40 protein-coding genes are annotated in these 44,643 nt (G+C 65.1%); 10 read left to right on the forward strand and 30 right to left on the reverse strand.

What is annotated here, in order from left to right; genetic code table 11:
• Positions 1-26: 26 nt before the first annotated feature.
• Entirely contained in the window at positions 27-482 is a 456-nt protein-coding gene (locus JHC57_RS07145; protein ID WP_294029358.1) for a universal stress protein, read from the forward strand.
• Here JHC57_RS07145 and JHC57_RS07150 read toward each other — a convergent pair.
• Positions 479-868, reverse strand: a complete 390-nt coding sequence (locus JHC57_RS07150) for a hypothetical protein (RefSeq protein ID WP_294029319.1) — start codon at positions 866-868, stop codon at positions 479-481. The genes JHC57_RS07145 and JHC57_RS07150 overlap by 4 nt on opposite strands.
• A gap of 118 nt (positions 869-986) precedes the next feature.
• On the opposite strand from JHC57_RS07150, the gene JHC57_RS07155 reads away from it, so the two are divergent.
• Positions 987-1,772 carry a helix-turn-helix transcriptional regulator gene (locus JHC57_RS07155; protein WP_294029320.1) on the forward strand — a complete coding sequence of 262 codons (786 nt, stop codon included), beginning with the start codon at positions 987-989 and terminating at the stop codon, positions 1,770-1,772.
• Position 1,773: 1 nt separating this feature from the next.
• Here the strand turns inward: JHC57_RS07155 and JHC57_RS07160 are convergent, their stop codons facing one another.
• The 5 genes from JHC57_RS07160 to phaR form a co-directional block, all read right to left on the reverse strand.
• A complete protein-coding gene (locus JHC57_RS07160; RefSeq protein ID WP_294029321.1) occupies positions 1,774-4,086 on the reverse strand; it encodes a ribonuclease R family protein in 2,313 nt (770 codons plus the stop codon).
• Between the two features lie 116 nt (positions 4,087-4,202).
• Entirely contained in the window at positions 4,203-4,679 is a 477-nt protein-coding gene (locus JHC57_RS07165; protein ID WP_294029322.1) for a DUF6644 family protein, read from the reverse strand.
• Positions 4,680-4,698: 19 nt separating this feature from the next.
• Positions 4,699-5,049 (reverse strand): DUF6152 family protein, encoded by a 351-nt coding sequence (locus tag JHC57_RS07170; protein WP_294029323.1) that lies wholly within the window; start codon positions 5,047-5,049, stop codon positions 4,699-4,701.
• Positions 5,050-5,119: 70 nt separating this feature from the next.
• Positions 5,120-6,676, reverse strand: coding sequence for a proline--tRNA ligase (proS, locus tag JHC57_RS07175; protein ID WP_294029324.1), 1,557 nt, complete (start codon positions 6,674-6,676; stop codon positions 5,120-5,122).
• Between the two features lie 13 nt (positions 6,677-6,689).
• Positions 6,690-7,223 (reverse strand): polyhydroxyalkanoate synthesis repressor PhaR, encoded by a 534-nt coding sequence (gene phaR / locus JHC57_RS07180; protein ID WP_294029325.1) that lies wholly within the window; start codon positions 7,221-7,223, stop codon positions 6,690-6,692.
• A 494-nt stretch (positions 7,224-7,717) separates the two neighbouring features.
• On the opposite strand from phaR, the gene JHC57_RS07185 reads away from it, so the two are divergent.
• The gene (locus JHC57_RS07185; RefSeq protein WP_294029326.1) at positions 7,718-10,696 is read left to right on the forward strand and encodes a TonB-dependent receptor; all 2,979 of its coding nucleotides are present in this window, start codon (positions 7,718-7,720) and stop codon (positions 10,694-10,696) included.
• Positions 10,697-10,802: 106 nt separating this feature from the next.
• On the opposite strand, the gene alr is transcribed toward JHC57_RS07185, so the two are convergent.
• Both alr and JHC57_RS07195 read right to left on the reverse strand, forming a co-directional pair.
• The gene (gene alr, locus JHC57_RS07190; RefSeq protein WP_294029327.1) at positions 10,803-11,849 is read right to left on the reverse strand and encodes an alanine racemase; all 1,047 of its coding nucleotides are present in this window, start codon (positions 11,847-11,849) and stop codon (positions 10,803-10,805) included.
• A 43-nt stretch (positions 11,850-11,892) separates the two neighbouring features.
• Complete coding sequence (locus JHC57_RS07195) at positions 11,893-13,521, reverse strand: MFS transporter (protein WP_294029328.1); 1,629 nt, start codon at positions 13,519-13,521, stop codon at positions 11,893-11,895.
• Positions 13,522-13,631: 110 nt separating this feature from the next.
• On the opposite strand from JHC57_RS07195, the gene JHC57_RS07200 reads away from it, so the two are divergent.
• The gene (locus tag JHC57_RS07200) at positions 13,632-14,396 is read left to right on the forward strand and encodes a cyclase family protein (protein ID WP_294029329.1); all 765 of its coding nucleotides are present in this window, start codon (positions 13,632-13,634) and stop codon (positions 14,394-14,396) included.
• Here JHC57_RS07200 and JHC57_RS07205 read toward each other — a convergent pair.
• From JHC57_RS07205 to JHC57_RS07255, 11 genes are all read right to left on the reverse strand, one after another.
• The gene (locus tag JHC57_RS07205; RefSeq protein WP_294029330.1) at positions 14,393-14,800 is read right to left on the reverse strand and encodes an MAPEG family protein; all 408 of its coding nucleotides are present in this window, start codon (positions 14,798-14,800) and stop codon (positions 14,393-14,395) included. The two genes, JHC57_RS07200 and JHC57_RS07205, sit on opposite strands and share 4 nt — an antisense overlap.
• 57 nt (positions 14,801-14,857) lie before the next feature.
• Entirely contained in the window at positions 14,858-15,229 is a 372-nt protein-coding gene (locus tag JHC57_RS07210) for a tRNA-binding protein (RefSeq protein WP_294029331.1), read from the reverse strand.
• Between the two features lie 4 nt (positions 15,230-15,233).
• On the reverse strand, positions 15,234-17,240 hold the full coding sequence (locus JHC57_RS07215) for an acetyl/propionyl/methylcrotonyl-CoA carboxylase subunit alpha (protein ID WP_294029332.1): 2,007 nt from the start codon (positions 17,238-17,240) through the stop codon (positions 15,234-15,236).
• A 5-nt stretch (positions 17,241-17,245) separates the two neighbouring features.
• Positions 17,246-17,638, reverse strand: a complete 393-nt coding sequence (locus JHC57_RS07220) for a lysozyme inhibitor LprI family protein (protein ID WP_294029333.1) — start codon at positions 17,636-17,638, stop codon at positions 17,246-17,248.
• Positions 17,635-18,672, reverse strand: coding sequence for a biotin synthase BioB (gene bioB / locus JHC57_RS07225; RefSeq protein WP_294029334.1), 1,038 nt, complete (start codon positions 18,670-18,672; stop codon positions 17,635-17,637). The genes JHC57_RS07220 and bioB overlap by 4 nt, the downstream gene beginning before the upstream one ends.
• A 15-nt stretch (positions 18,673-18,687) precedes the next feature.
• Positions 18,688-19,137, reverse strand: a complete 450-nt coding sequence (locus JHC57_RS07230; protein ID WP_294029335.1) for a hypothetical protein — start codon at positions 19,135-19,137, stop codon at positions 18,688-18,690.
• On the reverse strand, positions 19,134-20,414 hold the full coding sequence (locus JHC57_RS07235; RefSeq protein ID WP_294029336.1) for an O-acetylhomoserine aminocarboxypropyltransferase: 1,281 nt from the start codon (positions 20,412-20,414) through the stop codon (positions 19,134-19,136). The genes JHC57_RS07230 and JHC57_RS07235 overlap by 4 nt, the downstream gene beginning before the upstream one ends.
• On the reverse strand, positions 20,411-22,558 hold the full coding sequence (scpA, locus tag JHC57_RS07240) for a methylmalonyl-CoA mutase (RefSeq protein ID WP_294029337.1): 2,148 nt from the start codon (positions 22,556-22,558) through the stop codon (positions 20,411-20,413). The genes JHC57_RS07235 and scpA overlap by 4 nt, the downstream gene beginning before the upstream one ends.
• A gap of 88 nt (positions 22,559-22,646) precedes the next feature.
• Positions 22,647-23,084: a methylmalonyl-CoA epimerase gene (mce, locus tag JHC57_RS07245; RefSeq protein ID WP_294029338.1), complete on the reverse strand. Its 438-nt coding sequence runs from the start codon at positions 23,082-23,084 to the stop codon at positions 22,647-22,649.
• Complete coding sequence (locus JHC57_RS07250) at positions 23,081-23,293, reverse strand: hypothetical protein (protein WP_294029339.1); 213 nt, start codon at positions 23,291-23,293, stop codon at positions 23,081-23,083. The genes mce and JHC57_RS07250 overlap by 4 nt, the downstream gene beginning before the upstream one ends.
• A 41-nt stretch (positions 23,294-23,334) precedes the next feature.
• On the reverse strand, positions 23,335-24,867 hold the full coding sequence (locus tag JHC57_RS07255; protein WP_294029340.1) for an acyl-CoA carboxylase subunit beta: 1,533 nt from the start codon (positions 24,865-24,867) through the stop codon (positions 23,335-23,337).
• 108 nt (positions 24,868-24,975) lie between these two features.
• Between JHC57_RS07255 and JHC57_RS07260 the strand changes: the two genes are divergently transcribed.
• A complete protein-coding gene (locus JHC57_RS07260) occupies positions 24,976-26,385 on the forward strand; it encodes a short-chain fatty acyl-CoA regulator family protein (RefSeq protein WP_294029341.1) in 1,410 nt (469 codons plus the stop codon).
• Here JHC57_RS07260 and JHC57_RS07265 read toward each other — a convergent pair.
• On the reverse strand, positions 26,382-27,275 hold the full coding sequence (locus tag JHC57_RS07265; RefSeq protein WP_294029342.1) for a LysR family transcriptional regulator: 894 nt from the start codon (positions 27,273-27,275) through the stop codon (positions 26,382-26,384). The two genes, JHC57_RS07260 and JHC57_RS07265, sit on opposite strands and share 4 nt — an antisense overlap.
• 117 nt (positions 27,276-27,392) lie before the next feature.
• Between JHC57_RS07265 and JHC57_RS07270 the strand changes: the two genes are divergently transcribed.
• Positions 27,393-28,178 (forward strand): SDR family oxidoreductase, encoded by a 786-nt coding sequence (locus JHC57_RS07270; RefSeq protein ID WP_294029343.1) that lies wholly within the window; start codon positions 27,393-27,395, stop codon positions 28,176-28,178.
• A 71-nt stretch (positions 28,179-28,249) separates the two neighbouring features.
• Here the strand turns inward: JHC57_RS07270 and JHC57_RS07275 are convergent, their stop codons facing one another.
• From JHC57_RS07275 to pgi, 3 genes are all read right to left on the reverse strand, one after another.
• A complete protein-coding gene (locus tag JHC57_RS07275) occupies positions 28,250-29,266 on the reverse strand; it encodes an NAD-dependent epimerase/dehydratase family protein (protein ID WP_294029344.1) in 1,017 nt (338 codons plus the stop codon).
• Between the two features lie 59 nt (positions 29,267-29,325).
• Positions 29,326-30,672, reverse strand: a complete 1,347-nt coding sequence (gene gor, locus JHC57_RS07280; protein ID WP_294029345.1) for a glutathione-disulfide reductase — start codon at positions 30,670-30,672, stop codon at positions 29,326-29,328.
• A 106-nt stretch (positions 30,673-30,778) separates the two neighbouring features.
• Positions 30,779-32,284, reverse strand: coding sequence for a glucose-6-phosphate isomerase (gene pgi, locus JHC57_RS07285; protein WP_294029346.1), 1,506 nt, complete (start codon positions 32,282-32,284; stop codon positions 30,779-30,781).
• Positions 32,285-32,408: 124 nt separating this feature from the next.
• On the opposite strand from pgi, the gene lepB reads away from it, so the two are divergent.
• Genes lepB through era form a run of 3 tightly spaced genes read left to right on the forward strand, consistent with a single transcriptional unit; the run spans position 32,409 to position 34,869 of the window.
• Positions 32,409-33,302 carry a signal peptidase I gene (gene lepB / locus JHC57_RS07290; RefSeq protein WP_294029347.1) on the forward strand — a complete coding sequence of 298 codons (894 nt, stop codon included), beginning with the start codon at positions 32,409-32,411 and terminating at the stop codon, positions 33,300-33,302.
• Positions 33,299-33,979 carry a ribonuclease III gene (rnc, locus tag JHC57_RS07295; RefSeq protein WP_294029348.1) on the forward strand — a complete coding sequence of 227 codons (681 nt, stop codon included), beginning with the start codon at positions 33,299-33,301 and terminating at the stop codon, positions 33,977-33,979. The genes lepB and rnc overlap by 4 nt, the downstream gene beginning before the upstream one ends.
• A complete protein-coding gene (gene era / locus JHC57_RS07300) occupies positions 33,976-34,869 on the forward strand; it encodes a GTPase Era (RefSeq protein WP_294029349.1) in 894 nt (297 codons plus the stop codon). The genes rnc and era overlap by 4 nt, the downstream gene beginning before the upstream one ends.
• A gap of 37 nt (positions 34,870-34,906) precedes the next feature.
• Here the strand turns inward: era and JHC57_RS07305 are convergent, their stop codons facing one another.
• The 6 genes from JHC57_RS07305 to plsY all read right to left on the reverse strand — a co-directional run bounded on the left by JHC57_RS07305 (position 34,907) and on the right by plsY (position 42,847).
• On the reverse strand, positions 34,907-35,533 hold the full coding sequence (locus tag JHC57_RS07305) for a hypothetical protein (RefSeq protein ID WP_294029350.1): 627 nt from the start codon (positions 35,531-35,533) through the stop codon (positions 34,907-34,909).
• A gap of 140 nt (positions 35,534-35,673) precedes the next feature.
• Positions 35,674-36,795 carry a lipase family protein gene (locus JHC57_RS07310; protein WP_294029351.1) on the reverse strand — a complete coding sequence of 374 codons (1,122 nt, stop codon included), beginning with the start codon at positions 36,793-36,795 and terminating at the stop codon, positions 35,674-35,676.
• A 65-nt stretch (positions 36,796-36,860) separates the two neighbouring features.
• Positions 36,861-39,416: a type I DNA topoisomerase gene (gene topA / locus JHC57_RS07315; protein WP_294029352.1), complete on the reverse strand. Its 2,556-nt coding sequence runs from the start codon at positions 39,414-39,416 to the stop codon at positions 36,861-36,863.
• An 84-nt stretch (positions 39,417-39,500) separates the two neighbouring features.
• Positions 39,501-41,054: a vWA domain-containing protein gene (locus JHC57_RS07320; RefSeq protein ID WP_294029353.1), complete on the reverse strand. Its 1,554-nt coding sequence runs from the start codon at positions 41,052-41,054 to the stop codon at positions 39,501-39,503.
• Positions 41,055-41,168: 114 nt separating this feature from the next.
• The gene (gene dprA / locus JHC57_RS07325; protein WP_294029354.1) at positions 41,169-42,254 is read right to left on the reverse strand and encodes a DNA-processing protein DprA; all 1,086 of its coding nucleotides are present in this window, start codon (positions 42,252-42,254) and stop codon (positions 41,169-41,171) included.
• Positions 42,251-42,847, reverse strand: coding sequence for a glycerol-3-phosphate 1-O-acyltransferase PlsY (gene plsY, locus JHC57_RS07330; RefSeq protein ID WP_294029355.1), 597 nt, complete (start codon positions 42,845-42,847; stop codon positions 42,251-42,253). Before plsY ends, dprA begins: the two co-directional genes overlap by 4 nt.
• Positions 42,848-42,980: 133 nt before the next feature.
• On the opposite strand from plsY, the gene murI reads away from it, so the two are divergent.
• Positions 42,981-43,784 carry a glutamate racemase gene (murI, locus tag JHC57_RS07335; protein ID WP_294029356.1) on the forward strand — a complete coding sequence of 268 codons (804 nt, stop codon included), beginning with the start codon at positions 42,981-42,983 and terminating at the stop codon, positions 43,782-43,784.
• A gap of 15 nt (positions 43,785-43,799) precedes the next feature.
• On the opposite strand, the gene JHC57_RS07340 is transcribed toward murI, so the two are convergent.
• Positions 43,800-44,324: a hypothetical protein gene (locus JHC57_RS07340; RefSeq protein WP_294029357.1), complete on the reverse strand. Its 525-nt coding sequence runs from the start codon at positions 44,322-44,324 to the stop codon at positions 43,800-43,802.
• Between the last annotated feature and the right edge of the window lie 319 nt (positions 44,325-44,643).

The raw sequence follows: 44,643 nt of genomic DNA on the forward strand, positions 1-44,643 counted from the left end.
AAGCAAAAACACGAGGGGTCGGGGTGATGCGGACATATCTGGTGGTGATCGACGATAGTCCGGAGGCATCGCTGGCGCTGCGCTTTGCGGCGCGGCGCGCGGCGCGGACCGGGGGCGGTGTGATGATCCTCGCGATCATCCCGCCACATGATTTCGTTGCTTTCGGTGGCGTCCAGGCGACGATCGAGGCCGAAGCGCGTGAACATGCCGAGGAACTGGTCGCCGCCGCCGCCGCCGCTGTGGTGCAGGAAGCGGGCGTGACGCCGCAGGTGATGGTCAAATCGGGCAAGCCTGCCGAAGTCGTGTGCGAACTGATCCGCGCGAATGACGAGGTCGCGGCGCTGGTCCTCGCGACGGCGGCGAGCGGCGCGCCGGGGCCGCTGGTCACCTTTTTCACCGGACAGGATGCGGGGGCGCTCCCCTGCCCGGTGATGCTGGTGCCGGGCGGGATCGATATCGCCCGGCTCGATGCGCTGAGCTAGACCGCGACCGGGCGCGGCACGCCCGCGTCTTTCCATTCGAGGATCGCGAAGCCGAGCACCCCCAGGGCCTGCGCGGCGACAACAGCGATACCGATTCCGGTCATCCCGGCGGCGAAGGTCGCGACAACTGCGAGGCTTGCGGCGACCCAACCGAGATTGCCGAGCGCGATCAGCTTTACCAATGCCGGACTCGGCACGGCCTGACGCGCTGCGACAATCATCAGAAGCGCTGCGGCGAGGCAGATCCAGCCGCCGATTGCAACGACATGCGCGGGGAGGCCGAGAAGGGCGCCGACCGGCTCGGCGGCGAGCAGGCCGATGGCGAAAACGCCTCCGCAGGTGATGGCATCGGCGACGAGGATATTCTTGAGATTGAGGATCGACATGGTGGTTCTCCTTTCGACCCGTTCAAACTGGACTCGAAATGGAATGGCGTCGATTACGCCGGAGGTAATGGAAAACAGGAAGGCCGGGGTATAGCCGACGTTACGAAGGAGAATGACGATGAAGCCCGCATCTCTCGGCGAACAGCTCCGCGAATGGCGCGTCCGGCGCCGGATGAGCCAGATGGACCTCGCGCTCGACAGCGAAATCTCGACGCGCCACCTCAGCTTTATCGAAACGGGTCGTTCGCGGCCGAGCGCCGCGATGCTGCAGCGCATCGCCGACTGCCTCGATGTGCCCCACCGCGCGCGCAACGCCCTGCTGCTCGCGGGCGGCTATGCGCCCGATTATCAGGAATGTCCGCTCGACAGCCCCGAAATGGCGGGGATGAAGGCGATCGTCGAGCATGTGCTGAAGGGGCATGAGCCCTACCCCGCGCTCGCGGTCGACCGGCACTGGAACATGATCGCCGCCAACGCCGCGGTCGCGTTGTTCATACAGCTTGCGGCGCCTGAATTGTTCGAGCCACCGGTCAATGTGCTGCGCGTCGCGATGCACCCCAAGGGACTCGCGCCACATATCGTCAATCGCGGCGAGTGGCGCGCGCATCTGCTCGAAAGGCTCGACCACCAGATCGACGCGAGTGCCGACGCCGGGCTGATCGCGCTGCGCGAGGAACTGGCGGGCCATGGCGCCGATGTCGGCGATGATCGCGGGAGCGCGGCCAACGGCATCGCGGTGCCGCTGATCCTCGACACGCCGATGGGGCGGATCCGTTTCGTCTCGACCGTGACGATCTTCGGGACGCCGGTCGACATCACGCTGTCCGAACTGGCGATCGAAGCCTTTTTCCCGGCCGACGCCGAAAGCGCCGCACTGCTGCAGCAAATGGCGGTGCGCTGCTGACTTAGCGTTTTCGTCCCTTGTGCCTGATGTTGGCGGGCCGGCCGCGCTTGCCGACCATATGCTTTCCCGCCTTGTCCTTTCCGGCCTTCTTCAGCCCGTCGCGTCGCGGCGGGCGATTGCGGAAACCGCCCTCGGGCGCGTCGGGGAGCTCGAAGCGCAACGCGCCGCTGATCGGGTTCGCGTCCATCAGGCGGAGTTCGAGCCGCTGCCCGACCGAATAGCTCGCCCGGCCATGTTCGCTGTCGAGCGTCCGCGCCGCCTCATCGTAGAAGAAGCGCTCGCTTCCCAGCGTCGATACCGGCATCAGCCCGTCGCCGCCGAGCCCGTCGACAGTCGCGAAGAAGCCGAAGGGCTGCACCCTGGTGATGCGCGCGATGACGATCTCGCCAGTTTTGGTCGCCAGATAGGCCGCGACATAGCGGTCGACGGTTTCGCGCTCGGCCTCCATCGCGCGGCGTTCGAGCGCGCTGATGGCCTCGCCGATACGCGACAGGCCCTTCGCGTCGGCTTCGCCCAGACCTGTGCGCGCGGGCAGATCCCTGACCTTGCCAGGTACTTCGAGACGCCAGGAGTCGACGAGCGCGCGATGGACGATCAGGTCGGCGTAGCGGCGGATCGGCGAGGTGAAATGCGCGTAGCTGCCGAGCGCGAGCCCGAAGTGGCCCGCATTGGCGGGGCCATAATAGGCCTGCGTCTGGCTGCGCAGGATCGCCTGCATGATCTCTGGCAGCCGGTCGTCCCCGGAAAAGCCGTCGATCAGCCGGTTGAACACTGCGGGGGTGATCACCTGCCCCAATGCGAAACTCTGCTCGAAGGTTTCGAGATAGTCCTTGAGCCCGACGAGCTTCTCGCGGCTCGGGGGTTCGTGGATGCGGTACATCACCGGCGATTTCTTCGCCTCGAGCGCCTTCGCCGCCGCGACGTTGGCCGCGATCATGTAATCCTCGATCAGCCTGTGCGCATCGAGGCGGTCGCGCACGCGGATTTCGGCGATGGCGCCCTGCTCGTCGAGGATCACCTGCCGTTCGGGCAGGTCGAGATCGAGCGGGTCGCGCGCCGCGCGCGCCTTGGCGAGCAGCGCCCAGCTCGCCCACAGATTTCTGAGCGCCGGAAGGACGTCGGCGTCCCACCCCTCGCGCGCTTCATTGGCGTCATGGGCCGCCTGCGCATGTTCATACGCGATGTTCGCGCGCAGCCGGACGAGCGCGCGGGTGAAGCGCCACGAGGTCACCTTGCCGTGCCTGTCGATGACGAGATGGCACGCCATCGCGGCGCGATCCTCGCCCGCCTTCAGCGAACAGACGCCGGCCGACAGCGTTTCGGGAAGCATCGGGACGATGCGGTCGGGGAAATAGACGCTGTTGCCGCGCCGCCGCGCCTCGCGGTCGAGCGCGCCGTCGGGGCGGACATAGAAGCTGACGTCGGCAATCGCGACGATCGCGCGGAAGCCGCCCTTGTTCCCCGCGTCCTCGTCGGGAATCGCCCAGACCGCGTCGTCATGGTCGCGCGCATCGACGGGATCGATCGCGACGATCGGCAGCTCGCGCAAATCCTCGCGCCCGTCGGGAGTGAGCGGCAGTTTGGCGGCCTTCTCCGCCTCGGCGATGGTTTCGCCGTCGAAGACGTGCGGGATTTCGTGCCGCGCGATCGCGATCATGCTGAGTGATCGGGGCGCGAAGGGATCGCCGATGCGATCGACGACCTTCGCCTTGATCGCGGCGCCGCGCCCGGTCAGTTCGGCGCGCACCAGATCGCCGATATCGGCATCGCCCTTGTCGGCGACGGCAAAGTCGTATCGCGCGCGCTTGTCGGCTGGGCGCAGCCAGATCATCGGCTTGCCGCCGGGCGACTTTTCCTCGACGAGCACACCGATCACCATCTCGGCGCTCGCCTGCAGGCGCTTCATCGGATGCGCGACATGGCCGCTGCCGCGTTCTTCGGTGCGCGCGAGGATACGGTCGCCGACGCCGAGTGCGCCCTTCCGCCCCTGCTCGATCACGCGAAGGCGCGGCGCGGGGCCGGCGGCTTCCCAGCGTTCGGGTACCGCCCAGACATTGCTGCCCTCGATCGCGGCGACGCGCAGCACGGTGACGCGCGGCAGGCCGCCATGCTTGTGAAAGGCGCGCCCCGGTGCCAGATCGACGAGCCCCTCGTCGGTCATGTCCTTGAGCAGCGCCTTCAATGCGATCTTGTCATTGCCATGCAGCGCGAAATGCTTCGCGATCTCGCGCTTGCCGACCGCATCCTTGCTTTCTTCGATGAAGCGAAGGATCTGCTCGGGCGTCGGCAGTCCGGTGTGTTTCTTGCGGGCCATCCCCTGCGGATAGGGGGTAACGGGCGGCCCGTCACCCCCATGCGCAGGTCACCAGGGCGAAATGTCGGGCACCTGCCCCGATGCAGTGGCGGTAAAGGCCGAACGATAGTGGGCCGTCAGCCATAGGCGATCCAGCGGCCCGACGCGCCTGCAGCGAGCCAGAGAAGCAGCGAAGCCGCGGCCATCGCCCGCGCGGCACCGGGCGCCGCGTCCGGCCAGCCCCCCATATGCGCGCGCCAGATCAGCCGAAAGGCGGCGGCGTTCGCGACCGCCGCGGCGACGATGATCAACTTTCGCCCGAAAATGGCGGATCGCGCCAGCGCCGCGCCGTCGGCGGCGAACAGGATCACGCCGCTGGCCGCCATCAGGACCAGCCCAGCGATGGCGACCGGCGTCAGCGCGCGCGACAGGCCGGTCATCGGCAAGGCCCGCCACAAACCCAGTATCCGCAGATCGACGATGCCGATTCCGCCCACCAGCATGACGAGGCCCAGCAGGTGCAGCGCATTGGCGAGCGGATAGACGAGCGGAGACCCGCGCGACCATGGCCCGATGCCGACCGTATCGAGCCACGCCGCGGCTGCCGTCAGCACGGGCTCCACGCCGACAGACTCAGCGCAACTCGACCGTTTTCCGACCGATCATGATGCGCTCCACCCGCATTTCGGTCGCGCCGTCACGCCGGACATAGCCGGTCAGGCGGACACGCTTGCCGGGCTCGATCTCGGCGCGGGTCAGTCCGCGCGCTTCCATTCTGCCGGTCGGTGCCAGAATGACGTCCCAAAGCTTGCCCTTCCAGCGCATCTTGGCGCTGCCGTGCGGATTGCCCCACGACAATTGCGTAAAGGACGCCGTCAGGGTGACCGGCCTGGTCTCGTCATAGGACGACCAGCCGTGATGGGCGGCGACGGGTAGTGCGGTCAGCGCCAGTGACGTCGCCGCGATCAGCACGGGAAAACGCATCGAGTGTCTCCTTCGGCCCCTCGGACCGAAGGCTAATGGTCAGCGGCTTCGCGTGCAAGGGTGCAGCGGATCAATAGGTTCGCCCGATCAGCACGCGCTCGACCGCCGGTTCGCCGGTGAAGAAGCAGACGCCGTCGGCCGGCGCGGCGTCGAGCGGCGTGTTGCGCATCGTCAGCTTGAGCGCCTTCAATTGCTCGACGATCCTGTCGAGCGCGGCGCCGGTCGGGCGCGACCATTGCACCTCGGCCCAGCCGACGAATTTGTCGTCGCCCGCGAAATGCGCCTGGAGGTCGGTGACGTCGCGCCGGATATTGCTGTGCAGCCGCTTGCGCGCCTCGCCGTAGAGGCTTGCCTGGATATCGTCGAGGGTCGCCACGGCGTCGGCAATGAAATCGCCCTTCGCGATGAAGGCCGAGTTGAGCTTGCCGTCGTCCTTGTAGAGCCGGTCGCGGCGGATCACCGCAACATTGCCCCCCGCGACGTCGCGGGGCCCCACTTCGACGATGATCGGGGCGCCCTTCTTCACCCAGCCCCAGCGCTTGGTCTGCGCCTTGTTCGCGCCGGTGTCGAACAGCACGCGGAGGGGTTCGCGGAAGGCGTCGAGCGCCTTCAACTGGGTTTCGAGGTTGCGGCAATAATCGAGGATCGCGGCGTCCTCTTCATTGTCGCGGAGCATCGGCACGATGACGATCTGGTGCGGCGCGATGCGCGGCGGACAGCGGAGGCCGTCGTCGTCGCCATGCGTCATGATGACACCGCCGATCATGCGCGTCGAGGTGCCCCAGCTCGTCGTGTGGCACAGGCTGTGGCCGCCTTCCCTGTCCTGATAGCGGATGTTCGCGGCCTCGGCGAACCCGGTGCCGAGATAGTGCGAGGTGCCGGCCTGCAGCGCCTTGCCGTCCTGCATCATCGCCTCGATCGAATAGGTCGCGACCGCGCCGGGAAAGCGCTCATTCTCGGGCTTCTCACCTGCGATCACCGGCATGGCGAGGACATCCTCGGCGAAGGCGCGGTACATTTCGAGTGCGCGCAACGTTTCGGTCATCGCATCGTCACGATCGGCGTGCGCGGTATGGCCCTCCTGCCACAGGAACTCGCTGGTGCGCAGGAACATGCGCGTGCGCATTTCCCAGCGCACGACATTGGCCCACTGATTGACCTTGAGCGGCAGGTCGCGCCAGCTCTGCACCCAGCGGCTCATCGCATTGCCGATGACCGTTTCCGATGTCGGGCGGACGATCAGCGGCTCCTCGAGCTTCGCTTCGGGATCGGGGATCAGCTTGCCCTTGCCGTCCTGGATCAGCCGGTGGTGCGTGACAACCGCCATTTCCTTTGCAAAACCATCGACATGGTCGGCTTCCTTTTCAAAGAAGCTCAAGGGAATGAAGAGCGGAAAATAGGCGTTCTGGACGCCGGCGTCCTTGATCGCGGCGTCCATGACCGTCTGGATCCGTTCCCAGATGCCATAGCCCCACGGCTTGATCACCATGCAGCCGCGCACGCCCGATTCCTCGGCGAGATCGGCTTCGGCAATGACGTCCTGATACCAGGCCGCGAAGTCGGCCTGACGGGTTACGCTGAGCGCATGCTTGATCATCTGTCCTGTTTTCTGTGCTTTGGAGCCCATATGCGGCTCCCGGTTATTTCTTGCCGAGTTCGGCCCTGAGTTCGGCGATTTCGGCCTTGAGCGCCGCGATTTCGGCGTCCTTGGACTTGCTGCCGGCGCCTGGCATGAAGGCGCCCGCGGCCTGCTGGAACATTTCCATGTTTCGCCGCGTCAGTTCGGCGAGCGGGTTCGATCCGAGAGCGCCCTCGAACGCGGCGCGGACGTCCTGCTGATTCTTGCGGAAGCTCGCCATCGACGCTTCGAGATATTGCGGCACCATCGATTGCATCTTGTCGCCGTACATGCCGATCAGCTGGCGCAGGAAATTGACCGGAAGCAGCGTTTCGCCGCGCGTTTCGGTGTCCATGATGATCTGCGTGAGCACATTGTGCGTGATATCCTCGCCGCTCTTGGCGTCGACGACGCGGAAATCGCGGCCGTCGCGGACCATCGCGCCCAGGTCGTCGAGCGTGATGTAGCAGCTGCGCTCGGTATCGTAGAGCCGCCGGTTCGCATATTTCTTGATCGTGACGACGTCGCCTTCAGTCGCACCTTTGGACTTCGCCATCTCTTCCCGCGCTCCTTTGTATTCCGGCGCCATATTTCATATCATGCCGGACAATCGATCGCCGTTGCATTAGCATCAAAATATGATGCGTCGCAACATGGCGGATTTCGGATCGGTAACGGCACCGATTCGTGCGCTTGAACCCGCATCTGTCCGGTCGGGCCGTTCATTCCTGTCGACGAGGTGCGCCCCTGGAAGTGCCGGACCACACCCCGTGATAGTAATTTAGTTTCACGGGATATCATATCGGTGGCATATTTTTTTCAATTTGCGCCGCCAACCGGTCGTTCGTTTCCCCGTCCCGCACTTTGATTCCAACCCGGCGGAAATCGCCGTCCGGCGCGCTGTTGCCAAAATGACACACCGGCGACACTAGAGTCTCCCGAGTGTCAGAAAATTTTCATCAAAGGCTTGTGCCGCCGCGAATTTCAGTCTTTCTAGCCCCAATCCGTTCTCCCAACTCTACTTTTGAACGGTAACCGGGGAAAATCATCATGAAGAAAACCAGCCTCTTGGTTCGGGGTTCCGCCCTGAGTCTTGCTTTGTTCACCGCCATGCCGGCGATGGCGCAGAGCGAAACTGCCCAAGCAGAAGAAACAGCCGAAGCCGCCGGCGACGGCGCGATCGTCGTCACCGGCTCGCGCATCCGTCGCGACGAATTCTCGGTCGCCGAGCCGATCACCGTCGTTACCGCCGAGGAAATCACCCAGGCGGGTTTCAACAGCGCCGCAGACGCGCTGCAGAGCAACGCGGTCACCCAGGGTTCGGGTCAGATCAACAACTTCTACGGCGGCTTCGTCACCGACGGTGGCACCGGCGCCAACACGCTCGGCCTGCGCAACCTCGGCCCGAGCCGTACGCTGGTCCTGCTCAACGGCCGTCGTCTGGCACCCGGTGGTACCCGCGGCTCGGTCCTCGCGGCCGACCTTAACGTCCTGCCGACCGCCATCGTCAGCAGCATCGAAGTGCTGAAGGCGGGCGCTTCGTCGGTCTACGGTTCGGACGCCGTCGCCGGCGTCGTCAACATCATCACCGACAACAAGCTGCGCGGCCTGAACATCGAGGGCCAGATCAACGTGCCCGAAGTCGGCGCGGGCATCGACAAGCGCATCGCGGCCTCGTTCGGTTTCGAAAGCGATCGCCTCAACATCATCGGCTCGGTCGAATATCGCAAGCGTAACAAGCTTTCGCGTAACGACGTGCCGTGGCTCGACTGCCCGATCGGCGGCTATCTGACCGGCGAAGGTACGGAATTCGGCTCGGGCGACGGCGTCGGCTTCGACGGCACCTCCTGCTTCACGCTGGACAATGGCGGTGTGACGATCAACACGCTCGGCCTTCCGACGCGTGCGGCGATCGGCCGTACCAGCGGAACGGTTGGCAATTTCAACCGCTTCGTCCCGGCTCCGGGCGTGACCACGGGACCGTTCCCGGGTTATCTGGGCGTCGGCACCTATGATCGCGACACCTTCGACCCGGCCCAGGAAGAAGAGCCGCTGATCACCGAGGCGGAAATCTACACCGGCTACCTTTCGGGTACCTACAGCACCGACTTCCTCGGCAACGCCGAAATCTATGGCGAAGCGCTCGTCACCCGCCGCAAGTCGTCGTCGCCGCTGTATCGCCAGCTTTCGCTCGACTATGTCCAGGGCAGCCCGCTGCTTCCTGCCGATCTTCGCAATGGCGCATTCCTCAACCCGAACGAAACTTCGGGTGGCAAGCTCGTTGCGGCGCGTGGCTTCATCGGCTTCGGCCTCACCGATTCGAGGCAGCAGGTCGACTATGCCCGCGTGTCGGGCGGCATTCGCGGCGATTTCTTCCTGCCGCAGTGGCGCTATGACGCCTATGTGGGCAAATCGTGGAACGACGGTAGCTATGAGATCGAATCCTTCCTGATCGATCGCATGGCGCAGTCGCTCGACGCGGTGGCCAATGGCGACGGCACGTTCAGCTGTGCCAGCGCTGCGACCAACCCGAACTGCGTCGCCGCGCCGGCGCTTTCGGCCGACGTGATCGGCGGCAAGCTTCCGCAGGATTGGAAGGACTGGATCCTCGTCAACACGATCGGCAAGACGCAGTTCCGCGAAACGACCTTCGCGTTCAACGTCGACGGTCCGCTGTTCGCGATGCCCGGTGGCGACGTCCAGCTCGCGCTGGGTGCCGAATATCGCAAGCAGAGCATCAACGACCAGCCCGACGTGAACTCGCTCAACGGCAACCTGCTCGGCCTCACCGCGGCAACGCCGACGGTGGGCAAGGACAGCGTCAAGGAAGTCTACGGCGAAATCTTCGTCCCGATCCTTGCCGACACGCCCGGCTTCTATCGCCTCAACCTGACGGCTTCGGCCCGCTATACGGACTATAAGTCCTATGGATCGGACACGACCTTCAAGATCGCAGGCGAATGGGAACCGATCCGCGGCTTCGGTCTGCGTGCAAGCTATGGCACCTCCTATCGTGCCCCGGCTCTCGCAGAGCAGTTCCTCGGCGCAACCAGCGGCTTCCTTGGCAGCACGCTCGATCCGTGCGACGACCTGCCGCCGGCCAACGAGCAGAACCCGAACGAACAGATCGTTGCGGGGAACTGCGCCTCGATCGGCCTGCCGGCGGATTTCCAGCAGACCAGCGGCATCACGACCTTCCGGGTCGGCGGGGCCGATGCCGGGCTCGAGGCTGAAACCTCGAAGAACTGGTCGGTCGGCGTCGTCATTCGTCCGGTCCTGCCCGAATCGGTCGGACAGCTTTCCTTGTCGCTCGATTATTTCGACATCAAGGTCAGCAACGGCGTTGCCGATCTCGATGCTGGGACGATCCTGAACCGTTGCTATGGCGATGCGAACTTCAACCCGAACGAAGGCTTCTGCCGCTTCGTCGACCGCGACGCGAACAATGCGCTGACCGTGACGAGCAGCTTCGTCAACCTGTCGCAGGACATTCGCAAGGGCTTCGAGTTCAACGGTCGCTATGCGCGTGACCTGTTCGGTGGTCGTTTCACGCTGAACGCCAACGTCACCAAATACACCGAACAGTCGAGCCGCCTCTTCCCCGAAGAGTTCCTGACCGACATGAACGGCACGGTGGTGAACCCCGACTGGGTGGGCAGCTTCGACGCGACGTACCGGTTCAACAACGTGACGCTGCGTTACGGTCTCGACTGGATCGACGGCGACCGCGACCGGACGTACAAGTATTTCGCCTATGACGAACTCACCGGTGTTTCGGATCCGGATCTGGTTCAGGCCTATCGCGATAACTATTATCTCGAGGCCGCGAACTACTTCCTCCACTCGGCATCGGTGCAGTTCAACATTGCCGAGAAGTACGAGCTGACGGTTGGCGTGCAGAACCTGTTCGACACCGCACCGCCGCGCATTTCGGCCGTCGGTTACACGACGATCGGCAACGCGCCGCTCTACTCGGGTTACGACTATCGCGGTCGTACGTTCTTCATGAACGCCTCGGCCAAGTTCTGATCTTTCCGGATCGGACAAGAATTCGGGCCCCGAACGCAAGTTCGGGGCCCTTTTCTTTGCTCTTCGAAAACAAGGGGTCGGGGACGGACTGCCTTCCCCGGCCTATCTATACCCAGCGTCGCTCAAAGCGCGCACCCAGCCCCGTCAGCAGCTCATACTGCGAGAGGCCGCTCGCCGCGGACACCGCCGAAAGCTCATAGTCGAGCGTGAGCCAGTCGCCCTCGTCGATCGACCCGGCGTCGCTGGCGTCGAATGCGACAAGGTCCATCGACACCCGCCCGATCAGCGGCAATACGTGCCCGTGCCACGTCGCGCCGCCCGAACCGGCGTGGCAGCGCAGGTAGCCATCGGCATAACCCATGTTGGCCACGACGATGCGGCTGTCGCGCTGTGCGATCCACGCCGCGCCATAACCGACCGTTTCGCCTGCGCGGACCGTCCGCCTCTGGAGCACGAGCGCCTCGGGATGGACGACCTGCCGGAGATGTCCCCGCGCCTCGGCGCGCGGCGTGCCGCCATAGAGCGCGAGGCCGGGCCGCGTCAGGTCGAAGGCATAGTCGGCGCCAAGGCATATGCCGGCACTGTTCGAAAGGCTGTAGCGGCGCGCCGGAACCGATCGGCGGAGCTCGCGGAACGCCGCCAGCTGGCGCGCATTCTGATCGCTGTCCTCATCGGCCGAGGCAAGGTGGCTGAGCAGTGTTTCGACGTTCAGGCCGTCGAGCGCGCCGCCGCCCGCTTCGTCGATACGCAGGCCGAGCCGGTTCATGCCCGTATCGACCATCACGTCGCAGGGGCGCCCTTCGCCCGCCTCGCGCCAGCGCGCGACCTGGTCGATGCTGTTCAGCACCGGCCGTGCCGGAAGGGTGCGCGCGGCGACCATGTCGCTCACCCCGATGCCGTGCAGCACCGAAAGCGATACGGTTTCGGGCAGCGGCATCAGCGCCGCCGCCTCCGCCCAGGTCGCGACGAAGAAGTCGCGGCATCCGGCGGCGGCGAGATGCCGCACAACCTCGCGCGCGCCAAGGCCATAACCGTTCGCCTTGATTGCCGCGCCGCATGCGGCCGTGCCGCTTTGCGCGGCGAGCCAGCGCCAGTTGGCGACGAGCGCGTCGCGATCGAGACGGAGGCGAAGCGGGGACGGGATGGCCATCATTCCCCCGCCCCTATACGGGTTCGCCAGCCGCGCCAATGGGGTGTCAGCCCGCGGGCCGGGCCTTGTCCCATTGTCCCTCGACCGGCTCCTTCAGCATGAAGGCGGCGATGAGGAAGGCAACGAACACCACGCCCCAGGTGTACCAGAGCCCTGCATAGGCATTGCCCGTCTTGGCGATGATGAAACTCGCGATCAGCGGCAGGAAGCCGCCGAAATAGCCTGTCCCCAGATGATAGGGGATCGACAGCGACGAATAGCGGACGTGCGGCGGGAACATCTCCGAAAGTAGCGCCGCGACGGGGCCATAGGTGAAACCCGACAGCGCGCTGAGCCCGAGCAGCGCGAAGAAGATGATGGCGATGCTACCGGCGTTCGGTATCTGCTTGGCAAAGTCATAACCCATCGCTTCCAGCGCAGGCTGGAGCAGTGCGGGATCTTCGCTGGCGACCTCGCGGTCGCCGATCTTCACCGTGACGCTGTCAAAGGCGCTGCCGCTGTCGACGACAGTATAGGGTACCCCAAGCCTGGTCAGCTCGCCGAGCGTCCTGCCACAGGCGGTTTCCTGTTTCTGGGCGAAAGGATCGAAGCTGCACTGCGATCCCGTGACGACGACCGGCGCCTTCTCGGCGGCGGCGGTCAGCGCCGGATTGCCGACGCTGCCCATCAGCCAGAAAAGCGGAAAGAGCAGCACGAGCGTCGCGGCATAGCCCCGGACGATCGGCTTCTTGCGCCCGATGCGGTCGGAGAGGCGCCCCGCCCAGATAAAGAAGCCCATGCCGGCTGCGGCGGCGACGCCGACGATGATTTCTGCCGCCGTATCATCGACCTTCATCGGCCCCTTGAGGAAGGCGAGGCCCGAGAACATCGCGGTGTACCAGATCACCGTCAGGCCCGCCGCGATGCCGAACAGCGCAATGAAGATGCGCTTCGGATTGCCCGGATAGATGAAGCTTTCCTTGACCGGATTCTTCACAATCTCGCCCTCGGCCTTCATCGCCTGAAACACCGGGCTTTCTGAAAGCTTGAGCCGCATCCACAGCGAGATGGCGAGAAGGATCAGCGAGAGGAGGAAGGGCACGCGCCAGCCCCAGCTTTCCCAGATCGCGTCGGACATCATCGCCTTGCAGCCGAGCACGACGATCAGGCTCAGCACAAAGCCGCCGACGACGCTCGCCTGGATGAAGCTGGTATAGAAACCGCGCTTTCCGGGCGGCGAATGTTCGGCGACATAGACCGCCGCGCCGCCATATTCGCCGCCGAGCGCGAGCCCTTGCAATACGCGGAGCAGGATCACGATGATCGGCGCCGCGATGCCGATCGTCGCGGCCGACGGGATCATGCCGACGCCTGCCGTGGCAATGCCCATCAGCGTGACGGTGACGAGGAAGGTATATTTGCGGCCGAGCCGGTCGCCGAGAAAGCCGAACAGCACCGCACCCAAAGGCCGAAAGCCGAAGCCGACCGCGAACCCTGCCCAGACGAGCAGGATTTCGAGCGTCGCATTGTCGCTGGGGAAAAAGGCCTTGCCGATGATCGCCGCGAGCGTGCCGTAGATGAAGAAATCATACCATTCGAACACCGTACCCGCCGACGATGCGGCGATGACCATGCGGATGTCTTTCGCGGTCGGTTCGTAAACGGCCCCGTTTCCGGCGGCGGCGCTCTCGGTCATACACTCTCCCCCGCCCCGGTTTGCATGGGGCTTTCGCCTCTCTCTACCGGGCAAGCGGCGCCGCGCAAGCCTTCTTGGCGTAGCGTCAATCCGGTGGCAGGATGCCGACCATGCAGTTCATCGACCTTTCCATCCCGATCACCAACGACGTCGTGTCGGACCCGCCGGTGATGCGCCCCAACATCACCTATATGACCCATGAAAACACATGGGAGCAGATCGCGATGTTCTTCCCCGGCCTGACGAAGGACGATCTGCCCGATGGCGAAGGCTGGGCGGTAGAGAGCCTGACGCTGAGCACGCACAACGGCACGCATATGGACGCGCCGTGGCATTTCCACTCGACGACCGATGACGGCGCGAGCGCTGCGCCGAGTATCGACGAAGCGCCGCTCGACCTTTTCTTCCGCCCCGGCGTGAAGCTGGATTTTTCGGACCGCCCCGCCGGACATGTCGCAAGCGGCGCCGAGGTCGAAGCAGAGCTGGCGCGGATCGGGCATCAGCTCCGGCCATTCGATATCGTGCTCGTCCAGTCGGGCGCGATCTACGGCACCGACAATTTCACTGATCAGGGCTGCGGCATGGGCGCCGAGGCGACGCTCTACCTGACCGAACGCGGCGTCAAGGTCGTCGGCACCGACGCGTGGAGCTGGGACGCCCCCTTCAGCCACACCGCGAAGCGCTGGGCCGAAACGCGCGACCCGTCGATCATCTGGGAAGGTCACAAGGCCGGACGGATCAAGCCCTATTACCAGATCGAGAAGCTCACCAATCTTGCCGCCCTGCCCGCAACCGGCTGGACACTGAGCTGCTTCCCCGTGAAGATCGAGCGCGCGAGTGCGGGATGGATCCGCGCGGTGGCGCTGATCGACTAGAGGTTCCGTGTCGCGAGTACCCACAGGGTCCACAGGCTGAGCGCAGCGAGCGTGCCGAAGGTCGCCGCCACACCGACCTGCCGCCCGAGCGGCGCCTTGCCCGGCTCCGAAGGCGTATAGAGCCCGATCACATGTGCGACGCGGCCGATCAGGAAGATCGCGCCGATGATCATCAGCCCCATATGATTGGCGCGAACCGTCTCGAGCAGGCCGATCAGGATAATCGTGATCGGCGCATATTCCGCGAGATTGCCGTGCGCGCGGCTGGCGCTGATCAGCTTGGCATCGCCATGATCGCCGAACGCGGCCTTTACCCGCAGCCTCTGGCGTACGGTATCGATCGCGGTGACGAGCAGCAGCAACGCACAGACGGCCGCAACGAATGCGGTAACCGGTAAAGTCATGGTCCTCTCCCCTGTTTCCCGCTGGAAGACTAGCCGCGATGCGCGGTACGGGGAAGGTCAGAAGAGACGTGAACCGTTCGGGACCTCTCTGTCGGGGGCAAACAGGATCACCGCGCCCTCTTCATCGGCGAAGCCGAGCGTCAGCACTTCGGACATGAACTTGCCGATCTGCCGCGGCGGGAAGTTGACGACTGCCGCAACCTGTCGCCCCGGAAGCTCTTCCAGCGCATAGCGGTCGACGATCTGCGCGCTGCTCTTCTTCACTCCGATCGCGAGGCCGAAGTCGATTTTCAGCCTGAACGCGGGTTTGCGTGCCTCCGGAAAGGGCTCGGCCTCGACGATCGTGCCGATGCGAATGTCGACGCGGAGGAAATCGTCGAAGCCGATCGCCTCCGCCGCCGGGGCATCCTGATCGTGATTGACGTGCATGGCGTCATTCCATCTCCAAAATCACCGCATCGACCGCGAGGCTGTCGCCCTGCGCGGCGTTGACGGTCTTCACCACGCCCGATTTCTCGGCGCGGAGGATATTTTCCATCTTCATCGCCTCGACCGTCGCGAGCGGCTGGCCGGCCTCGACCTTGTCGCCCTCGTCGACGTGCAGCGTGACGAGCAGGCCCGGCATCGGGCAGATGAGGAATTTCGACAGATCGGGCGGGATCTTTTCGATCATGTGCGAGGCGAGCGGCGCAACGTGCCAGGGCAGGACGCGCACGTCGTGGATGTGCCCGCGCGTCGTCATTTTCCAACCGGTGCGCGTCTTCGCGACCTTCACCGCGAGTTCGCTATCGTCGATCTCGGCCACGACGAGCCGGTCGCCCGGCGTATATTCGAGCGCGATGTCGATGCGGTCGCCTTCGACCTTGATATGCTTCGCGCCGATCTTGACCTTGTGCGGCACGCCGTCGATCGACACCTGCCACTTCGCGGGCGGTTCGAGGCGGTCGCCGAGTTGGCCGTCGGTGCGGCGGGCACGGTCGGCCTCGGCGCTCGCCATGAAGCCCGCGATCGCGGCCAGCGCGCGCGCGATCTTCGCGTCGGTCGGCGCGCCGTGGAAGCCCTCGGGATATTCCTCGGCGATGAAGCCCGTCGTCAGTTCACCCGAGCGGAAGCGCGGATGCTGCATGATCGCCGAGACGAAATCGATATTGTGGCCGAGCCCTTCGAGCTCGAAGCGGTCGAGCGCCGCAATCTGCAGGTCGGCCGCGTCGTCGCGCGTCTTGCCCCATGTCACCAGCTTGGCGATCATCGGGTCATAGAAGATCGACACCTCGCCGCCCTCCTCCACCCCGGCATCGACGCGCACGCCATCGACGCCGCGCTCGTCGCCTTCCCACGCCGGCACCGGGGTGCGATAGCGCACGAGTCGTCCCGTCGAAGGCAGGAAGCCCCGATAGGGATCCTCGGCATAGACGCGGTTCTCGATCGCCCAGCCGTCGATCCCGATATCCTCCTGCGTCATCTCGAGCTTTTCGCCCGCGGCGACGCGGATCATCTGTTCGACGAGGTCGATCCCGGTGATCGCCTCGGTCACCGGATGCTCGACCTGCAGGCGCGTGTTCATTTCGAGGAAGTAGAAGCTCTCGCCCGTCGGATCGGCGCCCGACACGATCAGTTCGACCGTGCCCGCGCTGTAGTAACCGACCGCCTTCGACAGCGCGACGCACTGCTCGCCCATCGCCCTGCGCATCTTCTCGGTCACGAAGGGCGACGGTGCTTCCTCGACCACCTTCTGGTGGCGGCGCTGGATGCTGCATTCGCGCTCGTTGAGATAGAGGACATTGCCGTGCTGATCGCCGAGGATCTGGATTTCGATGTGGCGCGGATTGAGAATGAATTTCTCGATGAAGACGCGGTCGTCGCCGAAGCTGTTGAGCCCCTCGCGCTTGGTCGCCTCGAAGCCTTCGCGGACGTCCTTTTCGTCATAGGCGAGGCGCATGCCCTTGCCGCCGCCGCCGGCCGACGCCTTCATCATCACGGGATAGCCGATCTCGTTCGAAATCTCGACCGCATGCTCGGTATCGCGGATCTCGCCGACGAAGCCGGGGACGACGTTGACGCCCGCTTCCTTCGCGAGCTTCTTCGACTCGATCTTGTCGCCCATTGCGGCGATCGCGCCGACCGGCGGGCCGATGAAGGCGATATTTTCCTTGGCGAGCGCCTCGGCGAAGCTGGTGCGTTCCGAGAGGAAGCCATAGCCCGGATGCACCGCCTCCGCGCCCGTCTGTTTACAAGCAGCAATGATCTTGTCGGCGATCAGATAGGATTCGGACGCGGGCGACGGGCCGATATGCACCGCCTCATCGGCCATCTGCACGAACGGCGCGCGCGCGTCGGCGTCCGAATAGACGGCGACGGTCGCGATACCCATCCGGCGCGCGGTCTTGATGACGCGGCAGGCGATTTCGCCGCGATTGGCGATCAGGATCTTCTTGAACATCGGTCTCAATATTCCTCGATCAAATCTTTGAGTTGCTTGGTGCGGGCTTCGGTGAGCTGCGTCTGGCATCCGCTGATCACCATCGGTTCGGCCGAGCCGCCACGCATCGTGTAGCCCTCGCTCGCGCATTGCTGGTCGCGGTACGTCAGCCATGCGCGTTGCGCCGCGAGCAGCGTATCGAAATAGCCCGGGCGGTTGTCCTGCGTACGGTCGAAGTCGGCATCGATCGCCTTCATCCGCGCCGCGGTCACCTTCCACTGGGCGTTCATCGCGGCGTCGGCGCGCTCGAACTCCTTATAGGCGCAGGCGTTGAGTTCGAACTGCGCCATCGCATTGTCGCAATCGATCTCGGGATCCTGCGCCGCCGCCGCCAGTATCAACAGGGTTGCGAACATCATTCGGCCGCTTCCATCTCGACCCTCTGACGCATCGGCTCTTCACTCTCCATCGGACGCAGCCCCAGCTTCGCGAACAGCGCCGCATCGGCATTGTCGCCCCGATTGCCGGTAGTCAGCAGCTTGTCGCCGGTGAAGATGCTGTTCGCGCCCGCCATGAAACAGAGCGCCTGTGTCGCTTCCGACATGCTCTCGCGCCCCGCCGACAGGCGGACCATCGATTTCGGCATGGTGATGCGCGCGACCGCGATCGTGCGGACGAACTCGATATCGTCGATCTTCGCGAGCGGGGTGTCCGCCAGCATGTCGCCGAGCACCGTGCCCTTCACCGGCACCAGCGCATTGACGGGCACGCTCTCGGGATGGCGTTCGAGCGTTGCGAGCGCGTGGATGAAGCCGACGCGGTCGGCGCGCTTCTCGCCGAGGCCGACGATGCCGCCCGAGCAGACGTTGATGCCGGCGTTCCGGACTTCCTCGAGCGTGTCGAGGCGATCCTGAAACGTCCGCGTCGAGATGATGTTCGCGTAATTCTCGGGGCTCGTGTCGATATTATGGTTGTAATAGTCGAGCCCCGCCACCGCGAGCGTCTGCGCCTGTTCCTTGCTGAGCATCCCGAGCGTCATGCAGGTTTCCATGCCCATCTGGCGCACACCCTCGATCATCTCGACGATCGCGGGCATGTCGCGGTCCTTGGGGTTGCGCCAGGCGGCACCCATGCAGAAGCGCTTCGATCCCGAATCCTTCGCCTGTGCTGCCGCCTGCAGCACCGCGCGGACGTCCATCAGTTTGGTGGCCTTGAGGCCGCTGTCGGCGCTTTTCGACTGCGAACAATAACCGCAATCCTCGGCGCAGCCGCCGGTCTTGATCGACAGCAATGTACAGAGCTGCACCTCGCCGCGCGCATGATGGCGGCGGTGCACTCCCTGAGCCTCCCACATCAGCTCGTCGAACGGCAGGTCGAACAGCTCGGCGATTTCCTCGCGCGTCCAGTCGGTGCGCAGCTGATCGTCCTGTTCGGCGGTTTGGGAGAGGTTCATGATGTCGGCCCTTTGTTATTTGCAGAAGCGCATCAGCGCGGCGCTGTAAAATTCGAACGGCGGCGTCTCGCCCGAAAGCGGCTCATAGCCGCCATCGGCCCAGGCACGGCGATCGGCATAGGGCACCGTCACCTCGCGGCGATCGGCGGCCCTGCCATAGTCGCCGGTGCTGTAGAGCGCGAGATCGATGTCGGCCTCCGCATCGTCGCAGTTGAGGCGGATGATCCCCTTGTTCACGAACTTGTCGCTCGTCTCGAAATAGACCTCGCGCCATGGCCCCTTCGCACTCTCAAGGCGCGCGAACCAGTCGGTGAAATAAACATCGTCGATCTGCTGGCGATAGACATGGTCGACGGCAATGCCCGACCTGTATTCGCTTGCCCGCCTGCTCTCTTGCGCCGTTCCCGGCGACGAAAAGCCGGCAGCAGACGCCATCAGCGCAAGAAGCGAAAGGCGCGCGCTCATGCCGCAGCTTCCAGCGCCTGCGCAAGATCGGCAATGATATCGTCGATATGCTCGATACCGACCGACACGCGCACGACGTCCGGCCCGGCACCCGACAGCAACAACTCTTCTTCCGAAAGCTGGCTGTGCGTTGTGGAGGCCGGATGGATGATCAGCGAGCGCGTATCGCCGAGGTTCGCGAGATGGCTGAACAGCCTGACCGACGAGACGAGTTTGACCCCCGCATCATAACCGCCCTTGAGTCCGAAGGTGAAAACCGATCCGGCGCGCCCGCCCAGATATTTGCGCGCGAGCTCGTGATAGGGACTGTCGCGCAGCCCCGCATAAGAAACCCAGCTTATCGCCGGATGCGCCTGCAGCCACTTCGCGAGCTCGACCGCGTTGCCGCAATGACGTTCCATCCGGAGGGCGAGCGTTTCCATGCCGGTCAGGGCGAGGAAGGCGTTCATCGGCGCAAGCGCCGGGCCGAGGTCGCGCAGCCCGAGTGTGCGTGCGGCGAGGATGAAGGCAAGATTGCCGAACGCCTCGGTGAATTTCAGCCCGTGATAGGATGCGTTGGGTTCGCTGAGCGTCGGATATTTTCCGCCCTTTGCCCAGTCGAACGACCCCGCGTCGACGATCACCCCGCCGATCGCATTGCCGTGTCCGTTGAGGAATTTGGTCGTCGAATGGACGACGACGTCCGCGCCATATTCGATCGGGCGGCAAAGGATTGGCGTCGCCATCGTGTTGTCGACGATCAGCGGCACGCCGGCATCGTGCGCGACCTTTGCGATCGCCTCGATATCCTGCACCACCCCGCCCGGGTTCGCGAGGCTTTCGATGAACACCGCACGGGTATTCTCGTTGATCGCGGCGGCGACATTGCCCGCGTCGTCGGCATCGACGAAGTGCGTCGTCCACGCCATCTTGCGAAAACTCTGCCCGAGCTGGTTGAGCGATCCGCCATAGAGCTTGCGCGCCGCGACGATCTCGCAGCCCGGCTCCATCAGCGTGTGAAAGGCGAGGAACTGCGCGGCGTGCCCCGACGCGACGGCGAGCGCCGCCTGCCCGCCTTCGAGCGCCGCGATCTTGCCTTCGAGCGCGCCGTTGGTCGGGTTCATGATCCGGGTATAGATGTTCCCGAATTCCTGCAGGTTGAACAGGCGCGCGGCATGATCGACATCGTCGAACACATAGGACGCGGTCTGATAGATCGGGGTAATCCGCGCTTTCGTGGTCGGGTCGGGCGCGGTCCCGGCGTGAACCGACAGGGTTTCGGGCTTTTGTCCGGTCATGCGGCATCCTCCAGCGGGGGCATGTTGTGGCCGAGCAGGCGCAGCACGTCGGCGGCGCATTCGACCACATTCGAGCCGGGGCCATAGATGCCCTGCACGCCGGCGTCGCGCAGATATTGATAGTCCTGCGGGGGGATGACGCCGCCCGCGATCACCTTGATATCGCCGCGACCCGCTTCCTTCAGCTTCCCGATCAATTCGGGGATCAGCGTCTTGTGTCCCGCGGCGAGGCTCGACGCGCCGACGACGTCGACGCCGCTGTCGAGCGCGAGCACGACGGTTTCCTCGGGGGTCTGGAACAGCGGTCCCGACACGACGTCGAAGCCCATGTCGCCGAACGCCGAGGCGATGACGTTCGCCCCGCGGTCGTGCCCGTCCTGCCCCATCTTGGCGACGAGCAGTTTCGGCTTGCGGCCCATGCGGCGTTCGACCGCCTTCACCCCGTCGAGCACCTGCTGCCAGCGGTCGTCGCCCTCATAGGGCGCGGCATAGACGCCCTTCACCGGGGTCGGCTGCGTGCCGTAGCGCTCGAAGCTTTCCTCCATCGCCGAGCTGATCTCGCCGAGCGTCGCACGGGCGCGGGCGGCTTCGACCGCGTGCGCGAGCAAATTGGTCTCGATCGACTGGGGCGCCGCGGCGGCCTTCCGCAGCATATCGAGCGCCGCCTGGCACGCCGCTTCGTCGCGGCTCGCCTTGACGCGGTTGATGCGCGCCACCTGTGCCTCGCGTACCTTCGTATTGTCGACCTCGAGCGTTTCGAGCAGATCCTCGTCTTTCAGGCGATATTTGTTCACCCCGACGATCACATCGTCGCCGCGGTCGACGCGCGCCTGACGCGCGGCGGCCGCCGTCTCGATCATCGCCTTGGGCCAGCCCGCGGCCACGGCCTTGGCCATGCCGCCTTCCTTCTCGACGCGCTCGATAATCTCCCACGCCTTGTCGACGAGTTCCTGCGTCAGCGCCTCGACATAATAGGAGCCGCCGAGCGGATCGACGACCTTGGTCATCCCCGTCTCTTCCTGGATGACGATCTGGGTGTTGCGCGCGATGCGGGCGGAGAAATCGGTCGGCAGTGCGATTGCTTCGTCGAGCGCGTTGGTGTGCAGCGACTGGGTGCCGCCAAGCATCGCCGCCATCGCCTCGATCGTCGTGCGCATGACGTTGTTGTATGGATCCTGCTCGGTCAGCGAGACGCCCGACGTCTGGCAGTGCGTACGCAGCATCTTCGACCGCTCGTCCCTGGCGCCGAGGTTGGTCATCACGCGGTGCCACAGCACGCGCGCCGCGCGCAGCTTGGCGATCTCCATGAAGAAGTTCATGCCGATCGCGAAGAAGAAGGAGAGGCGCCCGGCGAACTTGTCGATGTCGAGGCCCGATGCGACGCCGTAGCGTACATATTCGGCCCCGTCGGCGATCGTGAAGGCCAGCTCCTGCACCTGCGTCGCGCCGGCTTCCTGCATATGGTAGCCGGAGATCGAGATGCTGTTGAACTTCGGCATCTCGCGGCTGGTGTAACCGAAAATGTCGCTGATGATCCGCATGCTCGGTTCGGGCGGGTAGATATAGGTATTCCGGACCATGAACTCCTTGAGGATGTCGTTCTGGATGGTCCCATCGAGCAGCCTCCGCTCGACCCCCTGCTCCTCGCCCGCGACGATGAAGAAGGCGAGTATGGGGATCACCGCGCCGTTCATCGTCATAGAAACCGACATCTGGTCGAGCGGAATGCCGTCGAAGAGGATCTTCATATCCTCGACGCTGTCGATCGCGACCCCCGCCTTGCCGACGTCGCCGACGACGCGCGGATGGTCGCTGTCATAGCCGCGGTGCGTCGCGAGGTCGAAGGCGACGCTGAGGCCCTTCTGCCCCGCGGCAAGGTTGCGGCGATAGAAAGCGTTCGATTCCTCGGCGGTCGAAAAGCCCGCATATTGCCGGATCGTCCACGGCCGCCCCGCATACATCGACGCGCGCACGCCGCGCGTGAAGGGCGCGAAGCCGGGCAGGCCGGGGTCGGCGGTGACATCCTCGGCCGTATAGAGCGGCTTGACGTCGATCCCCTCGGGCGTCGCCCAGGTGAGGTCCTTGCCCTTCACTTCCCTGTCGGCGGCGGCGGCCCATTGGTCGATAGTCGGCTTGTCGGTCATCTGCGGTCTCGTTTCATTTTCGTCATGCCGGACTTGACCCGGCATCGATGGCCCCCGGATCAAGTCCGGTGTGACGAAGGCATAAAGGTCAGTGCGCCCCTTTCGGCGTCTCCATGATCTCGGTCAGCACCCCGCCCATATCCTTGGGGTGCAGGAAGAAGATCGGCGTCCCGTGCGCCCCGATCCGCGGCTCGCCGAGGACGCGCTTGCCCATGCTCTCGAACTCGGCCTTCGCGGCGTGAATATCCGGCACTTCATAACACATATGATGCTGCCCCCCTGCGGGGTTCTTCTGCAGGAAGCCGGCGATCGACGCATTGCCCGGCAGTGGTTCGATCAGCTCGATCTGTGTGCCGTTCAACCCGCTGTCGGTCGGCGTGTCGACGAAACACACTTTGACCCCCTGCTCGGGCAGATCGAACGGCTCGTGGATCCGGGTCGCCCCCATCACATCGCGGTAAAAAACGATGCTGTCGGTGATCGACGGCGTCGCAACGCCGATGTGATTGAGGCGGCCTAGTTTCATCTGAAAAACACCCATCCTAATGTTGCCATGAAAAGCAGCGCGATCGCCACTGACACTTTCTGAAGGAAACCAAGCTCGGCATCAAACTGCGCCGCGTCCTCCGATCGACGAAGGACCAACGGCTGCCTACCCGGCCGCGGAATCTTCAACTCGCCGGATCGCCGAGCCGAGATGGCCGTGATTGCCGGTAACGCGAAGATCATCAGCATTAGCGGCGCCACGTAGATTGCGAGGTTCCCCAACTCAGCCATCACAGCGGAATATTGTCATGCTTCTTCCACGGATTCTCGAGGCTCTTGTTTCTGAGCTTCCGCAGCCCCAGCGCGATCCGCTTGCGCGTATTGTGCGGGTGGATGACCTCGTCGATATACCCGCGCGACGCCGCAACGAACGGGTTGGCGAAGCGGTCCTCATATTCCTTCGTCCGCTGCGCGATCTTTTCGGGATCGCCGATGTCGCTGCGGAAGATGATCTCGACCGCGCCCTTCGCGCCCATCACCGCGATCTCGGCGGTCGGCCAGGCATAGTTGAGGTCGCCGCGCAGATGCTTCGACGCCATCACGTCGTACGCGCCGCCATAGGCCTTGCGCGTGATCACCGTGATCTTCGGCACCGTCGCCTCCGCATAGGCGAAGAGCAGCTTCGCGCCATGCTTGATGATGCCGTTATATTCCTGCGCGGTCCCGGGCAGGAAGCCGGGGACGTCGACGAAGGTGATGATCGGGATCTCGAACGCGTCGCAGAAGCGGACGAAACGCGCCGCCTTCTTCGACGAGTTGATGTCGAGCACGCCCGCGAGCACCAGCGGCTGGTTGGCGACGATACCGATCGTGCGCCCCTCGATGCGCCCGAAGCCGCAGATGATGTTCGCGGCGTGCGCCGGCTGGACCTCGAAGAAATCGCCTTCGTCGACGGTCTTCCGGATCAGCTCGTGCATGTCGTACGGCTGGTTCGCGTTCGGGGGGATCAGCGTGTCGAGGCTCGGCTCGGCGCGGTCGTAGGGATCGCTCGTCGGGCGGACCGGAACGCCGCTGCGGTTGTTCTCGGGCAGGTAATCGAAGAAATCGCGCGCCGCTAGCAGGGCCTCGATATCGTTCTCGAACGCGAGGTCGGCGACCGAGCTTTTCGTCGTGTGCGTGATCGCCCCGCCGAGTTCCTCCTGCGTGACGACCTCGTTGGTCACCGTCTTCACGACGTCGGGGCCGGTAACGAACATATAGCTGCTGTCCTTCACCATGAAGATGAAGTCGGTCATGGCCGGCGAGTAGACCGCCCCGCCCGCGCACGGGCCCATGATGAGGCTGAGCTGCGGCACGACGCCCGATGCGAGCACGTTGCGCTGGAACACCTCGGCATAGCCGCCCAATGACGCGACACCTTCCTGGATGCGCGCGCCGCCGCTGTCGTTGAGGCCGATGACCGGGGCGCCGACCTTCATCGCATTGTCCATCACCTTCATGATCTTTTCGGCATGCCGCTCCGACAGCGAGCCGCCGAAGACGGTGAAGTCCTGACTGAAGACATAGACGAGGCGGCCGTTGATCGTGCCCGATCCGGTGACGACGCCGTCACCGGGGACGATCTGGTCCTGCATCCCGAAATCGGTGCAATTATGCTCGACATAGGTGTCGAGCTCTTCGAACGAGCCCTCATCGAGCAGTACGTCGAGCCGCTCGCGCGCGGTCAGCTTGCCCTTGCTGTGCTGCGCGTCGATGCGCTTCTGCCCGCCCCCGAGGGCTGCGGCGGCGCGGCGGCGTTCCATTTCGGCGATATTGGCGGACATTCGGCTTCTCCGTCAGAATTCGAACATGCCGTCTGCCGTCCGGCGCGTCGCGATGCAAATGCGAATTTGCAAAGTTGCAAAGTAGGATTTTGCAAAGTATCGAAGGGCATGGCCCGCCAACGCATCTTCGCCGGAAACCGGTTGAGGCAGCTTCGCGCCGAACGTGGTATCCGGCAGGCCGGGTTCGCCGAAACGCTGGGCATCTCGACCTCGTACCTCAGCCAGATCGAGCATGACGACCGCCCGCTGACGCCGGCGCTGCTCGACCGGCTGCAAAAGCTGTTCCCGCTCGAATGGGAAGAGGTTGCGGCCGACGTCGGTGATCGCCGCGCCGGAGCGTTGCGCGAAGCCGCCGCCGATCCGCTCTTCGCCGCATCGCCCCTGTCTCCCGAGCAGCTCGAACGCGCCGCACTCCAGCAACCGCAGCTTGCCGACCAGTTCGTCGCGCTTCACGCCGCCTATCGCCGCGCGGGGCAGCGGTTGCAGATTATCGACGAGGCGCTGACCGGCGGCACCGCCGAGGGCAGCCGCCTGCCGTGGGAAGAGGTGCGCGACTGGTTTCACGACGCGGGCAACTATGTCGACAGCATCGACCGGGCCGCCGAAGCGCTCGCGGGACAACTGCGCGGCAAGGATCCCTCACCGGCGATCGAAACGATCGAACGGCGACTACGCGACGCACTCGGCATTTCGATCGTTTACAACCAGACGCAGACCCTGCGCGATTTCGACGCGACGATGCGGCATCTGGTGATCGACCCGTCGCAGCCTGCCGAGACCCGCCGCTTCCAGTTGGCGCACCAGCTCGCCGCCCTCGCGCTCGCCAAAGAGATTGCTGCGGTGGTCGAAGCCTCGCCGCTGCGCACCGCGGCCGCGCGGCAATTGCTTCATGTCGGCCTTGCCAACTACGCGGCGGGCGCGGTGTTGATGCCCTATGCTCCCTTCCGTGCCAGCGCCCGGGCGGTGCGGCACGACATCGACCGGCTGCGGCTCGAATATGGGGTCAGCTTCGAACAGGCGTGCCACCGCCTCTCGACGCTCCAGCGCCCCGGGGCACGCGGCATCCCGATGTTCTTCTGCCGCGTCGACATGGCGGGCAATATCACCAAGCGGCACTCGGCGACGCGCCTCCAGTTCGCCCGTTTCGGCGGCGCCTGCCCGCTGTGGATCGTCCACGAGGCCGCGGCGATCCCCGATCGCATCCTGTTCCAGCTTGCCGAGACGCCCGACGGCCTGCGCTATGTGTCGATGGCGAAGGGGCTGGTGAAACCGTCGGGCAGTTACGCGCGCAGCCCGCGCCGCTACGCCGTCGCGCTCGGGTGCGAGGCGCAATATGCCGGCGATTTCGTCTATGCCGACGGTGTCGATGTCGCCGCACCGCAGGCGGCGACGCGCATCGGCCTGTCGTGCCGCATCTGTCCGCGCGACGATTGTGACCAGCGCGCCTTTCCGCCGAGCGACCGCCCGATCCTCGTCGATCCCGACCGGCGCGACGTCGTGCCCTACCGGATCGGTTAGGGCGCGATCACCAGCTCTTCGTCGAGGAAATCGAGGAAGGCGCGGATGCGGGCGGCGGCGCGGTCTTCGGGCGCGTAGAGCGCGTGAATATCCTCGCCGTCGCCAGGGTGGAAATCCGCGAGCACCTCGACAAGCCGTCCTGCCGCGAGGTCGGCAGCGACGTGGAAATGGCCGTGCCGCGAAATACCGCCGCCCGCGACGGCCATCTGGCGCACCATGTCGCCCGAATTGCCGAAGAAGCTGCCATGGACCGGAAGATGAACGATCCGCCCGCCGATACGGAAGGGCCAGCTGTCGACCGAACGGCGAAAGCTGAAGCGAAGACAGTCGTGCGCGTCGAGATCGTCGGGCGTCCGCGGCGTACCGCGCCGTGCGAGATAATCCGGGCTGGCGACCAGCGCCATGCGGCTGTGTCCGAGCTTCTTGGCGCGGAGGCTCGTGTCACGGAGCGGGCCGATGCGGATCGCGATGTCGGCGCGCTCCTCGACCAGGTCGATGATCATGTCGGACAGGGCAAGGTCCAGAGTGATCTCGGGATAGCGCGCGGTAAAGCGCGGCAGGATCGGCAGCAACGGCACGCCGATCGACGGCGAGGCGTTGACGCGGAGCAACCCGCGCGGCCCCTGCTTTTCGCGGCCGAGCCCGTTTTCGACCGTCTCGATTTCGGCGAGCAGCACGCTCATCCGGTCGCGATAGACGGTTCCTTCGGCGGTCAGCGCCAGCGACCGCGTCGTCCGGCGGAAAAGGATCGCGCCGAGCCGCTGTTCCAGCCGCGCAATGCTGCGGCTGACCGCCGAGGGCGTGAGGCGGAGCGCCTTGGCCCCTGCCGCGAAGCTACCCTCGCTCGCAACCGCAAGGAAGGTCTCGATATCGCCGAACCGGTTGTCCATCGCTATTCCTGATTTTGAATCATCACTGAAATGATGAAGCGCATTCTAATCAACAATGACGCGAAACGCTATCTTCGGCACATCGAACAAGAAGCAAGGTGTGAAAGGAACTCGCTCATGGACCTGAAACTCAAAGGCAAGACCGCGCTCGTCACCGGATCGACCGCAGGCATCGGTTTCGCGATCGCCAGACGCCTCGCCGAGGAAGGCGTCGACGTCGTCATCACCGGACGCAATCAGGCGAAGCTCGACGAAGCTGCAGCCGAACTGGCGAAATCGGGCACGATCCGCGCCGTCCTCGCCGATCCCGCGACCGCCGAAGGCGCCGAGGCGCTGATCGCGGCGGTTCCCGCGGTCGATATCCTCGTCAACAATCTCGGCATCTACGAAGCCAAGCCCTTCGCCGAGATCAGCGACGCCGACTGGCATCGTCTTTTCGAGGTCAATGTCGTAAGCGGCGCACGGCTGTCGCGGCACTATTTCCCGAAGATGCTCGATAATGACTGGGGCCGCGTGATCTTCATCGCGAGCGAGAGCGGGCTGCTTCCGCCCGCCGAGATGATCCATTACGGCATGACCAAGACCGCGCAACTGACGATCGCACGCGGGCTCGCCGAGCAGACCAGGGGCACGGGCGTGACCGTCAACACGGTGCTGCCCGGGCCGACGCGCTCGGAAGGCATCGTCGACTTCATCCGCTCGGTGGTGTCAAACCCCGACGCGCCCGAAGCCGAGCGCGAGAAGGCCTTCTTCGACGAGCTGCGCCCGCTGTCGCTGATCCGCCGCCTGATCGAGGCCGACGAGATCGGATCGATGGTCACCTATCTCGCGAGTCCGCTCGCCGCGGTGACCAACGGGGCCGCGATCCGCGCCGAGGGCGGGATCGTGCCGACGATCGCATAAGTCCGCCTCCCGCGAAAGCCGGCTCGCAGACCGAAGCAACGGGCCCCGGCTTCCGCCGGGGTCCGCCTGTTTCAGACCTTCACTATCCCCCGCTCGATCAGGCTATGCGCCGTCGCGAGGATCGTCTCCTCGGGCGGGCGCATCGTCCAGCCGAGCGTCGTCATCGCATGGCTGCTGTCGCCGCCGCGAACATTGCCGAGTTCGGCGACGAGCTGTTTGAGTTCGGGCCGCACCAGCGCGAACAGCTTGAGCAGCCAGTCGGGCATCCTGCGCGCCGGCACCTTCCTCGCCTTGTCGCCGAGGTTCGCGGTCAGGATATTCGCAACCTCGATCATCTTCAGGAACGGGCCCGAGCAGACATAGCGCTCGTCACGGAGCACCGGCGCGGTCAGCGCACGATAATGGAGGTCGGCGACATCGCGCACGTCGACGATCCCGAAACCGATATCGGGGCACATCGGCACCTTGCCCTCGAGCAATTGCTTCACCAGTTCGATCGAGGTCGAGAGATCGTCCGAAAGCAGCGGCCCGAACACCGCCGCGGGATTGACCGACGCGAACTCCATGTCACCGCCCTCGGTCTTCGCCCAATCGCGTGCGGCACGCTCGGCAACGGTTTTCGATCGCGGATAGGGCATGACTCCGGGGTTATCGAGATCGGTCCAATCGGCTTCGTCATAAAGGTCGCGGCCCTTGCCATGGCCATAGGCGATCGCCGCCATCGACGAGGTGAGAATGAAGCGCCTCACCCCTGCCCCCTTCGCGAAACGGAGCGCCCGGAGCGCACCTTCGCGTGCGGGAATGACAAGCTCGTCGGCGTGCCTCGGCACATCGAGCGGAAAGGGCGACGCGACGTGCGCGACATGGCTGCACCCCGCCATCGCCTCGGCCCAGCCGGCGTCGTTTTCGAGGTCGGCGGCGAAGAAGCGCAGTCCGGCGGCGTCGACGTTCAGCCAGCGACGAACCTCGTCCTCGCGTCCGAGGTTGCGGACCGTCGTGTTGACCGTCCAGCCGTTCCCGATCAGCTGCCGGATCAGGAAGCCCGCGATATAGCCGCTGCCCCCGGTCACCAATGCCGTACCCGCCATGCGCCCCTCCCCGCCTTGTGGGTGGACAGAATAGCGCATGCGGGTTGCAGGCCGAAACCTTATTTGAGGAGCACGAGTTCCTCGGCCATGCTCGGATGCAGCGCGACGGTCGCATCGAAATCGGCCTTGGTCAGCCCCGCCTTCACCGCGACCGCGGCGGCCTGCAAAATTTCGGGCGCATCGGGACCGATCATATGGAGACCGACAACCTGATCGGTCGCGGCGTTGACGACCATCTTGTACAGTGCGCGCTCGTTGCGGCCCGCTAGGACATTCTTCATCGCGCGGAAGTCGCTGGTGTAGACACGGATCGATCCGAGCTTGTTGCGCGCCTCGGCCTCGGTCATCCCGACCGCGCCGATCGGCGGATGGCTGAACACCGCGCTCGGGACATTCTGGTAATCGACCACCGTCGGCTTGCCGCCGAACACCGAGTCCGCAAACGCCTGACCCTCGCGGATCGCCACGGGCGTCAGCTGGATGCGGTTGGTGACGTCGCCGACCGCATAGATGCCGGGCACCGACGACTGGTTCGTTTCGTCGACCTTGATCGCGCCATGCTTGTCGAGTTCGACCCCGACCTCTTCGAGCCCGATCCCGCGGCTGTTCGGAACGCGACCCGCCGCGACGAGCACCGCGTCGGCGGGAATCGGATCGCAGCCTTCGAGATGGACGGTGAGCGACCCGTCGTCGTTCTTCTCGATCGACCGGAAAGGCGCGTTGAACTTGAAATCGATCCCCTTGGTCATCGAAATCTGGAGCAACCGGTCGCGTATCTGCTCGTCATAGCCGCGCAGGATCGTGTCGCCGCGATTGACGATCGTCACCTTGCTGCCGAATTCGTTGAAGATGCCGGCAAATTCATTGGCGATATAGCCGCCGCCTGCAATCACGACGCGCTTCGGCAGCTTGTCGAGATGGAAGACCTCGTTCGAGGTGATCGCATGCTCGCTGCCCGGAAATTCGGGCACGTGCGGCCAGCCGCCCGTCGCGATCAGGATGCGTTCGGCGGTGAGTTCGGTGCCGTCGGCAAGGCGCACCTTCTGCGGACCGACGACGGTCGCGCGCGTCTTGAAGACGGTGACCTTGTGATTGTCGAGCGTCTGGCCATAAAGGCCCTCGAGCCGGTCGACCTCGGCGAGCACATTGTCGCGCAGCACCTGCCAGTTGAATTTGCAATCGGGCACGTCCCAGCCGAACTTGCGCGCGTCGTGAATATCCTCGGCGAAGTGCGCCCCGTAGACGAGCAGCTTCTTCGGTACGCAGCCGCGGATGACGCATGTGCCGCCGACCCGATACTCCTCCGCCACCGCAACGCGCGCGCCGTGCGAGGCCGCGATGCGCGACGCGCGGACGCCGCCCGAACCGGCGCCGATGACGAAGAGATCATAGTCGAAATCGCTCATGGAAAACCCCTGAATTGGACAGGCAGGCATTCGCGCCCGGCGCCTATGTGGTTACACGGGCGCGGCTTGCCAATCGAAATTTGCGCTCAGTGACAGCGACGTGCTCTCAATCGCCGAGTGCCGCCTGCATCAGCGCCTGCGTCGCCGCGTCGAACTCGACCGTACCTTCGGCGAGGCCTTTCGCCATCTCCTTGCCCAGCTCGACGCCGAACTGGTCGAAGGGGTTGATACCGAGCAGCACGGCATTGGCGAAAACGCGATGCTCGTAAAAGGCGATCAGCGCGCCGAGGGTGCGCGGCGTCACCTGATCGAGCAGGATCGTCGTGGAGGGTCGGTTGCCGGGATAGTTGCGCGCGCCATCCTCGCTCGCGCGCCCCGCCATCAGGGCCGCGCCCTGCGCGATGCAATTGGCGACGAGCGTTTCGTGATGCGCATCGTCGAGCAGGTGATCCGGCTCGCGCGCGACGACGAATTCGACCGGGGTCAGGTGCGTGCCCTGGTGGAGCAACTGGAACACGGCATGCTGCGCGTCGGTGCCGACGCCGCCCCAGGTGATCGGCGCGGTCTGCTGCGCGACGGTCTCGCCGGTGAAGGTCACCGACTTGCCGTTCGATTCCATCTCGAGCTGTTGCAGATAGGAGGGCAGCAGCCGCAACCGCTCGTCATAAGCGAAAACCGCGCGCGTCTGGCAGCCGAGGCGGTTCGCATAGACCTGATCGGCAAAAGCCGCGAGCAGGCAGATATTGTCGGCGCCGTCGGCGAGGCGGAAATGGCGGTCCATCTCGGCCGCACCCTCGAGCAGGTCGGCAAAGGCGTCCCAGCCGAGCGCGAGCGCTGCGGGGAAGCCGATCGACGACCACAGCGAATAGCGCCCGCCGACGGTCTCGCTGAACGGCAGGATGCGCGTTTCGTCGATGCCCCATTCCATCGCGCGTTCGGGCTTGGCGGTCAGCGCGATGAAGCGGCCGACCGGATCCTCGACTCCCGCTTCGTCGAGCCATTGCAGCGCCGAATTGGCGTTGAGCAACGTTTCGGTCGTGGTGAAGGTCTTCGATGCGACCGCGACCAGCGTGTGCTCGGGGCTGAATTTGGCGAAGGCTTCGTCGAGGGCTGCGCCGTCGACGTTCGAAACGACGGCGACGTCGTAACGGTCGCTATGGCGGCCGAGCGCGTCGACGAGCAGGTCGGGGCCGAGCGCCGACCCGCCGATGCCGATATGGAGCAGGTGGCGGATCTCGCCGAACGCGCCCGCCTCGATCGCGTCGATCATCATCCGCATCCGCTGGTGCAATGCCTTCGCGACATGCACCGACTCGGGCGCGCCGTCGCCGCGTTCGGCGCTATGCTCGGCGGCGCGGTCTTCGGTCGGATTGGCGATTCCGCCCGAAAAAAGCGTCTTGCGCCGACTCGGGAAATCCTGCGCTTCGGCAAGGCCCGACAGGATCGCGATCGCGGACGTGTCGAGATGCGTCTTGGCGAAGTCGAAACGGATGTCGGCGACGCTCCGGACCAGCGCCTGCAACCGCGCCTGCGGGTCGGCGGCGACCAGGTCGGTCAGTTTCTGCGGCTGCCAGTCGGAAAGGGCCTGCCAGGCCTGCTGCGCTGTCGTCATCGTCTGTGTCCTCGATGGGGGGATTGAATCGCGACCTTTCTCTAGGCCCCCCGCCCGCACGGCGCCAGTGGCGTCCGCCGATATTTGCTTGACGTGACAACCTATTCATCGCCAATGCCGCAGCATGACCAATGCCAGCTTTGCCGCCGATGTGACGCCCCCGACCGGGCCCACGCCGTCTTCGCCGACTCCTGCGCCTGCGTCCGCCAAGGAAGAGGCCGTCGACACCGTCCGCTTCCTCGCGCTGCTCGCGATCGCGGTGCTGATTTTTCGCAGCTTTTTCCTGTCGCCGTTCAACATCCCGTCGGAATCGATGCAGCCGCGCCTGCTGATCGGCGACTATCTGCTCGTGAACAAGATGGCCTATGGCTATTCGAAATACAGCCTGCCGCTGAGCGCGCCGCTGATCCCCGGCCGGATTTTCGCGCGCACGCCCGAACGCGGCGACGTCGTCGTGTTCAAGGCGCCGCCGGTCAACGACAATGACTATATCAAGCGCGTGATCGGTCTGCCTGGCGACAGCGTGCAGGTGAAGGACGGCATCGTCTGGCTGAACGGCAAGCCGCTGCAGCGCGAGGCGATGCCCGATTTCGTCATCCCGGTGACGCAGAACATGATCGACGCCTCGCGCGCGACGGGCACCCTGCCCTGTTATTCGCCCGAGTTCGAGGAAGTCGCCGCCGATGGCCAGCGGCAGTGCCGCTACAAGCAGTTCCGTGAAACGCTGCCGAGCGGCAAAAGCTATGCGATCCTCGACATCACGACGATCGCCGAGGACAATACCTCGCTCGTCGTCGTGCCCGAAGGCCATCTCTTCCTGATGGGCGACAATCGCGACCGCAGCGCCGACAGCCGTTTCCCCGCGATGGAGAATCAGGGCATCGGCCTCGTCCCCGAGGAAAATCTCGTCGGCCACGCGCTTGTCGGCATGTTCTCGACCGATGGATCGGCGAGCTGGCTCAACCCGATCAGCTGGTTCACCGCCGCACGCTGGGAGCGCGTCGGGGACGGTTTTTGAGCGACCCTCTCGACACCGGGGCGCTCGCCGGCATCATCGGCGGCGCTCCGGGCGATCCGGCGCTCTACGATCTGGCGCTGACGCATGGCAGCACCGGGCGTCCCGACTACCAGCGGCTCGAATTTCTCGGCGACCGCGTACTCGGCCTCGTCCTCGCGTCCGAACTGTATTCGCGCTTTCCTGCTGCGAGCGAGGGCGAGATGTCGTCGCGTCTCCATGTGCTCGCATCGGGCGCCACCTGCGCCGCGGTCGCTCGCAGGCTCGATCTGACCGCGCTGATCCGCTTCGGCGCGCAGGCGCGCAATGACGGGGGGCGCTACAGCGACAATATTGCCGCGGATGCCATGGAGGCGCTGATCGGCGCGCTCTGGCTCGACAAGGGAGCCGACGCTGCGCGCCGGTTCATCCTGACGCATTGGAACGAAATGATCGACGGACAGCAGGCCGCGCCCAAGCACCCCAAGGCGGCGCTCCAGGAATGGGCGCTCGCGCGGAAGCGCCGCCCGCCCGAATATGAGATTGTTTCGCGCGAAGGCCCCGACCATGCCCCGCGCTTTCGCATCGCGGTGAGCGTCGGCAAACTCGCGCGTGCCGAAGCCGAAGGCACCAGCAAACAGGCGGCCGAAAAGGCCGCTGCGGCGGCGTTGCTCGCCGAACTCGAAGGGATGAAACTATGACCCGGCATTGCGGTTTCGTCGCCGTCGTCGGCGCACCCAACGCGGGCAAATCGACGCTCGTCAACGCGCTCGTGGGCCAGAAGGTCGCGATCGTCAGCCCGAAGGCGCAGACGACGCGTACGCGACTGATGGGCGTCGCGATGGACGGCGAGACGCAGATCATCCTGATCGACACGCCCGGCATCTTCGCGCCGACGCGCCGGCTCGACCGCGCGATGGTCGCCGCCGCGTGGGGCAGCCTCGAGGAAGCCGAGGCGATCCTCGTGATGGTCGATGCAGCGGCCAAGCTGACGGGCCGCGTCGAGCGCGTGCTCGAAGGCATAGCGAACCGGCCCGAGAAGAAATATCTGATCCTGAACAAGGTCGACCTCACGAAGAAGGACAAGCTGCTCACGATCGCCACCGAGCTCAACGGCAAGGTCGCGTTCGACGAAACCTTCTTCATCGCGGCGAGCAGCGGCGACGGCGTGCCCGAGCTCAAGACGCATCTCGCGAAGCTGATGCCCGAAGGCCCCTGGCACTTCCCCGAGGACGAGGTCAGCGACGCCCCCGAACGCATGCTCGCCGCCGAGATCACCCGCGAACAGCTCTACCGCCAGCTCCACGAGGAACTGCCCTATCAGTCGACGGTCGAGACCGAGCTGTTCAAGACGCGCCCCGACGGCAGCGCCGAAATCCATCAGCAGATATTCGTCGCGCGCGACAACCAGCGCGCGATCGTGCTCGGCAAGGGCGGTGCCCGGATCAAGGAAATCGGCGCCCGCGCGCGCGCCGAACTGACCGAGTTGATGGGGCGCACGGTCCATCTGTTCCTGCACGTGAAGGTGAAGGAAAACTGGGACGAGGACCGCGGTGTCTATCGCAACATGGGGCTCGACTGGGTCGATTGAGCCCGCTTTCGCGGTACGCCCGGACGGTGTCGCGCGATTATTTCTCTTCCGCGATGACGTCCGCGACCTTGGCTTTGATCCTGTCGACCACGGCGTTCATCAGCGTCTTTCGCCGCGACAACTTCATGATGACGGGAACGAACCCCGCAATCATGCCCAAAATGAAAAATCCGGCCATCCCGCCCTCGAAAATCAGCGCACCCAGGATGAGGAACCCGATCGGGGTGCCCAGAATCAAGCCCAGCGCCAGACATCCCGACAGCTTGGGGAGCAGCAGATCGACCACCTGCAGGAATATCTTGTCGTTGCCCGTACTGTGATTGACGAGCGCGACCGGATAGCCGCTCTTCAGCGCGGCCGGACCGGCATAGACCACCGATACCCGATGTTCCTCGCGAACGCCGAACGGCGTGTCGGAAAATTCGGCTTCGATTTCCTTGCCATTGTCGTCGCGGAAGAAGATTCGCAGCTTTTCGGACGAGCTGGTCGACACGGTCGTCGTGGGAGCTTGCACATGGCCGGTTCCCTGATGGAGATAGCCCCCGCCGCCCGACGTCGTTGTCGTCGTATTGATGACCGTGCTTTGCTGCTGCCCGACAACGGTTCCGGTTTTCGCGAAAACATGAAGGTCATCGACGTTCGCAATTTTTGTGTCGTTACTCATCGTTCCCCCGTGCAGTCGGCGCAAATATGGGCCTCACATCCCGACGTGAATTTATTGCCTGCTCCCCGCCCGCATTCTCAACGAAGCCCGATCACTATGTCTCGACGGGCAAATTTTGCAACCATGTCAGAAAGAAAGCACTAAATTCGCCGGCAATCATTCGGCGGCGGATTGCCGTCGAAGCGCGACGTGATCCAGCCGATCGTTTCCTGCGCGCTGTCCTTCGCGCTCGCGCCATGGTCGCCGGTCATGTCGATCCAGCGGGTCGGCGTTCCGCGCCGGCAAACGGCTTTCGCGAACTTCCGTGTCACCGCGGGCGCCACGATTGTATCCTTGCTGCTCTGCGCGATCAGCAACGGCCCCGGGACGCGCGCCGGATCGACGCTGTTGGTGCGTTCGAAGGAGGCGAAGGGTTCGATCTTCGCGATGTCCTTGTTCTTCGTGGCGCGGGCGATGGTGAGGATGCCGAGGATCGTGCCGAGCTTCGGCTTCGCGTTGAAGCTGACGCAAACATTCTCGGACAGCCGGCGAATGATGCCCTGATTGGTGCGGTTGGTGATGCTGTCGAGCGAGAAGCCGTAGAGCGTCGACCAGCTATGCAGCGCGAAGGAAAGAAGTAGCGCGCGCGCATTCTTGTCACTTCCCTGCGCGAGGTTCGCGGCGAGATCGGTCGGCGGGGCGGCCGCGGCGGTGCCGACGAGCGTCAGGTCGGGCGCATGGCTGCGCGCCGATATCGCGGTCCACAGTGCGGCATGGCCGCCCTGCGATTCACCCCACACGGCGAAGCTGCTCCCCGCCGCCGCGCCCGGAATCTCGCGTGCCGCGTGAACTGCGTCGAGTACGGCGTTGGCCGTATCCGTTCCGACCAGAAACGGGTGCATCGTCGGGCTGGCAAGGCCGATATAGTCGGGCGCGACCACCACATAGCCGTTGCGCACGGCGTTCATCCCCGCCGAATATTCGAAGAAGTTCGGGCTGAGCGATGGCGCGCATTTCTCGGCGACGCCCCATGCGCCGTGGGTCCACGCAATGACGCGGCGCGGGCGCGGCGGAATGGCTTCCATCGGCGCCGCGACGATGCCGGTGACGGCAAAACGCTGGCCGCTGCCGTTGGTCGTCCAATATTGCACGCGCCACGCCTGCGTACCGGGCGGCGTGTCCGTCATCGGCTGGGCGGAGATCAGATAACGCGGTTGTTGTGCCGCTGCGGGCATGGAAAGCACCGACAGGATGGCGAGAAGGACGGCAAGGAAATGGCGCATCGAAAAACCTCCCGATGCGCCAACCTATCACGGCTCTCCGGCGACGCAAACGCCGCACATTAACGCTATTCGGCGTCGGCCTTCTTCTTTGCCGGAGCCTTTTTTGCGGCGGGCTTTTTTGCCGCCGCCTTTTTCTTCGGCGCCGCTTTCTTCTTGCCCTTCGCCGGGCCCTTCGCGGCGCGCGCGTCGATCAGCGCGATCGCTTCTTCGAGCGTGAGCGTTGCCGGATCGGCGGTCTTGGGCAGCGTCGCATTGGTCGTACCGTCGGTGACATAAGGACCGAAGCGCCCTTCCATCAGCTTCATCTCGCCGCCGCTCGTCGGGTGCGGGCCAAAGGTGTTGAGCGGCTCGGCCTTGGTCCGCCCGCGCCCGCCGCCCGCAGCCGCCTCGGCGATGCGTACCACTGCGGCGTTCATGCCGATGTCGAAGATTTCGGCGGTGCCCGTCAGCTTTGCATATTTTCCGTCGTGGAGCAGATAGGGGCCATAGCGCCCCAGCCCCGCCATGATCGGCTTGCCGCTTTCGGGATGCACCCCGACCTCGCGCGGCAGGCTCAAAAGCCGCAGCGCATAATCAAGGTCGAAATCCTCGCCGGGGATATCCTTCGGGATCGACGAGCGTTTCGCTTCCTTGCCGTCGCCGAGCTGGATGTAAGGCCCAAAGCGCCCGCTGCGCTTCGTCACTTCCAGCCCGCTATCGGGATCGGTGCCCAGCGTCTCGGGGCCTGTGTCGGCGCCGTCGCTGCCACCCGGCTGCGCGAATTTCCGCGTGAACTTGCAGTCGGGATAGTTGCTGCATGCGATGAAAGGCCCGAACTTGCCGCCGCGCAGCGCGAGGCGCCCGGTACCGCAATTCGGGCAAAGGCGCGGGTCGCTGCCGTCGCCCTTGTCGGGAAAGAGATAGGGGCCGAGGAATTCGTCGAGCGCCGCGGTGATCTCCGACGGCTTCTGCTCCATCACCTCGCCGGTGCGCGGCTTGAAATCGCGCCAGAAGCGTTCGAGCACCGCCTGCCACTGCGCGCGGCCGCCCGACACGTCGTCGAGCTCTTCCTCGAGCCCGGCGGTGAAATCATAGCCGACATAGCGTTCGAAGAAGCGTTCGAGGAACGCCGTCAGCAACCGCCCGCTCTCCTCGGGAATGAAGCGGTTCTTCTCGACCGTCACATAGGCGCGGTCCTTCAGCACCTGGAGGATCGACGCATAGGTCGACGGACGCCCGATACCGAGTTCTTCCATCTTCTTGACGAGGCTCGCTTCGGAATAACGCGGCGGCGGCTGCGTCTCGTGGCTTTCGACGTCGACCCCGGTCTTCGCGGGTGCGTCGCCCTTCGCCATCGCCGGCAGAAGGCGCGCGTCGTCGTCGTCGCCCGCGTCATCGCGGCTTTCGTCATAGAGCGCAAGGAAGCCCGGGAATTTCACGACCTGCCCGGTCGCACGCAGCACCGTCTTGCCGGTGCCATCGGAGAGGTCGACGCTGGTGCGTTCGAGCCGCGCCGACGCCATCTGGCTTGCGAGCGCGCGCTTCCAGATCAGCTCATAGAGCCGCGCATGATCGCCGCTGCCCGCCTTGTCCTTCGAAAAATCGGTCGGGCGGATCGCCTCGTGCGCTTCCTGCGCATTCTTCGCCTTGGTCTGATACTGGCGCGGCTGGTCGGGGACATAGCCACCATCGTAGCGCGTCGCGATCGCCTTGCGGGCGGCGCTGATCGCGCTGCCGTCCATCTGGACGCCATCGGTACGCATATAGGTGATCGCGCCATCCTCGTAGAGCGCCTGCGCGATGCGCATCGTATGGCTCGCCGAGAAGCCCAATTTGCGTGCGGCTTCCTGCTGCAGCGTCGACGTCGTGAAGGGGGGCGGCGGGTTGCGCGTCAGCGGCTTGGTCTCGACCGCATCCACGGTGAAATGGCCGGCCTTCACATCGGCCTCGGCGGCGCGCGCATCGGCTTCGCTGGTAATCGTCAGCCGCTCGATCTTGTCGCCCTTCCAACGGGAAAGCCGCGCCTTGAACGGCGTGCCGCCCATTTCGAACAGCCCGGTCACCGACCAGTATTGCTGCGCGACAAAGGCCTCGATCTCGCGTTCGCGCTCAACGACAAGCCGCAGCGCGACCGACTGCACCCGCCCCGCCGACTTTGCCCCGGGCAGCTTGCGCCACAGCACCGGCGACAGGGTAAAGCCGACGAGATAGTCGAGCGCGCGGCGCGCGCGGTACGCGTCGATCAGATCGGTATCGAGCTCGCGCGGATGCGCCATCGCGTCGGTCACCGCCTGCTTGGTGATCGCGTTGAAGGTCACGCGGTCGACCGACTGCGGCAGTGCCTTTTTCGCGCGCAGCAATTCCTGCACGTGCCAGCTGATCGCCTCTCCCTCGCGATCAGGGTCGGTCGCGAGGATCAGTCGATCGGCAGTCTTGGCCGCATCCTGGATTTCCTTCATCCGCTTCGTCTTGTCGGGATAAAGCTGCCACAGCATCGCGAAGCCGTCGTCGGGATCGACCGAGCCGTCCTTGGGCGGCAGATCGCGGACATGACCGTAGCTCGCCAGAACCTTGAAATCGCGACCGAGATATTTCTCGATCGTTTTCGCCTTTGCGGGCGATTCCACAATTACCAATTGCATTAAAATACTATCCCCGTCACCGGCTCTCACATGTACGCGCGAGGGTGGCGGGGATAGCTTGATTCCGTCAAGCCGGATTTTTCCTTACCCGTTCTGCCATTTGAAATCGGCGGGCAGGATACATTTCCCGGCGTCATATTTGCCGACGCTGCGGATGATCTCATTGGCTTCCGGCTCGATCCGGCGCCCGCTGATCTGGCTGTCGATCACGCGGCGGACGAGGGCGTCGAGGCGGGTGACGAGGTAGCAGTCGATCGCCGGCGGCGCGTGCGGATTGCCGACGCCGCTGTCGTCGGTCAGGAACAGATAGCGCGACTGGGTCGCCGCCGCCATCGCGCGCATCGCATATTCGGCCTTGTCGGCGACACCCGACGCGGCGACCGGGGTGATATGGATGCGCTTGGCGCGCGCCGCCTCCGCAGCCGTCCAGGTGCGCCCGAACTTGTCGTCGTGCGGCGGCGCGTCAGCGACGAGCAGCAGCGACTTCACCGCGTCGGGGCGCCAGTCCTGTCCCACCGCGCGGATCAATGCCTGATCCATCGCCTCGGGATAATCGCCGCCGCCGTTCGCCTGTTGCTGCGCGAGCGCGCCCTGCACGCGCCCGATGTCGCGGTCGAAGGCGATCGTGCGCGTGACATAATCGTCGCCGAGATCGCGATAGAAGACGAAGCCGATGCGGATGTCGAGATCACGATGCTTCGCGGTGATCGCGCCGATGATCGACCGGAGTTCGGCCTGCAGATAGTTGATCTCGTCGCCCATGCTCCCCGTCGTATCGACGACGAGCATCAGATCGAGCTTCGTTGCCTTCGTCGCCGCCTGACTGGCGGTCAGCCCGACGGTCTGACCGCCGTGCGCGTCGGCAACGAGCACGGGCCGTGCATCGGCGATGGTGCGGCCGCCCTTGCGCGCCGCGACGGTGATCCGTTCGCTCAGCCGGTCGAGGCCCGGGAAGAACACCGCGCTGCCGTCCGCCTGCGTCGCCATGGTGATGCTGTTGCCGTCGGAGCACGTCACGACGACGTCGGCAAAGGGGATCGGCTGGCCGCTGCGATCGTTGACCTTGACCGTCACGATGCGCGTGGTGTCGACCCGCGGCAGGCTCCGGACTTCCTGCCCCAGATCGCCGCTGCGGTTCACATAGGCGGCGTAGAGTTCCGGATTGAGCAGATCGTCATGTTCGCCCGCGGTCAGGATCCCCGACTGCGGTTGAGGCTGTGGATAGGGGCGCGGCGGCACGATGCCGGGGCTGACGCGCGCATGATCGGATGACGAGCCGGGCGTCGGAAGCGCCTCGGCGGGGGCACTCTTGCTCGCCCCTCCATCCGCACGCGCGCCGGTTACCACGACCTCTGCAGCGTCGCCCGCATAGGATGGCGGTGGCGGTGCCATCGGGGGAGGCGGCGGCGGGGCCGGCATCGCTTCCTCGCTTTCGGCCGGGCTTCCCCGTGTCTTGATGCCGCCATTGTCTTGCTGCTGCGGCCGCGCCTCGGGTTCCAGCCGCGGCAAGGGTGCGGCGTTGCGGCAGAAGCCCTGGTCGGGGGCGGGCCGCGACTGCGCCATCGCGAGCGGGATCGGCGCGGGCCCCGATGCCAGCACCGCAACCATCGTCACGCCTGTCAGGAAACGGTTTCGCATCAGCAAACTCCCCGCCATGTGATACAATATCATCTGCGTGCGGCTCAGTCGCTGAACCGTGGCTGAACCGGGCCGAAGCGTGACCTTGTCGAAACTTCTCGCCCTATCAGGCCGTCAGATGAGCGAAATCTTCGCTCCGGCATGGCGTTCGACCCGGCCCGCAAGCTCGAGTTCGAGCAGCATGAGCTGGACCGTCGAGGCGTCCTGCCCCGACTGGCGCACCAACTCGTCGATCGCGACCGGCGTAGGGCCCAGCAGGTCGATCATCGACCGGCGTTCGCCCTCGCCTACCTCAGCCGGCGCGGCGGCCGCGACGTAACGCTGAACGGGCTCCCGCACCATTCGCGCGTCGATCGGACCGACCGCCTCGATGACATCGTCGACCGTCTGGATCAGCGTCGCACCCTCGCGGATCAGCAGATTGCAGCCTTGCGCGCGCGGGTCGAGCGGCGAGCCGGGTACCGCCATCACCTCGCGTCCGTAATCGCCCGCGCGGCGCGCGGTGATCAGCGACCCCGATCGCGGCGCCGCCTCGATGACCACCGTTCCGTGAGCGATCCCGGCGATGATCCGGTTACGCGACGGGAAGTGGCGCGCGAGCGGCTCGGTGCCCGGCGGCTGTTCGGCGATCAGCAACTGGTCGCTGGCGATCTTTTCCTGCAAGGCGGCATTTTCCGGCGGGAAAGCGATGTCGATCCCGCTCGCGATTATGCCCGCTGTCGATCCACCAAGCGCGCCGATGTGGGCGGCGGTGTCGACACCGCGCGCAAGTCCGCTGATGACGGTCACATCGCGCGTCGCAAGGTCTGCGGCGAGCTGGCGAGCAAAACGGCATGCCGCTGCCGATGCATTGCGCGCGCCGACGATTGCGACGCAGGGACGGCGCAGCATCGCGGGATCCCCGCGCACGATTACCACCGGGGGTGCGTCCTCGACCTCGCGCAGCATCGACGAATAATCGCCCTCGTCACTGAAGATGTGCCGCGCGCCAAGCGCCGCCACCCGATCGATCTCGCGCTCGGCGACCTCGATCGGCGCGATCCGTGCCTTGCCCGCCCCGCCGCGCAAAACCAGATCGGGTAGCGCGTCGAGCGCGGCCTCGCCCGAACCGAAGCGGGACATCAATTGATGCCAGCTGACCGGCCCCACATGCGGCGTGCGGATCAGCCGCAGGCGCGCCAGCCGTTCGGCATGGTTCACGCCTTCCTGCCGCCTATGCGTGGCTCGGTTCCCGCGCGAAGCCGCGCGATATTCTCGCGATGTCGCCAAAGCACTATGATCGCCAGGCCGGAAAGGCCCGCCGCATGGACCGGATAGCCGAACGCGAGCGCGGCGATCGGCGCCGAGATCGCACCGAGCATCCCGCCGAGCGACGATATGCGGAACAACAGAACCGCGCCGAGCCACACGGCGGCGAACACAAGCCCGATCGGCCATGCCAGCGCGAGCGCGAGCCCGAGCAGCGTCGCAACCCCCTTTCCGCCGCGGAAACTGAGCCATACCGGATAGCAATGGCCGATCATCGCCGCCGCGCCTGCGATCATCGCCGCATGCTCGCCGAGTTCGGGAACGAAGTGGCGCGCGAGCAGCACCGCGACCGCACCCTTGGCGCCGTCGAGGATCAGCGTCGCCGCCGCCAGCCCCTTGCGCCCGGTGCGCAGCACATTGGTCGCGCCGATATTGCCCGACCCGATCCGGCGCAGATCGCCCGCACCGAACAGCCGCGTCAGAATGACGCCGAACGGGATCGAACCGAGAAGATAGCCGACGGCGGCCAGCAAGAATATCGTCATGAAAACCCCGCTCCGTTTCCCGCTATGTGGCGCCGTTGGCGAAAGCAATCAACGGCTTCGAAGGCTATCGCTCCCAAAATGGATCGATAGCTCGCCCATTGAGGACGGTGAAAGGCGCTGCTAGGCGCAGGGCATGCTGCCCGCACCCGACGCGCCCATCCTCTTCTTCGACAGCGGCCTCGGCGGGCTCACCGTCCTCGGCCCCACCCGCGTCCTCCTGCCGACGGCGCCGATCGTCTATGCCGCCGACTATGCCGGCCTGCCCTATGGCGAGAAGAGCAATGAGGAACTCGCCGCGCGCGTCCCGGCGCTGCTCGGTCGGCTCGCCGAGCGCTACCAGCCGCGGCTCGCCGTCATCGCGTGCAACACCGCGTCGACGATCGCGCTCGCGCATGTCCGCGCCGCGCTGGACCTGCCGATCGTCGGCACCGTGCCCGCGATCAAGCCCGCGGCCGAAATGACCCGCAGCGGCGTCATCGGCGTGCTCGGCACCGAAGCGACGGTGCGCCAGCCCTATGTCGACGACCTGAGCGCCCGCTTTGCCGCGGGCAAGACCGTGCTCCGCCACGGCAGCCCCGGCCTCGTGACCGGTGCGGAGGCCAAGCTTCGCGGTGAGGTCGTCGATCCCGAAGTGATCGCACGCGCCGTCGCGGGCCTGCGCGATCAGCCCGGCGGCGACGCGATGGACGTCGTCGTCCTCGCCTGCACCCATTTCCCGCTGCTGCAGAACGAATTGCAGGTCGCCGTTGGCCCGAACGTCCGATTGATCGACGGTGCCGAGGGAATCGCCCGGCGCATCGCCCATTTGACCGAGGGCCAGCGCTGGCCCGTCAAAGCCTCTCCCGGTATCGCGGTGTTCACCCGCAGCGAGAACAATCCTCCCCCGCCGCTGGCCGCGCTCATGCCCTATGGCATCGGGACGATCGAAACCGTCTAGGGCCGGAACCGGTGCCTATTCGGCGCCATCGGCACACGACCCGAGCCAGGCGCGATCCTCGGGCGCTGGTCCCTTATCGCCTGTGGACCGCACGCGCGGGGTTCCCGATCGACGCGTCACGCCGGTGCAACTCGTCGAATCGGCGCCCGACGCCGCGAACAGCCGCCCGTCGCACACGAACAATTTTTCGTCCGACCTCCCCCAACCGACATTTTCCGCGCCATCGGGCGCGCGGCCCGCGCAATAGGTGTCGGTCTCCGATCCGGGATCCCCGCAGATTTTCTCGATATGCGCGACATTCGCCTTCACCGTTCCGACGAACCGCTGTTCGTAATAGGCGTTGGTCGCGAAATAGCCCTGCAGGCCGCACACGCGTTCCCCGCGCTGCGCCAGCACCGTGTAATCGCAGACCTCGGCGCCCTGATATGTCTCGCAGGACATCCATGCGCCCTCGAACGGCGCCGGCGCCAGCGCGGGTGCCGGGGTTGTCGCAGACAGCCCCGCAGCGATCGACAGAATGGCAGCCATGGCAAGGCGCATATCGATATTTCCTTTCATTCGTTCGCGCCCTGTACATCGGGGGCGAGCAGCAGGCCAGCGATGCGATCGATCACAGGCGCGGGTAATTCGATGCGGACCGATAGGACAATTTGTCCTGGTGCTGCGAATCGTTCGCACTGGCATTCCGCGCTTTTCGGCGTTATTGGCCCGCATGTTAATAGCCGCCAGGGGAGCGGCGCCCAGAGCTTGACTGGCACCTGACTGCGGGGCTGAAACGTGAATTACAACGATATCTTCGCACGCGCGATCGACCGGCTGCACGAAGAAGGACGCTACCGCGTCTTCATCGATATCCTGC

Origin of the sequence: Sphingopyxis sp. (genome assembly GCF_016463645.1) — a bacterium.
Lineage (GTDB): Bacteria > Pseudomonadota > Alphaproteobacteria > Sphingomonadales > Sphingomonadaceae > Sphingopyxis.

Excerpts from the sequence above, each read along its gene's own strand:
- JHC57_RS07145 (WP_294029358.1), top strand. The coding sequence starts at position 27 with ATGCGGACATATCTGGTGGTGATCGACGATAGTCCGGAGGCATCGCTG.
- JHC57_RS07150 (WP_294029319.1), bottom strand. The coding sequence starts at position 868 with ATGTCGATCCTCAATCTCAAGAATATCCTCGTCGCCGATGCCATCACC.
- JHC57_RS07155 (WP_294029320.1), top strand. The coding sequence starts at position 987 with ATGAAGCCCGCATCTCTCGGCGAACAGCTCCGCGAATGGCGCGTCCGG.
- JHC57_RS07160 (WP_294029321.1), bottom strand. The coding sequence starts at position 4,086 with ATGGCCCGCAAGAAACACACCGGACTGCCGACGCCCGAGCAGATCCTT.
- JHC57_RS07170 (WP_294029323.1), bottom strand. The coding sequence starts at position 5,049 with ATGCGTTTTCCCGTGCTGATCGCGGCGACGTCACTGGCGCTGACCGCA.
- proS (WP_294029324.1), bottom strand. The coding sequence starts at position 6,676 with ATGGGCTCCAAAGCACAGAAAACAGGACAGATGATCAAGCATGCGCTC.
- phaR (WP_294029325.1), bottom strand. The coding sequence starts at position 7,223 with ATGGCGAAGTCCAAAGGTGCGACTGAAGGCGACGTCGTCACGATCAAG.
- JHC57_RS07185 (WP_294029326.1), top strand. The coding sequence starts at position 7,718 with ATGAAGAAAACCAGCCTCTTGGTTCGGGGTTCCGCCCTGAGTCTTGCT.
- alr (WP_294029327.1), bottom strand. The coding sequence starts at position 11,849 with ATGATGGCCATCCCGTCCCCGCTTCGCCTCCGTCTCGATCGCGACGCG.
- JHC57_RS07195 (WP_294029328.1), bottom strand. The coding sequence starts at position 13,521 with ATGACCGAGAGCGCCGCCGCCGGAAACGGGGCCGTTTACGAACCGACC.
- JHC57_RS07200 (WP_294029329.1), top strand. The coding sequence starts at position 13,632 with ATGCAGTTCATCGACCTTTCCATCCCGATCACCAACGACGTCGTGTCG.
- JHC57_RS07205 (WP_294029330.1), bottom strand. The coding sequence starts at position 14,800 with ATGACTTTACCGGTTACCGCATTCGTTGCGGCCGTCTGTGCGTTGCTG.
- JHC57_RS07210 (WP_294029331.1), bottom strand. The coding sequence starts at position 15,229 with ATGCACGTCAATCACGATCAGGATGCCCCGGCGGCGGAGGCGATCGGC.
- JHC57_RS07215 (WP_294029332.1), bottom strand. The coding sequence starts at position 17,240 with ATGTTCAAGAAGATCCTGATCGCCAATCGCGGCGAAATCGCCTGCCGC.
- JHC57_RS07220 (WP_294029333.1), bottom strand. The coding sequence starts at position 17,638 with ATGATGTTCGCAACCCTGTTGATACTGGCGGCGGCGGCGCAGGATCCC.
- bioB (WP_294029334.1), bottom strand. The coding sequence starts at position 18,672 with ATGAACCTCTCCCAAACCGCCGAACAGGACGATCAGCTGCGCACCGAC.
- JHC57_RS07230 (WP_294029335.1), bottom strand. The coding sequence starts at position 19,137 with ATGAGCGCGCGCCTTTCGCTTCTTGCGCTGATGGCGTCTGCTGCCGGC.
- JHC57_RS07235 (WP_294029336.1), bottom strand. The coding sequence starts at position 20,414 with ATGACCGGACAAAAGCCCGAAACCCTGTCGGTTCACGCCGGGACCGCG.
- scpA (WP_294029337.1), bottom strand. The coding sequence starts at position 22,558 with ATGACCGACAAGCCGACTATCGACCAATGGGCCGCCGCCGCCGACAGG.
- mce (WP_294029338.1), bottom strand. The coding sequence starts at position 23,084 with ATGAAACTAGGCCGCCTCAATCACATCGGCGTTGCGACGCCGTCGATC.
- JHC57_RS07250 (WP_294029339.1), bottom strand. The coding sequence starts at position 23,293 with ATGCTGATGATCTTCGCGTTACCGGCAATCACGGCCATCTCGGCTCGG.
- JHC57_RS07255 (WP_294029340.1), bottom strand. The coding sequence starts at position 24,867 with ATGTCCGCCAATATCGCCGAAATGGAACGCCGCCGCGCCGCCGCAGCC.
- JHC57_RS07260 (WP_294029341.1), top strand. The coding sequence starts at position 24,976 with ATGGCCCGCCAACGCATCTTCGCCGGAAACCGGTTGAGGCAGCTTCGC.
- JHC57_RS07265 (WP_294029342.1), bottom strand. The coding sequence starts at position 27,275 with ATGGACAACCGGTTCGGCGATATCGAGACCTTCCTTGCGGTTGCGAGC.
- JHC57_RS07270 (WP_294029343.1), top strand. The coding sequence starts at position 27,393 with ATGGACCTGAAACTCAAAGGCAAGACCGCGCTCGTCACCGGATCGACC.
- JHC57_RS07275 (WP_294029344.1), bottom strand. The coding sequence starts at position 29,266 with ATGGCGGGTACGGCATTGGTGACCGGGGGCAGCGGCTATATCGCGGGC.
- gor (WP_294029345.1), bottom strand. The coding sequence starts at position 30,672 with ATGAGCGATTTCGACTATGATCTCTTCGTCATCGGCGCCGGTTCGGGC.
- pgi (WP_294029346.1), bottom strand. The coding sequence starts at position 32,284 with ATGACGACAGCGCAGCAGGCCTGGCAGGCCCTTTCCGACTGGCAGCCG.
- lepB (WP_294029347.1), top strand. The coding sequence starts at position 32,409 with ATGACCAATGCCAGCTTTGCCGCCGATGTGACGCCCCCGACCGGGCCC.
- era (WP_294029349.1), top strand. The coding sequence starts at position 33,976 with ATGACCCGGCATTGCGGTTTCGTCGCCGTCGTCGGCGCACCCAACGCG.
- JHC57_RS07305 (WP_294029350.1), bottom strand. The coding sequence starts at position 35,533 with ATGAGTAACGACACAAAAATTGCGAACGTCGATGACCTTCATGTTTTC.
- JHC57_RS07310 (WP_294029351.1), bottom strand. The coding sequence starts at position 36,795 with ATGCGCCATTTCCTTGCCGTCCTTCTCGCCATCCTGTCGGTGCTTTCC.
- topA (WP_294029352.1), bottom strand. The coding sequence starts at position 39,416 with ATGCAATTGGTAATTGTGGAATCGCCCGCAAAGGCGAAAACGATCGAG.
- JHC57_RS07320 (WP_294029353.1), bottom strand. The coding sequence starts at position 41,054 with ATGCGAAACCGTTTCCTGACAGGCGTGACGATGGTTGCGGTGCTGGCA.
- plsY (WP_294029355.1), bottom strand. The coding sequence starts at position 42,847 with ATGACGATATTCTTGCTGGCCGCCGTCGGCTATCTTCTCGGTTCGATC.
- murI (WP_294029356.1), top strand. The coding sequence starts at position 42,981 with ATGCTGCCCGCACCCGACGCGCCCATCCTCTTCTTCGACAGCGGCCTC.
- JHC57_RS07340 (WP_294029357.1), bottom strand. The coding sequence starts at position 44,324 with ATGCGCCTTGCCATGGCTGCCATTCTGTCGATCGCTGCGGGGCTGTCT.